At 53.8% G+C, this 57123-nt stretch carries 56 protein-coding genes and 1 pseudogene; 51 read left to right on the top strand and 6 right to left on the bottom strand.

The features are described from left to right. From NI21_RS17330 to NI21_RS0113810, 3 genes and pseudogenes are all read left to right on the top strand, one after another. Positions 1 to 104 (top strand): annotated as a pseudogene (locus tag NI21_RS17330) (UDP-N-acetylglucosamine 2-epimerase); the annotation flags it as partial. A 271-nt stretch (positions 105 to 375) separates the two neighbouring features. Next, complete coding sequence (locus NI21_RS0113815) at positions 376 to 1317, top strand: hypothetical protein (RefSeq protein WP_052084141.1); 942 nt, start codon at positions 376 to 378, stop codon at positions 1315 to 1317. 420 nt (positions 1318 to 1737) lie between these two features. Beyond that, on the top strand, positions 1738 to 2064 hold the full coding sequence (locus tag NI21_RS0113810) for a hypothetical protein (protein ID WP_033126789.1): 327 nt from the start codon (positions 1738 to 1740) through the stop codon (positions 2062 to 2064). 72 nt (positions 2065 to 2136) lie between these two features. Here the strand turns inward: NI21_RS0113810 and NI21_RS0113805 are convergent, their stop codons facing one another. Both NI21_RS0113805 and NI21_RS0113800 read right to left on the bottom strand, forming a co-directional pair. After that, positions 2137 to 2967, bottom strand: a complete 831-nt coding sequence (locus NI21_RS0113805; RefSeq protein ID WP_052084139.1) for a protein phosphatase 2C domain-containing protein — start codon at positions 2965 to 2967, stop codon at positions 2137 to 2139. Between the two features lie 2 nt (positions 2968 to 2969). Next, positions 2970 to 4187, bottom strand: a complete 1218-nt coding sequence (locus NI21_RS0113800; RefSeq protein ID WP_033126788.1) for a toll/interleukin-1 receptor domain-containing protein — start codon at positions 4185 to 4187, stop codon at positions 2970 to 2972. A 311-nt stretch (positions 4188 to 4498) separates the two neighbouring features. On the opposite strand from NI21_RS0113800, the gene NI21_RS0113795 reads away from it, so the two are divergent. The 42 genes from NI21_RS0113795 to NI21_RS0113595 all read left to right on the top strand — a co-directional run bounded on the left by NI21_RS0113795 (position 4499) and on the right by NI21_RS0113595 (position 45540). Then, a complete protein-coding gene (locus NI21_RS0113795; RefSeq protein WP_052084138.1) occupies positions 4499 to 5335 on the top strand; it encodes a hypothetical protein in 837 nt (278 codons plus the stop codon). Positions 5336 to 5500: 165 nt separating this feature from the next. Next, positions 5501 to 6706, top strand: coding sequence for a nucleotidyltransferase family protein (locus NI21_RS0113790; RefSeq protein ID WP_081958102.1), 1206 nt, complete (start codon positions 5501 to 5503; stop codon positions 6704 to 6706). 56 nt (positions 6707 to 6762) lie between these two features. Then, positions 6763 to 8574, top strand: a complete 1812-nt coding sequence (locus tag NI21_RS16170) for a sensor histidine kinase (protein WP_052084136.1) — start codon at positions 6763 to 6765, stop codon at positions 8572 to 8574. Next, entirely contained in the window at positions 8562 to 9371 is an 810-nt protein-coding gene (locus tag NI21_RS0113780) for a response regulator (protein ID WP_033126786.1), read from the top strand. The genes NI21_RS16170 and NI21_RS0113780 overlap by 13 nt, the downstream gene beginning before the upstream one ends. A 318-nt stretch (positions 9372 to 9689) precedes the next feature. After that, positions 9690 to 9998 carry an LPXTG cell wall anchor domain-containing protein gene (locus NI21_RS0113775; RefSeq protein ID WP_033126785.1) on the top strand — a complete coding sequence of 103 codons (309 nt, stop codon included), beginning with the start codon at positions 9690 to 9692 and terminating at the stop codon, positions 9996 to 9998. A gap of 345 nt (positions 9999 to 10343) precedes the next feature. Further along, positions 10344 to 10700 carry a PqqD family protein gene (locus tag NI21_RS0113770; RefSeq protein ID WP_033126784.1) on the top strand — a complete coding sequence of 119 codons (357 nt, stop codon included), beginning with the start codon at positions 10344 to 10346 and terminating at the stop codon, positions 10698 to 10700. Further along, on the top strand, positions 10693 to 11727 hold the full coding sequence (locus NI21_RS0113765) for a radical SAM protein (protein WP_033126783.1): 1035 nt from the start codon (positions 10693 to 10695) through the stop codon (positions 11725 to 11727). Before NI21_RS0113770 ends, NI21_RS0113765 begins: the two co-directional genes overlap by 8 nt. A gap of 26 nt (positions 11728 to 11753) precedes the next feature. Continuing rightward, positions 11754 to 12095, top strand: coding sequence for a hypothetical protein (locus NI21_RS0113760; RefSeq protein WP_033126782.1), 342 nt, complete (start codon positions 11754 to 11756; stop codon positions 12093 to 12095). Positions 12096 to 12507: 412 nt separating this feature from the next. Then, positions 12508 to 12882: a hypothetical protein gene (locus tag NI21_RS16810; RefSeq protein WP_147581210.1), complete on the top strand. Its 375-nt coding sequence runs from the start codon at positions 12508 to 12510 to the stop codon at positions 12880 to 12882. Positions 12883 to 13005: 123 nt separating this feature from the next. Then, complete coding sequence (locus NI21_RS0113750; protein WP_242842872.1) at positions 13006 to 14757, top strand: ABC transporter ATP-binding protein; 1752 nt, start codon at positions 13006 to 13008, stop codon at positions 14755 to 14757. Positions 14758 to 14779: 22 nt separating this feature from the next. Continuing rightward, a complete protein-coding gene (locus tag NI21_RS0113745) occupies positions 14780 to 15613 on the top strand; it encodes an immunoglobulin-like domain-containing protein (RefSeq protein WP_033126779.1) in 834 nt (277 codons plus the stop codon). Position 15614: 1 nt separating this feature from the next. Beyond that, positions 15615 to 17030 carry a polysaccharide biosynthesis tyrosine autokinase gene (locus tag NI21_RS0113740; RefSeq protein ID WP_033126778.1) on the top strand — a complete coding sequence of 472 codons (1416 nt, stop codon included), beginning with the start codon at positions 15615 to 15617 and terminating at the stop codon, positions 17028 to 17030. A gap of 17 nt (positions 17031 to 17047) precedes the next feature. Beyond that, positions 17048 to 18526, top strand: a complete 1479-nt coding sequence (locus NI21_RS0113735) for a polysaccharide biosynthesis tyrosine autokinase (protein ID WP_033126777.1) — start codon at positions 17048 to 17050, stop codon at positions 18524 to 18526. Beyond that, positions 18523 to 19254 (top strand): tyrosine-protein phosphatase, encoded by a 732-nt coding sequence (locus NI21_RS16165; protein WP_052084135.1) that lies wholly within the window; start codon positions 18523 to 18525, stop codon positions 19252 to 19254. Before NI21_RS0113735 ends, NI21_RS16165 begins: the two co-directional genes overlap by 4 nt. 107 nt (positions 19255 to 19361) lie before the next feature. Then, positions 19362 to 19808 carry a hypothetical protein gene (locus tag NI21_RS16160; protein WP_052084134.1) on the top strand — a complete coding sequence of 149 codons (447 nt, stop codon included), beginning with the start codon at positions 19362 to 19364 and terminating at the stop codon, positions 19806 to 19808. Between the two features lie 2 nt (positions 19809 to 19810). Then, a complete protein-coding gene (locus tag NI21_RS0113720) occupies positions 19811 to 20284 on the top strand; it encodes a VanZ family protein (protein ID WP_033126776.1) in 474 nt (157 codons plus the stop codon). Between the two features lie 425 nt (positions 20285 to 20709). Beyond that, positions 20710 to 21126: a hypothetical protein gene (locus tag NI21_RS17325; RefSeq protein WP_033126775.1), complete on the top strand. Its 417-nt coding sequence runs from the start codon at positions 20710 to 20712 to the stop codon at positions 21124 to 21126. A gap of 17 nt (positions 21127 to 21143) precedes the next feature. Further along, on the top strand, positions 21144 to 21266 hold the full coding sequence (locus NI21_RS17320; protein ID WP_369792837.1) for a hypothetical protein: 123 nt from the start codon (positions 21144 to 21146) through the stop codon (positions 21264 to 21266). 447 nt (positions 21267 to 21713) lie between these two features. Next, positions 21714 to 23219, top strand: a complete 1506-nt coding sequence (locus NI21_RS16805; protein WP_033126774.1) for a zinc-ribbon domain-containing protein — start codon at positions 21714 to 21716, stop codon at positions 23217 to 23219. A gap of 17 nt (positions 23220 to 23236) precedes the next feature. Further along, a complete protein-coding gene (locus NI21_RS0113700) occupies positions 23237 to 23899 on the top strand; it encodes a C-type lectin domain-containing protein (protein WP_033126773.1) in 663 nt (220 codons plus the stop codon). A 186-nt stretch (positions 23900 to 24085) separates the two neighbouring features. Then, positions 24086 to 24508, top strand: coding sequence for a 30S ribosomal protein S12 (gene rpsL / locus NI21_RS0113695; protein ID WP_033126772.1), 423 nt, complete (start codon positions 24086 to 24088; stop codon positions 24506 to 24508). Positions 24509 to 24713: 205 nt separating this feature from the next. Beyond that, positions 24714 to 25184, top strand: a complete 471-nt coding sequence (gene rpsG / locus NI21_RS0113690; RefSeq protein ID WP_033126771.1) for a 30S ribosomal protein S7 — start codon at positions 24714 to 24716, stop codon at positions 25182 to 25184. Between the two features lie 15 nt (positions 25185 to 25199). Further along, positions 25200 to 27317: an elongation factor G gene (fusA, locus tag NI21_RS0113685; RefSeq protein ID WP_033126770.1), complete on the top strand. Its 2118-nt coding sequence runs from the start codon at positions 25200 to 25202 to the stop codon at positions 27315 to 27317. 140 nt (positions 27318 to 27457) lie between these two features. Further along, complete coding sequence (gene tuf / locus NI21_RS0113680) at positions 27458 to 28651, top strand: elongation factor Tu (RefSeq protein ID WP_033126769.1); 1194 nt, start codon at positions 27458 to 27460, stop codon at positions 28649 to 28651. 246 nt (positions 28652 to 28897) lie between these two features. Beyond that, positions 28898 to 29605 carry a YveK family protein gene (locus NI21_RS0113675; RefSeq protein WP_033126768.1) on the top strand — a complete coding sequence of 236 codons (708 nt, stop codon included), beginning with the start codon at positions 28898 to 28900 and terminating at the stop codon, positions 29603 to 29605. Then, the gene (gene srtB / locus NI21_RS0113670) at positions 29602 to 30366 is read left to right on the top strand and encodes a class B sortase (protein WP_033126767.1); all 765 of its coding nucleotides are present in this window, start codon (positions 29602 to 29604) and stop codon (positions 30364 to 30366) included. Before NI21_RS0113675 ends, srtB begins: the two co-directional genes overlap by 4 nt. Next, a complete protein-coding gene (locus tag NI21_RS0113665; protein WP_033126766.1) occupies positions 30356 to 31324 on the top strand; it encodes an LCP family protein in 969 nt (322 codons plus the stop codon). The genes srtB and NI21_RS0113665 overlap by 11 nt, the downstream gene beginning before the upstream one ends. A gap of 74 nt (positions 31325 to 31398) precedes the next feature. Beyond that, positions 31399 to 32010 carry a hypothetical protein gene (locus tag NI21_RS0113660; protein WP_033126765.1) on the top strand — a complete coding sequence of 204 codons (612 nt, stop codon included), beginning with the start codon at positions 31399 to 31401 and terminating at the stop codon, positions 32008 to 32010. Between the two features lie 106 nt (positions 32011 to 32116). Then, a complete protein-coding gene (locus NI21_RS0113655) occupies positions 32117 to 32836 on the top strand; it encodes a CpsB/CapC family capsule biosynthesis tyrosine phosphatase (RefSeq protein WP_033126764.1) in 720 nt (239 codons plus the stop codon). After that, a complete protein-coding gene (locus tag NI21_RS0113650) occupies positions 32833 to 33540 on the top strand; it encodes a CpsD/CapB family tyrosine-protein kinase (RefSeq protein WP_033126763.1) in 708 nt (235 codons plus the stop codon). Before NI21_RS0113655 ends, NI21_RS0113650 begins: the two co-directional genes overlap by 4 nt. An 860-nt stretch (positions 33541 to 34400) precedes the next feature. Continuing rightward, positions 34401 to 34826, top strand: a complete 426-nt coding sequence (locus NI21_RS16800; RefSeq protein WP_147581208.1) for a hypothetical protein — start codon at positions 34401 to 34403, stop codon at positions 34824 to 34826. 298 nt (positions 34827 to 35124) lie between these two features. Further along, positions 35125 to 35559, top strand: a complete 435-nt coding sequence (locus NI21_RS16915) for an ABC transporter transmembrane domain-containing protein (RefSeq protein ID WP_052084130.1) — start codon at positions 35125 to 35127, stop codon at positions 35557 to 35559. Then, on the top strand, positions 35553 to 36887 hold the full coding sequence (locus NI21_RS15925) for an ABC transporter ATP-binding protein (RefSeq protein WP_052084129.1): 1335 nt from the start codon (positions 35553 to 35555) through the stop codon (positions 36885 to 36887). Before NI21_RS16915 ends, NI21_RS15925 begins: the two co-directional genes overlap by 7 nt. 65 nt (positions 36888 to 36952) lie before the next feature. Further along, positions 36953 to 37774 (top strand): immunoglobulin-like domain-containing protein, encoded by an 822-nt coding sequence (locus NI21_RS0113635; protein ID WP_033126761.1) that lies wholly within the window; start codon positions 36953 to 36955, stop codon positions 37772 to 37774. 11 nt (positions 37775 to 37785) lie between these two features. Then, entirely contained in the window at positions 37786 to 38391 is a 606-nt protein-coding gene (locus tag NI21_RS0113630) for a Wzz/FepE/Etk N-terminal domain-containing protein (RefSeq protein WP_033126760.1), read from the top strand. Continuing rightward, the gene (locus NI21_RS0113625) at positions 38346 to 39203 is read left to right on the top strand and encodes a CpsD/CapB family tyrosine-protein kinase (RefSeq protein ID WP_147581207.1); all 858 of its coding nucleotides are present in this window, start codon (positions 38346 to 38348) and stop codon (positions 39201 to 39203) included. Before NI21_RS0113630 ends, NI21_RS0113625 begins: the two co-directional genes overlap by 46 nt. After that, complete coding sequence (locus NI21_RS0113620) at positions 39193 to 40692, top strand: polysaccharide biosynthesis tyrosine autokinase (RefSeq protein ID WP_033126758.1); 1500 nt, start codon at positions 39193 to 39195, stop codon at positions 40690 to 40692. The genes NI21_RS0113625 and NI21_RS0113620 overlap by 11 nt, the downstream gene beginning before the upstream one ends. A gap of 3 nt (positions 40693 to 40695) precedes the next feature. After that, the gene (locus NI21_RS0113615) at positions 40696 to 41928 is read left to right on the top strand and encodes a CpsB/CapC family capsule biosynthesis tyrosine phosphatase (RefSeq protein ID WP_033126757.1); all 1233 of its coding nucleotides are present in this window, start codon (positions 40696 to 40698) and stop codon (positions 41926 to 41928) included. A gap of 336 nt (positions 41929 to 42264) precedes the next feature. Beyond that, entirely contained in the window at positions 42265 to 43428 is a 1164-nt protein-coding gene (locus tag NI21_RS0113610; RefSeq protein ID WP_147581206.1) for a hypothetical protein, read from the top strand. After that, positions 43425 to 44306 (top strand): hypothetical protein, encoded by an 882-nt coding sequence (locus NI21_RS0113605; RefSeq protein ID WP_033126755.1) that lies wholly within the window; start codon positions 43425 to 43427, stop codon positions 44304 to 44306. Before NI21_RS0113610 ends, NI21_RS0113605 begins: the two co-directional genes overlap by 4 nt. After that, the gene (locus tag NI21_RS0113600) at positions 44269 to 44883 is read left to right on the top strand and encodes a hypothetical protein (protein ID WP_033126754.1); all 615 of its coding nucleotides are present in this window, start codon (positions 44269 to 44271) and stop codon (positions 44881 to 44883) included. Before NI21_RS0113605 ends, NI21_RS0113600 begins: the two co-directional genes overlap by 38 nt. Positions 44884 to 44895: 12 nt before the next feature. After that, the gene (locus NI21_RS0113595) at positions 44896 to 45540 is read left to right on the top strand and encodes a GDSL-type esterase/lipase family protein (protein WP_081958099.1); all 645 of its coding nucleotides are present in this window, start codon (positions 44896 to 44898) and stop codon (positions 45538 to 45540) included. Between the two features lie 29 nt (positions 45541 to 45569). Here NI21_RS0113595 and NI21_RS0113590 read toward each other — a convergent pair whose 3' ends face one another. Both NI21_RS0113590 and NI21_RS0113585 read right to left on the bottom strand, forming a co-directional pair. After that, positions 45570 to 46271: a pentapeptide repeat-containing protein gene (locus NI21_RS0113590; protein WP_033126752.1), complete on the bottom strand. Its 702-nt coding sequence runs from the start codon at positions 46269 to 46271 to the stop codon at positions 45570 to 45572. Next, complete coding sequence (locus NI21_RS0113585; RefSeq protein ID WP_033126751.1) at positions 46268 to 46918, bottom strand: DUF1847 domain-containing protein; 651 nt, start codon at positions 46916 to 46918, stop codon at positions 46268 to 46270. The genes NI21_RS0113590 and NI21_RS0113585 overlap by 4 nt, the downstream gene beginning before the upstream one ends. Positions 46919 to 47165: 247 nt before the next feature. Between NI21_RS0113585 and NI21_RS0113580 the strand changes: the two genes are divergently transcribed. The 3 genes from NI21_RS0113580 to NI21_RS0113570 all read left to right on the top strand — a co-directional run bounded on the left by NI21_RS0113580 (position 47166) and on the right by NI21_RS0113570 (position 51197). Continuing rightward, positions 47166 to 48482: a 5-bromo-4-chloroindolyl phosphate hydrolysis family protein gene (locus NI21_RS0113580; RefSeq protein WP_242842871.1), complete on the top strand. Its 1317-nt coding sequence runs from the start codon at positions 47166 to 47168 to the stop codon at positions 48480 to 48482. A 3-nt stretch (positions 48483 to 48485) separates the two neighbouring features. Beyond that, positions 48486 to 49565: a toxic anion resistance protein gene (locus NI21_RS0113575; RefSeq protein ID WP_052084126.1), complete on the top strand. Its 1080-nt coding sequence runs from the start codon at positions 48486 to 48488 to the stop codon at positions 49563 to 49565. A 207-nt stretch (positions 49566 to 49772) separates the two neighbouring features. Further along, positions 49773 to 51197, top strand: a complete 1425-nt coding sequence (locus NI21_RS0113570; RefSeq protein ID WP_033126750.1) for a sodium:alanine symporter family protein — start codon at positions 49773 to 49775, stop codon at positions 51195 to 51197. On the opposite strand, the gene NI21_RS0113565 is transcribed toward NI21_RS0113570, so the two are convergent. After that, complete coding sequence (locus NI21_RS0113565; protein ID WP_033126749.1) at positions 51192 to 51662, bottom strand: GNAT family N-acetyltransferase; 471 nt, start codon at positions 51660 to 51662, stop codon at positions 51192 to 51194. The two genes, NI21_RS0113570 and NI21_RS0113565, sit on opposite strands and share 6 nt — an antisense overlap. 278 nt (positions 51663 to 51940) lie before the next feature. Between NI21_RS0113565 and NI21_RS0113560 the strand changes: the two genes are divergently transcribed. Further along, positions 51941 to 52690: a carboxymuconolactone decarboxylase family protein gene (locus tag NI21_RS0113560; protein ID WP_033126748.1), complete on the top strand. Its 750-nt coding sequence runs from the start codon at positions 51941 to 51943 to the stop codon at positions 52688 to 52690. Between the two features lie 16 nt (positions 52691 to 52706). Here the strand turns inward: NI21_RS0113560 and NI21_RS0113555 are convergent, their stop codons facing one another. Further along, on the bottom strand, positions 52707 to 53891 hold the full coding sequence (locus NI21_RS0113555) for an MFS transporter (RefSeq protein WP_033126747.1): 1185 nt from the start codon (positions 53889 to 53891) through the stop codon (positions 52707 to 52709). Between the two features lie 249 nt (positions 53892 to 54140). On the opposite strand from NI21_RS0113555, the gene NI21_RS0113550 reads away from it, so the two are divergent. Together NI21_RS0113550 and NI21_RS0113545 are read left to right on the top strand one after the other, a co-directional pair. Continuing rightward, complete coding sequence (locus NI21_RS0113550) at positions 54141 to 54509, top strand: UvrB/UvrC motif-containing protein (RefSeq protein WP_033126746.1); 369 nt, start codon at positions 54141 to 54143, stop codon at positions 54507 to 54509. After that, positions 54499 to 56979 (top strand): ATP-dependent Clp protease ATP-binding subunit, encoded by a 2481-nt coding sequence (locus NI21_RS0113545; protein WP_033126745.1) that lies wholly within the window; start codon positions 54499 to 54501, stop codon positions 56977 to 56979. The genes NI21_RS0113550 and NI21_RS0113545 overlap by 11 nt, the downstream gene beginning before the upstream one ends. The last annotated feature ends 144 nt before the right edge of the window (positions 56980 to 57123 follow it).

Genomic DNA, 57123 nt, shown 5'->3' with positions numbered 1-57123 from the left:
TCCCGGTGCCGGACTATGTGGAGGAGAACGTGAGCACCAAGGTGGTGAAGATCATCCAGAGCTACACCGGTGTGGTGGATAAGATGGTGTGGCGGAAATGGTAATCTGTCTAAAGGAATATATGTCTGCCTATTGATTGGCTTTAATTGGAATACTTATGGAAACTTTTTGAAATATGTGCTATTATATACTCAAAGCATTATATTTCTGGCAGTTTTTTCATTTGCGGCGTATGCCGTGTCTGCAAGTCTGATAAGAAGATCTAAAAGAAATCTCGATGCTTTTTATTCCCATCGACAAAGCAGAGAGGTTTCCTGAAGATCAAGTTTTGTTTTGACAGGCTGCCTCCTGCGATTCTTGAAAAAGGAGGTACCTATGAGCAGAAAACAGAAGAAACAGAACCGGAAGAAGCAAGACGGAGAAAAGAAGGTGTATCCCGTTCCTGACCGGAACTACAAATCTTCGCTTTTTACCATGGTGTTCAGCGACAGGAAAGAGCTGCTGGGACTCTATAATGCGGTAAGCGGAAAACAGTATAAGGATCCCGGGGCGCTGAGCGTCAACACGCTGGAGAACGCCATCTACATGGCCATCAAAAATGACCTGTCCTTTGTGATCGACTCCCGGCCCTCCCTGTATGAGCACCAGTCCACCTACAGCCCCAACCTTCCGCTGCGGATGCTCCTGTATCTGGCAGACCTTTACGCAGACCTGACGAAAAACGAAAACCTGTACGGAAGGAAAAAGGTGAAGCTTCCGCCGCCCCAGTTTATTATCTTCTACAACGGGGAGGAGGTGCAGCCTGACAGGCGGATGCTGCGGCTGTCGGACCTGTACGAGGTGGAGGAAGAAGAGCATAAGCTGGAGCTGGAGGCAGTGATGCTGAATATCAACGCAGGCCACAATCCGGAGCTTATGAGGGCCTGCAAGACTCTGGCGGACTATGCCGAGTACACGGCCCGCATAAGAAGGTATGCCGCAAAGATGCCCATAGAAGAAGCGGTGGAGCGCACGATCACGGAATGTATCCGGGAGGGGATTCTTGAAGAGTTTTTGAGGAAATATCGAGCGGAGGCAAAGAGGATGAGTATATACGAGTATGATCAGGCGAGGCATATAAGACAGGAACGGGAAGAGGCCTGGGAAGAGGGAAGACAGACAGGCAAACAGGAAGGAATACGGAAGGGAAGACAGGAAGAAAAGCAGAGTATAGCTCTCAATCTGGCAAAAATGGACATGACAGCGGAGCAGATCGCTAAGGCAGTGGAAGAGAAGGCTGCTGTGGTGGAGAAGTGGCTGGCTGATACTGACAGATGAATGAAAAGAGATGGAGATAAAAAAATTTACTGGAAAGCAGTATTAAGAAGCCAGAGCTATTGAGAATATGATACGGCGGCTCGCATTCTTGCGAAGATTATTGGTAAAGCTGCAGCAGCCGCCTTCCAGCTAGGTCTCCGCTGTATCACGCCGGTTGAGAACATAATAGAAAATGCCTTGTAATATGAACTCATCTTCTGATTTGTATTACAAGGCATAAGTTTTTATTCTTGACCTGCTTTAAGGGACATATTGTCTAAAGCACTATTCATTGAACCCAGGCTGAAAACGGAAGGGGAGATTGGCTGTTTGGATGGATCACCAGGCTGAGAAAAAGAATGTTGAACAGCCCTGATTGAAAAAAGAAACGACAGACTCGAACAGGCTTTCCGTGAAAAATATTTCCATACTTTATAGAACATGAGTATCGCAGATTTTATTCATTACGCGGATCCGGACGATGACAGCGAGGGGGAATTATCGAAGCGGGTGCGCTATCTGAAGCGGGAAGAGGGAGGCGTGGATATCATGTGTGAAGTATCAGAAAGAATCATGGAACGTGGCAGGAAGATTGGTGAGGCGCAGGGCCGGAAGATCGGTGAGGCGCAGGGAGGAAAGAAGAGAGCCCACTCCATCACCCTGAATCTCTCACAGATGGGACTGACGCCGGAGCAGATCGCCGGCGCGGTGGGCGAGAGCCTGGAACAGGTAAAGAGCTGGCTGGCGGGTGCGAAGCCGGCGAACTGACAGGGGTATTAGCGTCGGGTTAAAACAACTCTCCAGGGGGAAGATCGCCCGACGCTAATATAAGAATGCCAGTTACTTGAATTCACCCAGTGAAAATCGAATATAGCTTCTGTCGTCAAAGCTTATGTTGCCTGCCTGCAGCCCCTTTGTAGAGCAGTATTTTTTATAGCATAGAGGATCTTCCTTTAAAAGTTCAGAAAGTTCCCGCTCACTTTCTGCCAGTGACTCTCTAAGAAACGGGTATCCGTCAGAGGCCAGCACGATCCTGCATCTGTCCGGCACTTTCTGAATGATAAAGTCAGGCTGCGTATGGCAATTAAAAACCGGGTAGCCATACGGCGCCTTGGAATTTTCAAGGTATTTCTGCTCCTGAAGCAGAGGGAAGATTATCTCGCGACTGTGATCATGCTGCAAAAGCTGTTCTTCTGTGATGCCTTTTTGAAGCAGCATATAAATGGCTGCAACACGTGCTTCGCTCATAATTCTGTCAATAGATTTACTGTTGGTATAATGTTGTCCGTCTATCATATACTGACAGTCTCCTATAGCCCAGATTTCCCTGCGGGCACAACTGAAGATGACTGCAGAAGCACAACAATGAATACCTTTCTGTTCAAGACCGCGGAGCTTCGCCATTTCTTTCAGATCCATATATATCTGAGATACCGCTGCTTCACCTGTTATATTTTCGTCCAGATCATGTATGGTATCCATAATCTGCTGCGCACATAACTGACCGCCTGTTTTCCCGTCTAAAACAGCCTTTGTTTTGCTGGTAGCCCCATCTATTACAGCGACAAAATGAGTGCCTTGATATATTGCGTCTTCATTATTTTCCTGTCTGCCGGTCTTAGACTCTGTATATATTTCTTCAATTAAGGGCGATTTTCGGTTCCAATCCATTGTTACAACTCCTCATTAATGCAGGTGTATAATTTCTCAAGAAAATTTTCATTTGAATACTGATATTTCATGACCATCTGCTGCAGCTCCAATTGCAGCCGCATCCCGGCTGTTAATACAACTTCTTCCAGCAACACGGCAATTATTTTCTTATTTTCTGACAAGGCAAGACTCAGTTCACGGCGTACATTCGGTGAGTGGATCGACTGACCGCTGAGCATGACCAGGACACTCCGGCTCTGCATAATATGAAGTGCGATTTCCTCCGGCCACTCTTTCCCTGGCTCGATCCCTTCATCGAACCAGATATGAAGTCCGCGCTCCTGCAGGCGATTGATCAGTGGATATACAGTCTTCTTATCCAGATGGGCATAGCTTACGAAGTGAAATGGTTCCGGCCCGCGATAAGCCCGTGGGAAAACGTCCGATTGCTTTGTACACGCTGCCTCGTTTGCTGTCTCTCCCAAAGATAGTCTGTCCAGTTTGCGCTCCAGCAGCCGGATTTTGTTTTCAAACAGGGAACGCTGCTGGCACATGGAAATATATAACCGATAATACTGATAATTTGAAATTGTCAGCGCATAGTCCGGCCGTTCTGATTTTTCAAGACTGATAGCATACATAACCAGCTGTATCGCTTCATCATAGTGGCCTTTTAAATTTATGATCCTGGCTTTCGTGCTGTAATACTTAGCATACTGTGGTTCAAGTTCAATTGCCTTGTTTGCTGCTTTAAGTGCCGGTTCATACCATTCGCCTATGATAGTATCGCAGTTGTTTTCTCCGCATTTTTCGCAGATCGTAGCAAAAGCATTCGCAAATGTATGTAGATATCCGGAATTATTTTCCATCATTTCGGCATCCCGGCATGTCATTGCCAGCAGTTCATCATAATCATAAAAAGATTCGCTATGTACCTGGTACATGGCTAATATATGATTGTAAGAAAGATGCTTTTTAAACCTATTGCAGGACTGAAGCAAAGCATGGAGTTTTGCATAATCCCTGTTGTGACGATAAACGGTACATAAACAAAAGAACGCTTCATAGGCATTGGGATGATCCTCCTCGATCATCCTGTTATAAGCTCCTAAATGCTTTTGGCTACTGTACTGCTCCGTAAATTTGGTCAGTTGCTTTTCATATTCCCGGTTTTTTTCTGACGGCAGCTGTCCGAAAAAATTCTCGGCAAAGTTTATAAATTCCATATCTTCATTCATTGGAATCACCACTTTCTGCGGATATATATTAGTATTTTATCATGAGCCGGAAGCAGGTGCAATAATAGCAATATCAGCGAAAATAGTCTGGTAATCTTTTCCCTCCTGTGTTATCATATGTAAAAGCATTATGTTTCCGGCATGTCTGATTCTAACGCAGCATTAGCTGCATCTGTTTTTCTATTACATTCAGGAAAATCTCAATGCTTTTAATTCCCTATTATCAGCAGAGAGATTGGCGGATGCGGCTTTAGCAGGAAGGCGGACAGTGCAGTCTCTTTGCACTCTATTTTGAAAAGGAGGCTGTGCGTATGGTAAATGCAGACAGGACGGGACCGGAAAGGGAGCACATCCTTTCCAGGGAGGAGCGGATCCGGGAGATCCAGTCGTTCAATCTCCTGAGTGATGTGTTCATGTCCGTGGCGCTGAAAGACGTTCCGGCGTGCCAGCATATACTCCGGATCCTGACAGGCATCGACGACCTGAAGGTAAAGGAGGTGCGGACGCAGTATACCATCTCCCGGATCAAGACCCACTCCGTGCGGCTTGATGTGCTGGCGGAGACAGGGAGAGGGAAGTTGTACCACATCGAGATCCAGCGGAAAGACGAGATCGATCCGCCGAAAAGGATCCGGTACAACGGATCGCTGATAGATGCAGAGTTCCTGGCAAAAGGGATGAAGTATGAGTCCCTGCCGGACAGGATCCACTTTTACATCAGCGAAAGAGACATATATCACTGCGGAAAGGCGATCTACCCGATAGAGAAGGAACTTGGCGGCACAGGGCTTCCGTACGACGACGGAGTCCATATCTTTTTTGTGAATGCAGCGGCAGACGACGGATCCCGGGTTGCCAAGCTGATGAAATATTTTAAGACGGCGGATCCGGATGACGACAGTGAGGGAGAATTATCGAAGCGGGTGCGCTATCTGAAACGGGAAGAAGGAGGCGTGGATATCATGTGTGAAGTATCAGAGAGGATCATGGAACGTGGCCGGAAGATCGGCGAAGAGCAAGGTCGGAAGATCGGCGAAGAATATGGCCGGAAGATTGGCGAAGAGCAGGGCAGGAAGATCGCCGGCGCAGTGGGCGAGAGCCTGGAACAGGTGAAGAGCTGGCTGGCGGGAGCGAAGCCGGCGAACTGACGAAAGAAGAATCTTAGATCATCTAAAAGTGCATGTCGCGGCAGACATGCATTTTTTTGTCCTGGCGGGCCATTGCTACAGGGGCGGATTTGGGGTATCATAATAAACAGGAAGTTATGTCCTGTAAGAAGAAATGAGAACGATTCAAGATAAAAGAGTGGAAGTATGAGACGAGAAGATCAGATATTAGTGGAGATCCTGGCGGATTTCGTGAACGGAAGGAGCGTGCGCTGCCTCCCGGACGTCTCCCTGGAGGCGCTGTACGAGACGGCGCAGAAGCACAACGTGGCCGGCATCGCGGCTGCGATGCTGCTGCCGGTTTTGAAGGAGCAGAAAAAAGAGGACGTATACCGGACATTCCAGGAGGTCTACATGGCCACCGTGTACCGCTCTGTGCTGCTGGAGGAAGAGGTGAAGGCGTTTGCCGCCCGGATGGAGGAGGCACAGGTGCCCTATGCCTTTTTCAAGGGCTGCGAGCTGCGGGACCTCTATCCGACGCCGGAACTGCGCACCATGGGGGACGTGGACGTGCTGGTAAGAGATGAGGATATGGCGCGGACGGCGGCGGTCCTGCGGGAGCTGGGCTACCGGAAAGAGGAGGGCGGAAGCGCTGTGTGGGTGTTGAAGAAGGACCGCTTTTCCTATGAAGTCCACCGGAGGCTTGCCTTTGGCACGTACTGGAACAAGGTGGATTATGAGGGATATTTTGCGGGGGCCTTCTCCCGGCTGGTCCCGGGGGAGGGGAGCAGACGCTTCTTTTCGCCGGAGGATCATTTTGTCTTCCTGTGCTTTCACCTGGCCAAGCATCTGAACAGCAGCGGCGCAGGGATCCGGATGGTGATGGATCTGGCGCTCTTCCTGAAAGCGTACCGGGAGCAGATGGACTGGGGCTATATCCGGGAGCAGCTGGCGAAGCTTCGGATGGACCGGTTCGCAGCAACCGTCCTGCAGGCTTCCGGGGCGTGGTTCGGGATCCCGGAACAGATAGATCCGGCGGTTTCACAGGTGGATCCGGGGACGCTGGAAGAGCTGAAATACTATATCATGACGGGTGGGATCTTCGGGTTTGAGCGGGATGAAAGCATCCGCAGGCTGCGAAGCGGGATCAGCGGCCGGACGGAAAAGGCGTCGTTCCTGATCCGGGCGAAAGCCCTCTGGCGGATCGCCTTCCCGAAGAAGAAGCACATGATCTACTTCCTTCCCGCGCTGGAGCGGCATCCGGCGCTGCTGCCGCTCGCCTGGGTGAAGCGCTGGCGGATCGGCCTTGCGAACCGGTGGAAGATCCGGGCGGCATTCCGGGGGATCGACCGGAGTGGGAGCCTGGAAGAGGCGAAGATGCAGTACCGTCTGCTGAAAAAGATTGGCCTGTAAAAGAGGCCTGTAAAAGCAGCATTTCCTATTCATTCAGATACACAGGAGAACACAGCATGAAAGACAGAAAAATACAATGGATATCCGGGGGCGTGGCGGCGCTTTTGCTGGCCGCATTCCTGCTGCTCCTTCTCTTTGCCACCCGGCAGGACCTCTTCAGCAGCAGGCAGATGGAAGTGTTCGGCGGGGACTGGACCTACCGGTGCGGACAGATGGAAGGCGCGGGCCCGCTGCCGGCGAAGCTGGATGTGCCCCGGGGCGCGGAAGTAGAATACACGAAAAAGATCCCGGCGGATGCGGACGAAGATTCTGCGGTCGTGTTCCGCACGCGGATGCAGTACGTCCGGGTGTATGTGGGGGACCGGCTGGCCTATGAGTTCCCGGAGGAGAAACTCATAGGCGTGAAGATCACCAACGCCTGGAATTTTGTGCGGCTTGGCCCTGAGGACGCAGGGAAAGAGATCCGGATTGTGATCCGTTCGCCGTACCGCTTCTGCGGCGGTGCCATCGGCCAGGTCTTTTACGGCGACTTTGACGACATGGTGACAACCATCATTTCCAAACAGACGAAGCTCTCCAGAGCCAGCTCCCTGATCGGCCTGTCCGGCGTCGTGATCCTTCTGATCTCGCTCCTTGGCAGGCGGTACCGGCTGTACAGCTGGCACAAGAACCTGGGGATCATGCTTTTGTGCCTGGCCTTCTGGCTGGCCGGGGGAGCGGGGCTTCCGTCCGGCATGGTGGGGCTGGAGGCCTGGTATTATTTCTCGGCTCTGTCGGCCCTTGCCTTTCCGGCGTTTCTTGCGGCCTACCTCTATGAGAGATGGCCGGGGATCTGGGGAAAAGGGACGAAGGGGCTCTTTTACCTGACTCTCGCGTACGCGGCGGCGGCCCTTCTGTCCAGTCTGGCCGGCGGCCCGGACCTTGTGACCCTGGGGCCGGTGACGGCGGTGGCAGCGGGCGCGTCTCTTCTGTACGCTCTGGCGGTCCACATTGCGGCGGTGAGGCGGAAGGAAGGCGACCATATCCGGTCCGAGCTGGCATGCCTTGTGATCGCGGTGGCTGTGACGGTGGCGGACGCGGCGGGGACCTACGGAAGCGCGGAGCGGATCGGGTTTGCCGGCCGCCTGGCAATCCTTCTGTACGCCCTGAACCAGCTGCGGATCATCCTCACCACATTTATGCAGAAAGTGCGGGATAACAAGGAGCTGACCCGCCTGCTTAAGATGAGCCGGGCGGAGCTGATGGCCAGCCAGATCAAACCCCATTTTATCTACAATGCGCTGAACTCGATCCGGACGCTGATCAAGGTGGACCCGGACAAAGCGCAGCAGACGGTGTATGATTTTTCCACCTATTTAAGATCCAATCTGGATAACATGGGCGCAGAGGCCCAGATCCCCTTTTCCCGGGAACTGCGCCACATCGAGGCCTATCTCAACATCGAGAAGATCCGGTTTGAGGAGCGGCTGCAGGTGGCGACGGATATCCGGGCGAAGAGCTTCCTGGTGCCGCCCCTGTCGGTGCAGCCCCTGGTGGAAAATGCAGTGAAGCACGGCATCTGCACCCGGGTGGAGGGCGGCACGGTGACGATCCGCAGCCGGGAGGAGGCGGATGCCTACGTGGTGGAAGTAGAGGACGACGGCGTGGGCTTTGACCCGGAAGAGCTGGAGCAGAGGCAGGCCTGGGGCGGGGCGGAACATAAATACACCCACATCGGCCTTGCCAACATCCGGTTCCGGGTGGAGGAGCTGGCCGGCGGTTCCCTTGCGGTTGCAAGCCGGCCGGGGAAGGGGACCCTGGTGACAGTCAGATTTCCGAAGACAGAAGGCACGGCAGAGAAAGGAAGCGAAGATACATGCGAGTCATAATCGTGGATGATGAGAGGCTGGCCCTGCGCCAGTTTGAGATGGAGACAGAAGACATGCCGGGCGTCGAGGTGGCGGGGGCATTTACCAATCCTGTGGATGCCCTGGCGTACGTGCAGGAGCACCCGGTGGAGGCGGCCTTCCTGGATATTGCCATGCCGGGGATGAACGGCCTTGCCCTGGCGGAGAAGCTGCGGGAGATCCGGCCGGACCTGGTGGTGATCTTCCTGACGGGCTACGAGCAGTACACCCTGGACGCCCTGAAGGTGAAGGCGGACTACTACCTGACCAAGCCCTACAATAAGCAGGACATCACAGAGGCCCTGGAGCGGGCGAGGCTTCTTGCCGCGCGGCAGAAAAAGCGGGTCTACGCGCGCACCTTCGGCCGGTTTGATGTGTTTATCGACGGGGAGGCGGTGTATTTCCCCAACGCCAAGGCCAAGGAGCTGCTGGCTCTGTGCGTGGATCACCGGGGCGGCGCCGTCACCATTGAGGAGGCGGTGGACAAGCTGTGGGAGAACCGGGCCTACGACGACCGGGTCAAAAACCTGTACCGCAAGGCGGTCATGCAGATCCGGCAGGTGCTGGCGGAGCACGGCGCGGAGGCGCTTTTTTCCGGCAGCCGGGGAGCCTGCCAGATCGATGTGCGGCAGATGGACTGCGACTATTATGAATTTCTGCAGGGAAACCGGGACGCGCTGCGCGCCTGGCAGATCAGCGGCAGCTACCTGGAGGAGTACTCCTGGGCGGAGGAGACCGGCGCGAGACTGGAGAATTTTGCGGAAGAAATGCAGGGATAGCGGGCGTGAAACGGTTGACGTTTTAAAGTTTTTACAGTAATATTTTATGGATATACATAAAATATTGTAAAAACCATAAAAATGATGAGGAACATATAAGGAGTGGTAAGATTGAGAGGAAATCGTATGAAAACCCGTGCGGTCAGTTTTCTGCTGGCTCTGGCCATGATCCTGACCATGGCCAGCGCAAAATCTGCAGGCCGCGGAGCCGGCAGGGGAGCAGCCGGCCATCAGCACGCAAAATGAGGAGCCAACAGAGGGAAAAGAGGCTTCGTTTGGCTGGGATCTGACCCTCACCTCCCTCCCGGAGGGCGGGGCGTGGACCTGGCAGGCGGACGCCCTCACGGACTACACCGCGCGCATCAGCGCCGCGCAGGAGGAAGCAGAGAACCGTCTGCCTGCAAAGGAGCAGACGCTCACCCTCACCCTTGCGCTGCCGGCGAGATCCTGCCGGGCGAGATCAGCGAAGTCCGCTTTGAGAACCACAAGGACGCACCGGTCTCTGCGGCCGGGGATAGCGCAAGAACCGGGGATGACAGCCCTGTGATGCTGTACCTTGCTTCGGCGCTTCTGGCCCTCTTGCTGGCGGCATTTGCCCTGCTGCTCCGCAGACGGCTGAAACGGTAAACCAAAAGAAAATCATCAGGATTTCAGACTAAGAGACAGGCTCTCCCGGGGATCGGAAAGGATCCCGGGCGGGCCTGTTTTTTTGTATTGGCGACGAGCCAAAGTCCGGGCTTGTCCGAGCCCCTGGCGACCGCTTACAATCCCGGAATGTGCCTTTTGGCACTTCCAGTGATTTGTGGTGCCGGTAACGGTTCGGTAACATAGGGACATATATACTATATGCATTATGAACCTGGAGGACACTATGCTCTTTTGCGGCAGCCCTTGCAGGCGCGGCATTTCCAAGGTACATAATATAGTGTGAAAATTGCTGGATGTGCACAAGATAAGGGGAGCGTGATAAGGGTGAAGCTAAAAGACGGACTGATCCTGCGGGAGATAGCCGGACAATATCTGGTTATGCCTGTCGGCAGGCTTTCACAGATCTGTCAGCCAATGCATATCAGTTCCACGGCCTCATTCATCTGGAAAGTGATGGAAGAAGGGGAGTTTACAGAAGATTCTCTTGTAGCCAGGGCATTGCAGGAGTATACAGATGTGACAGAAAAACGGCTTCGGAACGATATACATAAGTTTATTGAACTTCTGGACAACAATTTCATGTTAGAGTCCGGAAAACCGGAACCAATTCTGGGAACAGTCAAGCTTCAGCTGACAGAACGGGAGAAAAAGAAACTGCAGGAGCAGAAGCATCATGACTGAGCCGGGGAAAAGAAAGGGCCTGTTTCAACAGATAAAGGAAAAGGCGTTTGAGGAGTGTCGTCCGATCCAGGCGACCTTTGAACTGACTCCGAGATGCGGAATGAATTGCCGTATGTGCTATGTACATCTTCAGCCGGATGAAATTCCAAAGGTTGGTAGAGGAAGAGAACTGACCGCCAAAGAGTGGGTCCGAATGGGAGAACAGGCGCAGAAAGCAGGAGTATTTTCCTTATGTATCACTGGCGGAGATCCGCTGCTGCATCCGGAATTTGAAACTATCTGGAGAGCATTAGCCCAAATGGGATTCCGGATTACTCTGCAGACAAATGCTTATTCCATAACGGAGAAAGTAGAAGAGCTTTTTTATGAGTATCCGCCCCATGAAGCAAAGATTACCCTTTATGGCTCCAATGATGAGGTATATCGGGAAGTCTGCCAGGTTGAGCAGGGATTCACAAGGGTAGATGAGGGGATTCGGAAACTGCGAGAGTTAAAGATACCCATTCAGCTGGTGACAACCTTTGTGAAGCAGAATGTTGAGGACAAGGATCATATATTTAGATATGCTTTGCAACATCATTATGCATGGTATTACAGTACATGCTGTTATCCTTCATTGCGAGGTGCTGATACAGATGTGAGGGAATGTGCTTTGAGTGCATACGATCTTGGGTGCTCTCGGGAAGTATCAAAAGAATGGAATGAGAATCCAGTTTTTAAGGCAGAGAAAAAGCCATGTGAATACTGTGATCTTTACCGAACTGGCTATGTTATTACATGGGATGGATATATGAGGTTCTGCTTATTCTTGAATAGACCCGAAATTGATGCACTGGAAGAAAGTTTTGAAGAAAACTGGAAAACTTTGCAGGAGTATAGTGAAAGTATCCGGTGGCCGGAAAAATGTTATACATGTGAAATAAAAGATAAATGTAGAAGATGTATAGCAACTTTGGCCTGCAATAATGGTGGAATTGGTAAAGTGAAAGATGTTTATTGTAAAAAGATATTTCAGTTATTAAAATAGACTGATTGTGATAAAGGAGGATTAAAATGCCTTACGAAGAAATTAATGGTGAAGTTGTAACAATGGCACTTAATGATGATATAGGGTTTTCAGGAGAATCGACGGATTTTCCAGGTGAACATCAAACATATATAAAGGTATATTGGAATAGTACAGGTGGCATAACACGAATGGGGGATTGGGCCGAGTTTAATAATGATGAAAAAATAACTACTATTTTAGGAAATTCATCTTTATCTGATGAAGATAAGAAAACCCAGATTAATGAGATAATATATCACCAAGTTACAGCATTATTGAATAGTATAGATAAAGACGCTTGGGGATCGTTTCGCAACCATTATTACGGATGCGTAACTGTGGGTTAAGATGGAATACAAATTCCTAAGTAGTATAACCATAAAGTCCGAATACCAATTATGGTCTGAATGGGCTTCTTTTTGTCAGAATGCTAAGGGTAAATCTGATCTGGAAATACATATTGTTTCGTGTAAAAATTATCAGAACGGGATTGCAGTTTTAGACGAGCAACCGGGAAAAAACATATTGAGATTAAACGAATGTATACTTGGCGTTGATGATGATTGGACGAGAGCCAAGGTGACATCTTTTGATGGAAATAAGTTTGATGTTTATAAGATTCTTAATGTATTGATACTTACCCATTTATCTACTCGACATGCTATAGAAATGCATGCCTCCCTGATTGATATATCTGGAAGAGGCATGATGTTTCTTGGTCCTTCCGGCATTGGGAAAACAACGCAGGCTGAACTGTGGATGAAATACCGAAATGCCGAGATCATTAATGGGGATATGGTGTTTGTCAAACAGGAAGAGGATGGTTTTCTTGGCTGCGGATCTCCGTGGCACGGATCTTCACCCTATTGTCTGAACAGGCAGGTACCACTGGCGGCGCTGGTGATCCTGAAGCAAAGTCCTGAAAATTCGATTCGCAGACTGACAGGCTTTGAGATGGTTTCTGAGGTAATGAACAGTGTATTTTTCCCTACCTGGTACAAGGAGGGACATGAGGCTGCCTGTAAGACACTGGACGCCTTACTGTGGACTGTGCCTGTCTACGAACTTTCCTGCCGTCCGGACGAGGAGGCTGTCCGGCTGACAGAGGAAGCGGTGTTCGGCGGCAGCGTGTAGATACAGATACAAGTGAAAAGAGAAGCAAGAGGGGGAATCTCATTCCCGTATTCCCGCGTTTGGCGGAGGGATATGGGAGTGAGGTTTTGCATTTTAAGGGGAGTTACATAGGATATGGCTTCTGTGAGGCATTACATACAGAGAATTAAAGAGGGACGGCTGAAGCAGATCATGGGCGAAGTGCTGTGGATGTACGCCTATGTGCGCCGCTACTGGCTGCTCATCGGCGTCTACATCCTGCTGGGGGCCTCCGGTTCCGTGCTGGGGCTTGGGACCTCGGTGGTCAGCAAGGACCTGGTGGACGCCATCACCGGGGTGAACTCCATGGAGATCGTCCGGGTGGCGGGTACTTATGTGGGCGTGGGCGTGTCCCAGATCTTCATCAATGCGGTGAAGTCCCGGCTGTCCCTGAAGGTGCGGCTGAAAGTCACCAATGAGATCCGGGGGGACATCTATGAGCAGGTGCTTCGGACCAACTGGGAGTCTCTGGCCAAGTACCGCTCCGGCGATCTTCTCTACCGGGTCAACGGGGACGCGGGCATGGTGGCCAACACCATCCTGACGTTTCTCCCCAATGTGGTGACAACGGTCATCAGTTTCGGGGGAGCCTTCATCATCGTAGTGCAGCATGACCCCTGGATGGCGCTGATCGCCCTCATGGGAGCGCCCGTCTCTTTCCTCACCTCCCGGTATTCGGCCAGGAAGATGCGACAGTTCCAGCGGGACAACCAGAATGTGGCCAGCGACCGCACCGTGTTCGACCAGGAGACTTTCCAGAACCTGCAGTTTATCAAGGCCTTTGGCATGATCGACCGGGTGACGGAGAAGTTCCACAAGATCCAGAGGGAGTCGGTGGATCTGGCGCTGGAGCAGAACCGGTTCCAGCAGTCCATGACCATCGCCACCTCCCTGGTGGGGCAGGCAGTGGGATACGCCTGCTATGGCTTCGCCGCCTTCCGCCTGTGGCAGGGGGAGATCAGCTACGGCACCATGACCATGTTCGTGTCCATGGCTGGTTCCCTGCGGGGGTCTTTCAGCGGCATACTGGGTTTGCTGCCCATGGTGATCCGCTCCGGCATCAGCGCGGAGCGGATCATGGAGATCACCAGCCTTCCCAGAGATTCCATGGAGGATAAGGAGGAGGCGGATGAGATCCGACGGAAAGGACAGGAGAGCGGCGTGTATGTCCATATGGAGGATGTGAGCTTCGCGTATGAGGAGGAGGACTGGATCTACCAGGACGCCTCCTTCCGGGCGGAGCCGGGGGAGATCGTGGCCCTCATCGGGCCTTCCGGCCAGGGCAAGACCACGACCCTGAACCTGGTGCTGGGGCTCTACCATCCCCGGAAGGGGTGCGTCCGGGTGGGCAATCCGGGCGGAAAGGAGCTGCGGGCTTCCTCTTCCACCCGGTGCATGTTCAGCTACATCCCCCAGGGAAATACCATGTTTTCCGGCACCATTGCGGATAACATGCGGATGGTGAAGCCGGAGGCCACGGATGAGGAGATCCGGGAGGCCCTGGAGGCGGCCTGCGCCTGGGAGTTTGTGGAGAAGCTGGACCAGGGCATGGACACGGAAGTGAGGGAGCGGGGCACCCGGTTTTCCGAGGGGCAGAAGCAGCGGCTGTCCATTGCGAGAGCCCTCCTTGCGGACGCGCCGGTGATGATCCTCGACGAGGCCACCAGCGCCCTGGATGTGGCGACGGAGCGGCGGGTGCTGCGGCAGATCATTAAGAAAGAACCCAACCGCACGGTCATCGTGGCGGCCCACCGGCCCAGCGTCTTTTCCATGTGCAGCCGGGTGTACAAGGTGGGCGGACAGAGGCTGGAAGAAGTGGATGAAGAGGGCATCCGCAGGTTCCTGGAAGAATTTTGATTTCATGTTTTGGAGGGTATAGATGAGACTGGTAAAGATAGGACTGATGGTCGTGTTTATATTGTCCGCCGCTCTGTTCGGCGTATCGGAGATACTGGAGCTTAAGGGCAGGGACCCGGACGCGCCCGAGATCGTCAGCGACCGGGATGTGCTGGAGATCCCCTGTGCATATACCATGGAACAGCTGATGGAGGGCGTGAGCGCCTCCGATGAGCAGGACGGGGACCTGACGGACCAGATCGTGGCGGGAGCTTTCTCCCGTTTTACGGAGGCAGGCGTCGCCGACCTGACCTATGTGGTCTTCGACTCCGCGGGGCAGAGCGCCTCCCTTACCAGGGAGGTCCGTTTTACCGATTATCACGGCCCCAGGTTTACCCTGACAGAACCTCTGGTATTTGCGGAGGGAGAAGGGTCCTATACGGAGACCATGGCGCGGCTGGGCGCGGAGGACCAGCTGGACGGCAGCAGGACGGAGTGGATCGTCCAGACGGATACGGATGTAAACTATTCTTCAGTGGGAAATTACACCGTATCTGTGGAGGTCACCAACAGTTTCGGCGACACCGCCTCGGCGGCCCTGCCGGTCCATGTGGTGAATGCCCAGAACAGGAATGTGCGGATTGCGCTGACGGGCGGGATCGTGTATCTGACCGCAGGGGAGTCCATCGACCCGGCCTCCTACGTGGCGGGTGTGACGGACTCGGCGGGTAACGCGCTGGATCCGGGGACTGTTTCCATCGAGTCGGGCGTGGACGTGAACACGCCGGGGTGTTACGAGATCCATTACCAGGCCGCTGACGCCGCCGGAAATACGGGGGAGACCTGGCTGACCGTGATCGTGGAAGGAGGCGAGTAGGATGGGACGGGAGTTGTTCAGACTGGATGAGATCAGCGTGCGCGGGCTCTGCATGGAGCTCCTGGGAAAGCTCTGGATGATCCTGATGGCAGGGGTTTCCATGTTCTTTCTCGCCACCGGCTGGCATAACCTGACCTATCAGCCGGAATACACGTCTTCCTCTACCCTGGTGGTGAGCCTGAAGGGAGAGGAAAATACGTATTCGTCCCTGTCACTGGCCTCGGATATGGCGGACGTCTTCAGCCAGGTGTTCGCAAGCGACGCCCTGCGGGCGCGGATCGGAGAGGATACCGGGGAGGATATTTCCGGCCAGATCGCCTGCTCGCCTGTCACAGAGACGAACCTGATGACATTATCGGCGACCAGCGAAAGCCCGAGGGAGGCGTACCTGTATCTGATCTCCGCGCTGCGCAATTACGAGGATGTGGCCGGGGACGTATTTGCCAACTCATCCCTGCAGATCGTGCAGGAGCCCCAGGTGCCCACGGAACCGTCCAACACCTCGTGGGTCATGTCCTGGCGGGCGATCCTCGTGCTGCTGGCGATGGCGGCCATGGCGGGGATCGTGGTCCTGTTCTATCTCCTGCGGTTTACGGTGAAGACGCCGGCGGGAGGAGAGAGGCAGCTGGACGGGAAGGTGCGGGGTATCATCCCCTTTGAGAGAAAGAGAGGCAGGAGAGCAGAGGATAAGCAGTCCATCCTTCTGGAGTCCCCTCTGGTGACCATGGGATTCGCGGAGAGTTCCAGGCGGGCTGAGGCCCGGGTGGAGTACCACCTGCGAAAAAAAGCGGCGAAGGTCCTCCTGGTCACCAGCGTGATGGAAAATGAGGGCAAATCAACAGTGGCGGCCAATCTGGCCCTGGCCATGGCGGAGAAGCACCGGAAAGTGCTCCTGGTCGACGGGGACCTGCTGAAGCCTGCCATGCACAAGATCTTTGAGGAGAGGAAGGGGGACCGGGCGGCGCTGTCGGACGTGCTGGCGGGGAAGGCGGAGCCGTCAGACGCGCTCTGGTACAGCGGGAAGTACCGGATCTTTGAACTGTTCCAGTTTAAGAGCGTAAAGGATACGACGAAGCTCCTGGACGTCGGCAGGCTCCCGGCGCTGCTGGAGAGCTGGAAGAGCCGGATGGACTATGTGATCGTGGACTGTTCTCCCATGGCCGTGTCCTCGGACGCGGAAGTCTGGATCAATGTGGTGGATTCCGTGCTCCTTGTGGTGAGGGAGGACGGCGCGGACGTCAGGACGATCAACGACACGGTTGACATGATATGGCAGAGCGGGAAAGATTTCGCCGGATTTATCTTAAATGCCTTCCACAGGGAGTGGCTGCGGACAGCAGACGAGGGAGGTTACGGCGGCTATGGCTATGGCGGGTACCAGGCGGACCGGGAGAGGACTTTGGAGAAAAACGGCTAGGCGAAAGAGGTAGTGATATGGCAGACCAGAGACAGGATATCAGGATAGAAAAAACAGAAGATGAGATAGAGATCGACCTGGGGCGGCTGATCTGGGGGATGTGGAAGCTCCTGCTGAGGTTCTGGTGGGCGGTCGTCCTCCTGGCGGCCATCGGGGCGGCCGGGTTCACGCTGTACCAGAGGCTGGGAAAGACCCCCCTGTACCAGAGCAGCGCCACGTTCACGGTGGCTACCGGAGATGAGGACAGCGGAAGCTATAGCTTCTATTATGACCAGACGACGGCCGACCAGCTCTCAAAGACGTTCCCCTATGTGTTGGAGAGCAGCTACTTCCGCAGCATGCTCCTGGATCAGCTGGGGACGGATGAGCTGAACGGGACGATATCGGCGGAGACGATCACAGATTCCAATGTGGTCACCATGCGGGCGGAGAGCCCGGATCCGCAGGACGCGGCGGATATCCTGTCGGCGGCGCTGGAGATCTACCCGGAGACGGCCCGGTCTGTGCTGGGGGAGATCCAGTTCAATATGCTGGATGAGATGGAAGTGCCGACGGCCCCGTTTAACCAGATGAGCGTGAAGAGGAGCCTGGCCTTTGGAGGAGCGGGCGGTGCGTTCGCGGCGCTCTGTATCCTGGGAGTGATGGCTCTGTTCCGGAGGACGGCAAGAGATCCGGAGGAGATGAAGAAAGTGACCAGCCTGAAATGCCTGGCCATGCTCCCGCATCTCCAGGTAAAAGCCAGAAAGAATCAGGGACAGCAGCGTATCTCCGTCCTGGATGAGAGGACCCCTCACGGTTACAGGGAGAGCATGCGCTCCCTCCGCCTGCGGATAGGAAGGCTGGCGGGCAGGGAGGGCTGTAAGGTGATCCTTGTCACCAGCACGGCCGCGGGAGAGGGCAAGTCTACGGTCGCGGTGAACCTGGCCCGGATGCTGGCAGCGGACGGGAAGAAGGTCCTGCTGGCAGACGGGGATCTCAGGAAACCGTCAGATGCGGACCTGCTCGGGATCAGGGGAAAGTACGACCTGAAGGATGCGGCGGAGAAGGGGAAGGAGACCAGGGCGGTGATCAGGCGGATCAAAGACAGCGGGCTCCATTTCCTGGGAAGTACGCGGAAATATGAAAAGCCGGCAGCTATCCTGACGGATGAGGGGCTGCGTGTGTTTTTTGAGGAGGTGCGGCAGCGGTTCAGCTATGTGATCTTAGACAGCCCGCCCTGCGAGATGTTCCAGGATGCAGGCCTTTTGGCGGAGTTCGCGGACCTGATCCTCTATGTGATAAGATATGATACGGTCCCTCAGAACCGGATACGGGAAGGACTGTCGTCTCTGAGCGGCCGCCGGGCCTCCTTTGCCGGCTATGTGTTCAATAACTGCCCGGAGACAGGGGGAGTCTACGGCTACGGCAGATACGGCTACGGGTATGGAAAGTATGGCTACGGAAAATACGGCTATGGAAAATATCAGCAGAAACAGGAAGAGGGAGAAGCTATATGATAGACCTGCACTCTCATATCGTGCCGGGATTTGACGACGGGGCCCGCAGCATGGAGGACGCTCTGGAGATGGCGAGGATGGCTGCGGACAGCGGTGTGACTATCCTTGCGGCTACGTCCCACGGCAATCTTGCGCAGGGGGATCCAGGGGCTTGCCTGCGGGACTACCGAAAGAGGCTGGCCATGCTGCGCCGGGAGGTCCGCCTGGCCGGGATCCGGTTGAAGCTGGCCGGCGGGATGGAGATCCTCCTGACCGGGGAGACCCTCCGTTACGCGGAAAGGCACCGCCTGCCCGGGCTGCGCGGCGGGAACTGGATCCTTGCGGAGTTTGTCTTTGACATCCCGCAGGCTCGGGCCAGGAAGCGGCTGGAGTTTTTGGATCGTCAGGGGTATCAGGTGATCTTAGCCCACCCGGAGAGATATGATTTTGTCCAGCGAGATCCGGGATGCCTCCGGGAGATCGCCGGAGAGAGGCTGCTCTTGCAGGTCAACAAGGGGAGCCTGCTGGGGGACTTTGGAGGCCGGGCCGGCCGGACCGCGGACTGGATACTCAGCCGGGGGCTGGCGGGGCTCGTCGCTTCGGACGCCCACGACCCGGTGCTCCGCACGCCGGACCTGAGGGAGGTCAGGGAGCTGGTAGAGCTGAAGTACGGGCGGGAGGCCGCCCTGGATCTTCTGTGGAGGACGCCTGCGAGGATATTGAAAGACCGGGGCTCTGAACAGAGATGACCGGAACTGAGATGATATAAAATTCCTATAGAGACTGTCAGGGAGATGTGTTACTATAACAGCAGACACAGTATCCCTGGCAGTTTTTTTGAAAGAGGAGAAAGTGGATGGAGAGCAGGAAAAAGATCATTTTTCTGGGGGACAGTATCACAGACGCGGGGCATGATCTCCAGATGGCGCCGGAAGGGCAGAGCAGGCTCGGAGACGGCTATGTGAGCCGGATCGCCGCTATGCTGGGAGTGGACGAAGTGGACACGGCGGACAGGGAGGGGACGCGGGCCCGGATCGTCTGCATGGGGCCGTTTATTTTCCCATGGCCGCTGGAGTACAGGAACTGGATCCCGCTGGTCAGGGAGATAGAAGAGGTGGAACGGGCAGCTGCCACCGAAGCGGGAGCCCTTTTTATCCCGCTCCACGATCTGCTGTCCCGGGAGGCCGGGATCGCGGGATACGATCGGATCACGGTGGACGGCATCCACCTGACAGGCAGGGGAGCGGAACTCATCGCCCGCGAGTGGCTCCGAAGGACAGAGTTTAGGAAAAAGGAACAATAGTAATGAAGAAAAATATCTTTACACTGATGGTGATATTGTGGATGGCGATCATCTTCTCGTTTTCCGCCCAGCCGGCGGATGAGTCGGAGCAGATGAGCCTTTCCGTGGGACATGTGGCGGGTCTGCTCTTTGCAGATGGCTACGAGGACTGGCCGCAGGAGAGGCAGGACGCCTTCGCGGAAAGGATCGACCACGTCGTCCGGAAGGCGGCGCATTTTACAGAGTACGCCGTCCTGGGCGTGCTCCTGGCCCTCATGTACCGGGCCTACGGACATAAGGGAAAACGTCTCTTCCTCCTCTCTGCCGGGACCGGCTCCCTGTACGCCGCCACGGATGAGTTCCATCAGCTCTTTGTGGAGGGGCGGAGCTGTCAGCTCACGGACTGGGGCATTGATACCTGCGGCGTGATAGCGGGCGCGGCGGTGGTGTTCCTGCTCTGGCGGGTCGTGGGGAGGAGGGGGGAGAAACTCCTGTGAAAGTGTAAAAAGGAGGTATCCTAAAAACATGCATAGTGGCTGTATACTTCGATTTCATTTTTGGTTCTTTTCCCTAATTTTCTATATAAAATGTTCTTCAATGCTTCGGGACTACGGTGGGGGTCATGGGACTCTGGGTACCAGATGCTGAAGGATCTGGGGCTTTAAAAGGAACGATATTAAAAAAAATTATGGAAACTGCTGGAAATATGTGCTACTATAGTTACAAAGCATTATATTTCTGGCAGTTTTTTTCTTTTGCGGCGTCTGCCGTGTCTGCAAGTCTGATAAGAAGAGCTAAAAGAAATCTCAATGCTTTTTATTCCCATCGACAAAGCAGAGAGGCTTTTTGAAAACTATGTTCGGAAGCTTGTGTTTTCATCTTTACAGGCTGCCTCCTGCGATTTTTGAAAAAGGAGGTACCTATGAGCAGAAAACAAAAGAAGCAGAATCGGAAGAAGGCATACCCTGTTCCCAACCGGAACTATAAATCCTCTCTGTTTACCATGCTGTTCAGCGACAAGAAGGAGCTGCTGGGACTCTATAATGCAATAAGTGGAAAACAGTATAAGGATCCCGGGGCGCTGAGCGTCAACACGCTGGAGAATGCCATCTACATGGCCATAAAGAACGATCTGTCCTTTGTGATCGACTCCCGGCTCTCCCTGTATGAGCATCAGTCTACCTACAGCCCCTATCTTCCGCTGCGGATGCTTTTGTATCTGGCAGATCTGTACGCGGATCTGACGAAAAATGAAAACCTGTACGGGAGGAAAAAGGTAATGCTTCCGCCGCCCCGGTTTATCATCTTCTACAACGGGGAAGAGAAACAGCCCGCCTAAGAAGATATGCCGCGGAGATGCCCATAGAAGAGGCGGTGGAGTGCACCATCACAGAATGTATCCGGGAGGGGATCCTTGAAGAGTTTCTAAGGAAATATCAAGCGGAGGCAAAGAGGATGAGCATATATGAGTATGATTAGGCGAGGCATATAAGACAGGAGCGGGAAGAGGCCTGGGAAGAGGGAAGACAGGAAGAAAAGCAGAGTATAGCTTTCAATCTGGCGGAAATGGGCATGACAGTGGAGCAGATTGCTAAGGCAGTGGAAGAGAAGGTTGCTGTGGTGGAGAAGTGGCTGGCTGATACTGACAGATGAATGAAAAGAGATGGAGAATGAAACGTGAAAACCGTGGGACAGAGTTCGTGATTTAGGACTCTGTCCCGCGGTTTTTGACCTCCGAGAGAATTGCAGATTTATTATATAGCTAAATTGTATATGAACAAGTCTTCTACACCAGTTACTCGCTGGTGTTTATTGTTGGCATTTTCCCAAATTGACTATTGCCATGTCTGTCCTGAGAGATTAAAATCTAAGTTAGACAGAAACAGTCATTTTCTGACTGAAATGCCGGAAAAGGAGGAGAGAGAAATGCTGATTTGTCCAAATTGCGGAACTGCCAACACAGACGACTCAAAATTCTGCGAGAACTGCGGGACAAAGCTGGAGGGTGAGGCACAGTACGTGCCGGAGGAAACCGGAGAGACAAAAGTGGAGCCTGCGGCTGAGCCGGAAAACGCGCCAAATATGGAGAGTGATGAAGAACCGACTGCCGGGCCGGAGCAGGCAACGGGACCGGAAGAAGAACAGGCGGAAAGCGCAGAGCGGCCGGAAGAACAGGTGTCAGCCTTTGACCAGCCGGTAGAGCCGGAGGCACAGCCGGAGCCAGAGCAATGGCAGCAGGGCTCCTCGGACCAGGGCTTCGATCCGGGTATGGACCAGAATTATGATCCGAACATGAACCAGGGATTTGACCAGGATTTTACCCAGAACATGGCTGCCGGAGGGGCGCCCCGAAAGAAAATGTCCAGGCTGCAGATCGCAGTCATCCTGGAGGCGGTGTGCCTTGTGCTGCTGGTCGTGGCCTTCTTCGCCATCGGGAACAGCCGCAGCAGCGCTATCTCTGTGGCAGAGAAATACTTTAAGGCCTATGCGGATCAGGACTGGGAGGAGGTCTATGGCATGCTGGAGATCCCGGATGGAGAATTCATCCAGGAGGATCAGTACGAGAAGATCATGGACGCCAGCTCCCTGCCGGAGATCACCAATTTCCAGGTGCAGAAGCCGGCCGGCAATATGGGGGACGGGATTACCCAGACCTTTGAGGTGAACTATACTATAAACGGGCAGGGGCAGTCCAGCACCACGGTCACGGTGGTCAAACAGAGCAGAAAGTCCATGCTGTTTTTCGATACATGGAAAGTCTCGGCTGACGGGCTGATCGCCCAGAATTACAATATCTATGTGCCGAAGGGGGCGCAGACAGCGGTGGACGGCGTCCAGCTGACAGAGGACTATCTGGTCTCAGAGGAGGAGGGCCAGGATTGCTATCAGATCTCCATTTTCAACGGAGTCCACAGTATACAGGCGGAGATACCCTGGTGTGAGACGTATGAGGCCCAGTTTGACACGGCGGCTCAGTCTGAGTGCACAGTATCCGGCCTGACGCTCTCGGAAGAGGGAACGCAGGCTGTGGAGACAAAGCTGCAGGAGGCTATGGAGGCCTACTGCCAGGTTGCTCTGGCCGGCAGCTCCTTTGATGAGGTGAAGGATCTGTTCGCGGAGGGGGCTCCTGACAGCAATGAGGATTATTACGAGAATCTGAGGAACAGTCTGGAGGCCGATAAGTACTCTTCGGCTCAGCAGCTGCAGCTGAGCGGCTTTGAGTGCGATGTGTCTGAAGTGGGAACTTATAATGGAAGCCTTCAGGCTGAACTGAGCTATGACTATGACGTCATCTATACCTATCAGGGACTGTTTGATGACGCGCCGGAGAGCCGGACAAAGGACGGCTCCTCCTACGCAAGTGCGCAGTTTGTCTATGACGGGGATACATATAAGCTGTGGTCATTTACTCCCGGCAGCATCTGGTATTAAGGAGGCGAGATTATAATATGGAAGAAAAGCAGACAAAGAGCGGATGGAAGATTGCGGCTATCGTGCTTGCGGTACTGATCGTGGCAGCCATCGCGGCGGTCGTGGGCGTGTTCATCACCTCCTCAGCCAGCGGCGGCGCAGGGGGCGGCAAGAGTGGTGGCAAGGAAGCCAAGCTGGAGCAGGTGCAGCCCTCAGGCGATGAGATAGACGTGAAGAGTACGATTCTGGTGACAGCGGACGGAAGCACCTCCGAGGATGCCGGTGACGCGGCGGGGGCGGGGGACGAGAGCGCTTCCGGGGAGCACCGCTATGAGGTGGTCGCCCAGCGGATGACCTGGGCTCAGGCGGACGCCTACTGCAAGGCCCAGGGCGGATATCTTGCCACTGTGGGAAGTCAGGCAGAGTACGACAAGATCGTGCAGCTGGCAGACCAGTCCGGGAGGAAGGTCCTCTTCCTGGGGGGACAGCGCGGATCGGACGGCAATTTCCAGTGGACCAACGGGGAGGATTTCTCCTACACGGCGTGGATGTCGGGAGAGCCCAACAACGACGGGGGGAATGAGAACTGTCTGGTCATGTTCCTGGTGGACGGCCAGTGGGTATGGTCGGACGTTCCGGATGACCTGAGCTCCTACTACGGGGAGAGCACGGTCGGCTTCGTATGTGAGTGGGATTCGTAAAAAATATGTAAAAACAGGCGGAAAACAGGGGCCTGCGGGAGAAAAAAATCCCGCAGGCCCTTGACTTTTGGGCACATCCATAATAAAATAGTCTGGCGTGCATAGGGATACGCAGTATTTCGCACGCCTTAAACTTGCAAGAGTTTAAACCCGTAACTTATTTTTAATCGTAGGAGGTGAAAAGAAATGCCAACATTTAACCAGTTAGTAAGAAAGGGACGTCAGACTTCTGTAAAGAAATCTACAGCTCCGGCACTTCAGAAAGGGTACAACTCCCTTAGAAAGAGAGCAACAGACACATCTGCGCCGCAGAAGAGAGGTGTCTGCACAGCTGTTAAGACAGCTACTCCGAAGAAGCCTAACTCAGCTCTTCGTAAGATCGCCAGAGTTCGTCTTTCCAACGGAATCGAGGTAACAAGCTATATTCCGGGCGAGGGACACAACCTGCAGGAGCACAGCGTTGTCCTGATCCGTGGAGGCCGTGTTAAGGACCTTCCTGGTACAAGGTATCACATCGTAAGAGGAACACTGGATACAGCAGGCGTTGCCAAGAGAAGACAGGCTCGTTCCAAGTACGGTGCCAAGAGACCGAAAGACGCTAAAAAATAAGATCTGAATTTGTAGTCACAAACAGAACTATGATGAAGTAAGTTACAGGTGTTTACAGATAGAAGAGACTCTTTTCTTCCCTGTATGGCCTGTGCACTACACTGTATCATTAGAAAGACACATGTGAGTACCTGTGAATTAATCAAAGTATCGGGAGCGGCCCGGCTGTTCTTGATAGAAAACAATGTTTAAGGAGGGAAGAACCGTGCCACGTAAAGGACATACGCAGAAAAGAGACGTATTAGCGGATCCGTTATACAACAGCAAAGTGGTTACAAAGCTTATCAATAACATTATGTTAGACGGTAAGAAGGGTATCGCGCAGAAGATTGTATACGGAGCATTTGACAGAGTCGCAGCAAAGACTGACAGACCGGCTATCGAGGTATTTGAAGAGGCTATGAACAACATCATGCCCGTACTTGAGGTAAAGGCAAGACGTATCGGTGGAGCCAACTACCAGGTGCCGATCGAGGTAAGAGCTGACAGAAGACAGACTCTGGCGCTTCGCTGGCTGACCAACTTCTCCCGCGCAAGAGGCGAGAAGACAATGGAGGAGAGACTGGCGAACGAGATCATGGATGCTGCAAACAACACAGGCGCAGCAGTGAAGAGAAAAGAAGACATGCACAAGATGGCAGAGGCAAACAAAGCGTTTGCTCACTATCGATTCTAATAGGAGGAAAAAACCTTGGCTGGAAGAGAATATCCATTGGAGAGAACCAGAAATATTGGTATTATGGCTCATATCGATGCCGGTAAGACGACACTGACAGAGCGTATCCTGTATTACACTGGTGTTAACTACAAAATTGGTGATACTCACGAAGGTACTGCGACCATGGACTGGATGGAGCAGGAGCAGGAGAGAGGTATCACGATCACTTCAGCCGCTACCACATGCCACTGGACTCTGGAAGAGTTCACAAAGCCGAAAAAGGGCGCTTTGGAACACCGTATCAACATCATCGATACTCCGGGTCACGTTGACTTCACGGTAGAGGTTGAGCGTTCACTTCGTGTACTTGACGGTGCAGTAGGTGTGTTCTGTGCCAAAGGTGGTGTAGAGCCTCAGTCAGAGAACGTATGGCGTCAGGCCGACACATACAACGTACCTCGTATGGCTTTCATCAACAAGATGGACATTTTAGGTGCTGACTTCTACAACGCTGTAGAGCAGATCAAGACAAGACTTGGCAAGAACGCCATCTGTCTGCAGCTGCCTATCGGCAAGGAAGACGAGTTCAAGGGAATCATCGACCTGATGGAAATGAAGGCCTACATCTACAACGATGAGAAGGGCGATGACATTTCCGTTACCGATATCCCGGACGATATGAAGGACGATGCAGAGCTCTACCACACAGAGTTGGTTGAGAAGATCTGCGAGCTGGACGACGACCTGATGATGGAGTATCTGGAGGGCGACGAGCCGTCCGTTGAGTCCCTGAAGGCTGTTCTTCGTAAGGCGACATGTGAGTGTACAGCAGTTCCCGTATGCTGCGGATCTGCTTACAGAAACAAAGGTGTTCAGAAGCTTCTGGACGCGATCATTGAGTACATGCCGGCGCCCACAGACATCCCGGCTATCAAGGGTGTGGACGAGGATGGAAATGAAGTGGAGAGACATGCTTCCGACGAGGAGCCCTTCTCTGCTCTCGTATTCAAGATCATGACAGACCCGTTCGTAGGTAAGCTCGCTTACTTCAGAGTATACTCAGGAACTGTAAACTCCGGTTCCTATGTACTGAACGCGACAAAGGACAAGAAAGAGCGTGTGGGACGTATCCTGCAGATGCACGCCAACAAGAGACATGAGCTGGATAAGGTGTATTCCGGAGATATCGCGGCCGCTATCGGATTCAAGTTCTCCACAACAGGAGACACGATCTGTGACGAGCAGCACCCGGTTATCCTTGAGTCCATGGAGTTCCCGGAGCCGGTTATCGAGCTGGCTATTGAGCCCAAGACAAAGGCATCCCAGGGCAAGCTTGGAGAGTCTCTCGCGAAGCTGGCAGAGGAGGATCCTACATTCCGTGCTCATACAGATTCCGAGACAGGCCAGACAATCATCGCTGGTATGGGTGAGCTCCACCTGGAGATCATCGTAGACCGTCTGCTCCGTGAGTTCAAGGTAGAGGCCAACGTAGGTGCACCTCAGGTTGCCTACAAGGAGGCGTTTACAAAGGCTGTTGACGTGGACAGCAAGTACGCAAAGCAGTCCGGTGGACGTGGACAGTACGGACACTGTAAAGTGAAATTCGAGCCCATGGATGTCAACGGTGAGGAGACATACAAGTTCGAGTCCACTGTAGTCGGAGGAGCGATTCCGAAGGAATACATCCCGGCTGTAGGCGAAGGTATCGAGGAGGCCATGAAGTCCGGTATCCTTGGCGGATTCCCGGTAGTAGGCATCCACGCTACTGTATACGACGGATCCTACCATGAGGTAGACTCCAGTGAGATGGCATTCCACATCGCAGGCTCACTTGCATTCAAGGATGCTATGAAGAAGGCTGCTCCGGTGCTTCTTGAGCCTATCATGAAGGTGGAAGTAACCATGCCGGAGGAGTATATGGGAGATATCATCGGTGACCTGAACTCCCGTCGTGGTCAGATCGAGGGTATGGATGATCTGGGCGGAGGAAAGATCGTGCGCGCACACGTGCCGCTTTCTGAGATGTTCGGATACTCTACAGACCTGCGTTCCAGAACACAGGGCCGTGGAAACTACTCCATGTTCTTCGACAGCTACAAACCTGTTCCGAAATCAGTACAGGAAAAAGTGTTATCCGGAAAGAATGATTAATTTTCGCCGGTTTTCAGCCAAAAAAGTATGAAAAAGGCTTGAAAAACAAGGGGATATGAAATATAATCAGAAATAGCCGAGTAAACTGATAAAATCATGAAAAATGCCCAAAGGGCGCTTGAATAAGGAGGATATTCAAAATGGCAAAAGCTAAATTTGAAAGAACAAAACCGCATTGTAATATTGGTACCATCGGCCACGTTGACCATGGTAAAACCACTCTTACAGCAGCTATCACAAAGGTTCTTGCCCACAGAGTAGCTGGTAACGCAGAGGTTGCTTTCGACAACATCGACAAGGCACCCGAAGAGAGAGAGCGTGGAATCACAATTTCTACAGCTCACGTTGAGTACGAGACAGATAAGCGTCACTATGCACACGTTGACTGCCCGGGACATGCTGACTACGTTAAGAACATGATCACTGGTGCAGCTCAGATGGACGGCGCTATCCTTGTAGTTGCTGCTACAGATGGTGTTATGGCTCAGACAAGAGAGCACATCCTTCTGTCCCGTCAGGTAGGCGTTCCCTACATCGTTGTATTCATGAACAAGTGTGACATGGTTGACGATGAGGAGCTCCTTGAGCTGGTTGAGATGGAGATCCGTGAGCTGCTTGACGAGTATGAGTTCCCGGGAGATGACACACCGATCATCCAGGGTTCCGCTCTGAAGGCTCTGGAAGATCCGGACGGAGAGTGGGGAGACAAGATCATGGAGCTGATGGATGCAGTAGATTCCTATATTCCGGATCCGCAGCGTGACACAGACAAGCCGTTCCTTATGCCTGTAGAGGACGTATTCTCTATCACAGGTCGTGGAACAGTTGCTACTGGTAGAGTAGAGCGTGGTACACTTCATGTATCTGACGAGGTCGAGATCGTTGGTATCCATGAGGAGACAAAGAAGACTGTTGTAACAGGTGTTGAGATGTTCCGTAAGCTGCTTGACGAGGCTCAGGCTGGTGACAACATTGGTGCACTTCTCCGTGGTATCCAGAGAACAGAGATCGAGAGAGGTCAGGTTCTTTGCAAACCCGGTTCAGTTACATGCCACCACAAATTTACAGCTCAGGTTTACGTTCTGACAAAGGACGAGGGTGGACGTCATACTCCGTTCTTCAACAACTATCGTCCTCAGTTCTACTTCAGAACAACAGACGTTACAGGTGTTTGCGAGCTTCCTGAGGGAACAGAGATGTGCATGCCTGGTGACAACGTAGAGATGACAATCGAGCTGATCCACCCGGTAGCTATGGAGCAGGGTCTTCGTTTCGCTATCCGTGAAGGCGGACGTACAGTAGGATCAGGCCGTGTTGCTACAATCATCGAGTAATCTTTGATTTGTATTGATCATGTGAATTCAGCCGCAGTCCCCCAAGGGGACTGCGGTTTTTTGCATGGCATTTAATCACGTGGCCAGAAGCGGGACTGGGGAAGAAGAGGGAAGTTCTGCCGGTTAACAATTGACAATAAACGAGCGTGGATGTATTATGAATAGGAAACAGTCTCCACATACGGATAAAGTGCAGAATGTGGAGAACAATAAGAAGTGATACAGACTGAACAAGGATGGGAAAATATGGATGAATTAACACAGAGTACTAAACAGGAGGAGATGGAGATCGATCTGCTCGAGCTTTTTCACGTACTGCTGAGAAAGATCTGGTTGATCCTCATCTGCCTGGTGGCAGGGGCAGCCCTTGTGGGCGGGTATACGAAGCTTTTCATTACGCCTCAGTATTCCGCCAGCGCAACCATTTATATACTTTCGAATACAACCAGCATTACATCGGTGACAGATCTGCAGATCGGCACAGAGCTGACCAGCGACTTCGCAGAGATTGCAAAAACCCGTCCGGTGGTAGAGGCGGTGATCGATGAGGTGGGACTGGATGAGTCCTATGAGAGCCTTGCGGCCAGACTTTCCACTTCCAATCCCTCAGAGACCCATCTTCTGAAGATGACGGCTACAGATCCTGATCCCCAGCGGGCTGCAGACATAGCCAATGCCTATGCGGATATCATGGCCAGTCAGATCGCGGATATTATGAATACAGATGAACCGAATGTTGCGGAGCAGGCGGTAGCTCCCTCGGCTCCGTCCAGCCCTAATCTGATGAAAAATACGCTGCTTGGCGGCGTGGCTGGCGCATTTCTCACCTGCCTTGTGATCTTTGTACAGTTTATGATGAACGATACGATCCAGACAGAGGAGGATGTGCGTAAGTATCTGAATATCAATACGCTGGCAGTCATGCCTGTTGAGAAGAGGCGCAAGGCGTCATGAAAAAACACGTAAGGACCATCCTGGCCGTTGTGTTTATTCTTGTCGCTGTCGGGTGCGCTGCCTGGCTTGTACGGTTTTATATGGACGAGGCCAAGGGCAGACAGGCTAATGAAAAGGCACAGCAGCAGGCGCAGACAGAGAAACTCCCGGAAGAGTCGTCAGATACAGATGAGGTGGAGATCCCTGTAGATTTTGCCTCTCTCCAGGCGACGAATCCGGATGTGTACGCCTGGATCCGCATAGATGGGACGAATATAGATTACCCTATTGTGCAGAACAGACAGGACAATACCTATTACCTTGACCATACGTGGGAGGGGACAGAGGCGGCTCAGGGGGCGATCTTTACCCAGACCTACAACCAGAAGAATTTTGAGGACTACAATACAGTTGTCTACGGACACCGGATGAGTGATTCGAATCCGGTCATGTTCCACGATCTGCTGAACTATATGGACGAGGAGTATCTCTATTCCCATCAGAATGTTACAGTATATACGGAGGAGCATATATTTACCTATCGAATCTTCGCGGCAGTGGTCTACGATGACAGGCTGATTCCCCTGTCCTATAACTTTACAGAAGAGGGCCAGAGACAGGAATTTCTGGACTCTGTGTTCGCGTCTTCTGATCTGCGGAGCCAGTTCGCAGAAAATGTGGAGGTGACGGCTCAGGACAAGCTCCTGACGCTTAGCACATGTATAGCCGGAGAGGATCATCACAGATTTCTTGTGGAGGCGGTGCTGACAGATGAAACATAAAAATAGTATACTGGTACTTCTGGGAGTTCTGTGCCTGATCCTGGTGGGAGCTGTGGTGTACACGGCGTTCATACGCCAACCTGATGCGGTGGAGACGGACAGCGAGGCCTCCGAAGGATCGGGAGGGCGGTATATCACCTACAAGGGGAAAGAGTACAGGAGAGACCAGAACGTACAGGCCCTGCTTCTGATGGGAGTGGACAGGGAGTCCACAGCCCAGGTGGGGGAGCAGACAGGAGATGCGGGACAGGCGGACAGCCTGAATCTGCTTATTTTAAATAAGAAAGAGCAGACTGCGAAGATCCTGCAGATATCCAGGGATTCAGCGGTGGACATCGATGTCTATGACGAGAATGGAAGCAAGGTAATGACTGCAGAGGGCCAGCTCTGCCTGCAGTATGCCTTCGGGGATGGCGGAGGGAGGAGCTGCCGCCTGACTGTGGAGAAGACAGAAGAGCTGCTGGGAGGCATTGACATTGACAGCTATCTCGCCTTGACGCTGGATGGCATCAAAGTCGCTGTGGATGCGGCGGGAGGGATTCCCATCACCGTGCCGGAGGACTATACATGGATTGATCCGGCTTTCCAGAAGGGGGCTTCCCTTGTCCTTAATGGAGAGCAAGCGGAACAATATGTGAGGAGCCGGGATACGGAGACGCTGGACAGTAACCAGCAGAGGATGGAGAGGCAGTCTCAGTTTATGCGGGCGCTTCTGTCCATGCTGGCGGGAGGCGGCTTCAGTACACAGGAGCTGACAGACCTCTATCAGCAGTTGGAGCCCTACATGACTACCAATCTCACCGCAGACGAGCTCACCCAGATCGCGGGATATACCTTCCAGGAGGAGACGCAGACGGTTCCCGGAGAGGTGACAGAGCAGGATGGCCGGGCTCTTTATATCACAGATGCAGAAAAAATTCAGGATTTGATCATAAAAGAGTTTTTTATTGAAAAATAATGTGGTATAATTTTGAACGTAGTAGGAAATGGAAATGTACGTATTATAAGGCTAAAAATATAGGAGGGAATAAAATGAAAACAAAATTCTTAAAAACAGCAGCAGCCGTGATGGCAATGGTAATGTGTCTTGGCATGACAGCGTTTGCCGCGCCGAGCCCGTCAGGTTCGGACTTTGTAGTCGGCGGTATCTCAAGGGCTGTGGATGCGGATGGAAATGACATCAGTGGTATGCTCGAAGTGACAGAGCTTCCTAATGAGTATGCGGATGTTGCAGCGCAGCTCCGCACAGCGGAGGGACTCCGGGCAGCTATGGGATCGGATTATAATGAGAACATGATGGTTGTGGACATTGTGGATGTGAAAATAGTGGGTGATGCGTCTCAGGTGAAGTTCCCTGTCACCATCACATTTCAGGTGAACGGCGTTACAGTCAGCACGAAAGGAATGATTCTTCACTACACAGGAAGCGAGTGGGAGAAGATTCCTACTACAATGGGCGAGGGTACAATGACGGGCACATTTTCCTCCCTTTCTCCGGTAGCTTTTGTGGTAGACAAGACTACCGTGACAGGAGGAACTGCTTCTCCAAAGACAAGTGCACAGTCAGCGGCAGCTGTTGCTCTTCTGGGACTTCTTGCGGTGACAGCGGCCTGTGGAATGAAGAAGAGATCTATGGAACGATAGAACGGAAAGATAAAAACTCTTCCATGGAGTAAGGCTCCTGGGAGAGTTTTTGTTCTGTAAGAGGGCACTTTGGGTTTTCCATACAACGACGGAAAGGACTGGAAACATGCATCTGACAGATATACACTGCCATCTTCTGCCGGGCGTGGATGATGGACCTGACACGATAAAAGGTGCAGGCAGGCTTCTGGATCTGATGAAGGAGGAGGGAGTGGAGAGGATCATAGTGACTCCCCATTTTCATCCGGAGATCTTCGAGACATCTATGGAGCGTATACAGCGGTTTCATGGAGGACTCCGGGAGATGGCCCGTAGGAGAAGAATCAGACTGTATCTCGGTTGTGAGTTCTACAGATGTCCGGAGATGATTCATCTTCTCGCTGAGGGGGGAAGGCCGTCCATGGCAGAGTCATCCTATGTACTTGTGGAGTTTGCGCCGGATGATGTGTATCAGACTGTCAGGAATTATATATATGAGCTGCGCTCCCAGGGATGGAAGCCGATCATTGCTCATGTGGAGCGATATGAGTGCTGCTACAGGGACAGCCGGAGAGTCAGAGAGCTGGCTGAGCTGGGAGCCTCTATTCAGGTAAACGCGTCTGCGGTCTTGGGCAAGAGGGGAGTTCGTACGAAGAGCTTCTGTAAAAATCTCATAGAAGCGGATCTGGTCAGCTTTATAGCTTCTGATGCCCATGACGAGAGAGGGCGAAGGCCAAATCTGGGAAAATGTGCCAGGTATGTGGCCAAAAAGTGCGGACAGGATTATGCCCGGAAGATTTTTGAAGAAAATCCGGAGAAAATTTTGCGTGACAGGAGAAGAAAATGAGAAGAATAACCATTGAATTACCAGAATTTACATACGCTACACGGGAAGAGATAAAGACGCTGCGCACTAATGTACAGTTTTGCGGGGATGACAAGCAGGTCATTCTGTTTACAAGTGGTCTTCCCGGTGAGGGAAAGACCAGGAACGCTATCGCCCTTGCGGCCTCCTTCGCGGAGCTGAACAAGAACGTGCTCCTCATTGACGCGGACATGAGGAAATCTGTGATGGTATCCAGACTGCAGGTCAGCGGTGCGGATAAGGGGCTTTCCCATTTCCTGTCAGGTCAGTGTAATATAGCTGACGCGGTGGTGGCCACCAATGTTCCGAAGCTCCATCTGCTCCTGGCGGGTCCCCTTGTGCCGAATCCCACAGAGCTTCTTTCAAGCTCCAGATTTTCCGGGATGCTGGAAAGCTTTAGAAAGATTTACGACTATATTATCATAGATACACCGCCTCTTGGACTGGTGATTGACGCGGCCATTGTGGCCAGACAGAGCGACGGAGCGATTCTTATAGTGGAGTCCGCAAAGACAAAATACCGTATGGCTCAGGAGGTCAAGACCAAGCTGGAAGCGACAGGCTGTTCCATTCTGGGAGTGGTTTTGACAAAGGTGGATCGCAAAAAGCAGAGAGGATATTATACGAAATACTATGGGAAAAACTACGGCAAAAAAGGATACGGAGAGTACTATTCGGCAGAGTGATCCCGCAAGGGGAGTGTAAAAAATATGTAGATTAGATAGATATTAGATAGATAAAGGAAAGCAGCTGCGTGTACTGCTTTCCTTTTTTTGTTGCCTGAAAATCTATATTTATATAGAGATTAGGTCACCATAAAAATAAAACATAAATATTGAAAAAATTGGGACAAACGGCCAAAATATGGGATAATTGGTAATAGAAGAGGAAATTTTGCGAGTGTATAATATTTAGGAGAGGTAGAGCAACTTGAATATTGCAATATAGTTATACTGGGGGAATAACAGGGAACAATGGTTGGTATACCGATGATCCTAACTCCCCATTTTATGGAGTAGAGGACGATGAAGACATAGCACGAAGGGCCTTTTCGGATGGACATTTGAATTATTATTTTAATTCGTGGAATGCAGATCAAAGTCAAGCTGGGCAAGTAAAAAGAGCAACGTTTGCCCTAACGGCAGCACAGTTGGGATGTGCGACAATCATAGGAGGATAGTATTGTTTGGATGTATTCTCTATAATTAATATTCTATTGCAAATACAAGGAAAACAGAGAGGCAGTCAATGGGACAAGTTTAAAGAAAGTAGAAAAGAAAGTGAGTTTAGAATATATTTACTTTCAAAAGAGATAGTGTTTCATGGTCTTGAAGCATATGAAATAAAGATGGATTTAGGACAGATTATCCGTAAGAATAATGATGTCATGGTTATTGATAAAATATGGAAAACAGCGGCGATATTGCCTTTAGAGCATCAAGATAATTTGAATAGCTTTCTTTGTCAGTTTTTCTACACTCACGCTGTCCAGCGACATATCATCTACCTCCACAGTTCACTTATCGATCACCAGGGGAGAGGTCTCATGTTTCTTGGCCCCTCTGGCATCGGCAAGACCACCCAGGCGGAGCTGTGGAACAGATACCGGGATGCGCTGATCATCAATGGAGACGTGGTCTTTGTTCAGGAGACCGAGGAGACATTCCTCGGCTGGGGCACGCCCTGGCACGGCTCTTCTCCCTACTGTGAGAACACCAATGTTCCGGTAGAGGCGTTGATCGTCCTAAAGCAGGCTCCGGAGAATTCCATCCGGGAGCTGACCGGGTTTGAGAAGGTAACTGCGGTCTCTGAGAGCGTCTTTTACCCGCGCTGGCTGGAGGGTGGCATGGAGCTGTGCCTGGAGACGCTGGATCATCTTTTGTCAGCACTGCCCGTCTACGAACTCTCCTGCCGGCCGGATGAGGGGGCCGTGGAGCTGGTGGAGAGGACGGTGTTTGGCAGGGCGCTTTGAGCCTGGGTTATAATTTTTCGGAAAAATAAAATGGTGTTGGGATCCCAAATACGATGCCTGTGGATTGTTCTGTGCTGCGCACTTTCGCAATCCTACCCAATATTCGCATATCGCGGGATATACATCCCACTTTTATGCTCATATCGGGGCGGGGCCCAAGATCATTCACCCACTATGAGCAAGCTCATGTGGGCTCGGATATTTTGCCCCTGGCATCATATAATCTCGTTCCTGTGTTCAACGAAGATGCAGAATATAGGATCGGGATTTTTCCATATGGAGAGGATGGAGAGTACTTGTGGGTGGTATAAAGCATATCATTCAGAGAATTAAAGAGGGAAGGCTGCAGCAGCTTATGGGGGAGATCCTCTGGATGTATGTCTATGTGCGCCGCTACTGGCTCATGATCGGGATCTATATCCTGCTGGGGGCCTCAGGGTCGGTGCTGAGCCTTGGGACTTCCGTGGTCAGCAAGGATCTGGTGGATGCTATTACAGGGGTGAACTCCATGGAGATTATTCGGGTGGCCTGCACCTACGTGGGTGTGGGCGTGGGGCAGATCTTCATCAATGCGGTGAAGTCCAGGCTGTCCCTGAAGGTGCGGCTGAAGGTGACGAACGAGATCCGGGCGGATATCTATGAGCAGGTGCTCCAGACCAACTGGGAGTCCCTGGCACAAGGTACCGGTCCGGCGACCTACTGTACCGGGTCAACGGGGACGCGGGCATGGTAGCCAACACCATCCTCACCTTCCTGCCCAATGTGGTGACAACGGTTATCAGCTTTGGAGGAGCCTTCATCATTGTCGTGCAGAACGATCCATGGATGGCTCTCATTGCCCTCATGGGAGCGCCCATTTCTTTCCTCACCTCCAGGTATTCGGCGAGGAAGATGCGGGATTTTCAGCGGGAGAACCAGAATGTGGCCAGCGACCGGACGGTCTTTGACCAGGAGACCTTCCAGAACATGCAGTTCATCAAGGCCTTCGGCATGGTGGAGCGGGTGACGGAGAAATTTCACAAAATACAGGATGAGTCTGTCAGGATCGCCCTGGATCAGAATAAGTTTCAGCAGACTATGACCATTGCCACTTCCCTTGTGGGACAGGCAGTGGGGTACGCCTGCTACGGGTTTGCCGCCTTCCGGCTCTGGCAGAGGCAGATCAGCTACGGTACCATGACCATGTTCGTGTCCATGGCAGGCTCGCTGCGAGGATCTTTCAGCGGTATCCTGGGACTGCTCCCCATGGTCATCCGCTCCGGCATCAGCGCGGAGCGGATCATGGAGATCACCAGCCTTCCCAGAGACTCCATGGAGGATAAAGAGGAGGCGGAGGAGATCCGGCGGGAGAGCCGCCGGAAGGGCGTCTTTGTGGAGATGGAGGACGTGGATTTTGCCTATGAGGAGGAGAAATGGGTTTACCGGGACGCCCGTTTCCAGGCTCGCCCGGGAGAGATCGTGGCTCTCATCGGCCCCTCCGGCCAGGGAAAGACGACTACCCTGAACCTGCTTCTGGGACTTTATCACCCTCAGAGGGGTCAGGTGCGTGTGGGCAATCCGGGGGGCCGGATGCTGCGGGCGTCCTCCTCCACCCGGTGCCTGTTCAGTTACATTCCTCAGGGGAATACCCTGTTTACCGGCACCATTGCGGACAACATGCGGATGGTGAAGCCGGAGGCCACGGACGAGGAGATCCGGTCTGCCCTGGAGGCGGCCTGTGCCTGGGAGTTTGTGGAAAGGCTGGAGAAGGGCATGGACACAGAGGTGAGAGAGAGGGGAAACCGGTTCTCGGAGGGACAGAAGCAGAGGCTCTCCATTGCCAGGGCACTGCTGGCCGACGCGCCGGTGATGATCCTGGACGAGGCGACCAGCGCCCTGGACGTGGCCACAGAGCGGCGGGTACTGCGCAGGATCATCCGCAGAGAGCCCCACAGGACTGTCATCGTGGCGGCCCACCGGCCCAGCGTGTTTTCCATGTGCAGCCGAATCTACAAGGTGCAGGAGGGACATATGGCAGAGGTGACAGAGGAGGAAGTGGAGGAATTTCTCCAGGCCTTCTGATGGATACAGGAAATAGGGTACATACTGGTACGTAATTGCAGACAGATGATATAGGAGAGTGGCAAATGAGATATCTCAGACTGGCAGTGATCATCATTTTCATAGGCGCCCTGGGCGTGTACGGTGCGTCCCGGGTAAAGGAGTGGCGGGAGCGGGATCCCCATGTCCCAACCATCTCCAGCGACAGGAATGTGCTGGATGTGTCCTGCTCCGCTACGGAGGAGGAGCTGATGGAAGGGCTGACGGCTCAGGACGAGGAGGACGGGGATCTGACCAGCGGCATCATGATTGGCAGCAGATCCCATTTTACAGAGCCCGGCGTCTGTACCATAACCTACGTGGTGTTCGACTCTGCCAGCCAGTCCGCCACCTTTGAGCGGGAGACTCATTTTACAGACTACCGGCCGCCACAGTTTTCTTTAAGCGAGCCTCTCGTATTTACAGCGGAGAGCGGGGACAGCACAGGCATACACGTGGGGGCCTCGGACATGCTGGACGGGGATCTGAGCAATGATGTAAAGATCACGGACAGCACGGTCAACTACCAGACGCCGGGAGCCTACACAGTGACTGTGGAGGTGTCCAACAGCTACGGGGATGTGTCGTCAGCGGTTCTCCCTGTGCATGTGCTGGAGTCCTGGCAGAATGAGCTGGATATCCAGCTTACAGCAGGGATCGTGTACCTGAAGACAGGAGAGGGACTGGACGCAGGCTCCTACGTGGCGGGACTAACTGACGGGGAAGGCAATGCCCTGGATCCGGGGCTTGTGCAGGCCCAGCCGGCAGTGGATGCGTCCACTCCGGGAATCTATGAGGTGCAGTACATAGCGGCAGACAGTCAGGGACGGCAGGGCAATACGTGGCTGACCGTGATCGTGGAAGAATAGGAGGAAGCAGGATGGAAGAGACAAAAGAAATACGCCTGGACGAGATCAGCATCTGGTGTATCCTGTGGGATGTGGTGAGAAATGCCTGGGTCGTAGTCCTGGCCGTGGTGGCGGCCTATCTTGGCATCGCGGGAGTCCTGGGCCTTCTGTACGAGCCAGTGTACACGTCCAGCGCCACCCTTGCCGTCACAGCCCGGGGCAACAGCGGCGGAGCCTACTCCTCGCTGAATATCACCACCCAGATGGCGGATGTGTTTACCGAAGTGTTCCAGAGCGATGTACTGCGGGAGCAGATCGCCCTGGACATGGGACGGGACAGCGTGTCAGGAGAGATCACGGCCAGTGTGATCTCGGAGACGAACCTGGTGACTCTGCAGGTGACCTCCGTGACGCCCCAGGACGCCTATGAGATGATCCAGTCCGCTTTGCGGAACTATGAGGGCGTGTCCGACTACCTTTTTTCCAATGCCCGCCTGCAGATTGTGCAGAGCCCCCAGATCCCCTACGGCCCCTCCAATGTGCAGAATATCCGGCGCTATCAGCGGCTGGGCATGCTGGGGGCGGAGCCCTGGTGGTGGCGTGTATTGCCCTTTTTAACATCATGCGCTTTACAGTGAAGACGAGAAAGAGCGCGGAGAGAAATCTGGACGGCCGCATCCTGGGAGAAATCCCCTTTGAGCAGAAGTATCACTCCTGGAAGGAGGCTCTGCACAGGAGCAAGCAGGCACTTCTCATTCAGTCGCCTGCTGTCAGCATGCAGTTCGCGGAGGCGCTGAGGCGTGCCTCGGCCAGGATCGAGCAGCACATGCGCCGAAGAGGGCAGAAGGTGCTGATCGTCACCAGCATCGGGGAAAATGAAGGGAAATCCTCTGTGGCGGCCAACCTTGCCATTGCCCTTGCGGAAAAGGGGCGGCGGGTGCTGCTGGTGGACGGGGATCTGAAAAAGCCGGCCCAGTACCGGGTATTTGACCAGCAGGACGCAAAATTGATCCAGCTCTCTGAGTGGCTGGAGAGTGGGAAGACCTTTAAGGGGCTTTTGAATTTTGAGAAGAAGTCCGGGATCTTCTGCATTTTCCAGAAGACCTCCGTGCGCGCCTCGGGCAGACTCCTGAAGTCGGACAAGATGAAGAGCCTCATGGAGGCCTGCAGGGAGCAGGTGGATTTTATCGTGATAGACACGCCTCCCCTGGCGGAGGTCAGCGACGGGGAGCTTCTCCTGGCCTACGGAGACTGTGCCCTTGTGGTGACCAGACAGGACTGGGTGGACGTGAGGATCCTGAACGACACGGCCGACACAGTGCGCCAGATTCAGTCCGAATTTCTCGGCTTCCTGCTGAACGCATTTCACAGGGACAGGCTGTCCGCTTTGTCGAGATACGGTAACTACAGACATTACAGAGGATCGCAGGAGGTGCCGGATGGAAGATAAAAGACAGGAAGAGGAGATGGAAATAGATCTCCTGATGCTGGTGCAGGATGTGTGGAAGGGCGTGAGGAAATTCTGGTTCCTGGCTGTGCTGCTGGCGCTGGCCGGGGCGGCCTTCATGTATCTGCGCTCCTCCCGGGGCTATGTGCCTATATATCAGTCGGAAGCTACCTTCACAGTCATGACAAGCACCTCTGACGGGCAGGAGGGGAGTGCGGGGTACAATTTCTACTACGACACGACTACGGCGGGACAGCTTGGCACCACCTTTCCCTATATTCTTGGCAGCGAGCTGCTGACTGATGCCATCTGCGCGGACATGGGGACGGAGTATGTGAACGGGAGCATTTCCGCCAACGTCATCCAGAATTCCAACATGGTGACCATGGCGGTGGTGAGCGCCAGCCCGGAGGACGCCAGGGCAGTTCTGGAGTCGGCTATGAAGGTGTACCCGGATGTGGCCAGATTTGTGCTGGGAAATATCCAGTTCAACATTATTGATCCGCCTTCTCTGCCAAAGGAACCTTACAACATCCCCAGCTACACGAGGCAGACGGCGAAAGGGGCCTTGGCCGGGGTGGCGGCGGGCTGCCTGTTCATCCTGCTCTACGCCTTTTTCAAGAGGACTGTGCGGAAGACGGAGGAGCTGGACGCGGTGACCAGCCTGAAGTGCATCTCCAGTCTCCCGGAGGTGCGCCGGAGAGCCCGGCAAAGGGGGAAAAAGGAGATTTCCATTTTGGACGAGAGGGGGATGTCCGGATATCGGGAGGGGATCCGCTCCCTCTATATCCGTATTGCGCGGGAGATGGAGAAGAAGGAGGCAAAGGTTCTTCTCATCACAAGCACCACAGCCGGGGAGGGGAAGTCCACTGTGGCCAGAAATCTGGCCTATGCCATGGCTGAGACGGGCCAGAGGGTCCTTCTCCTGGACGGGGATCTGAGAAAGAAAAAGGACAGAAAGGAAGCTGTCGGCCAGGAGGACTATGGCCTGGGACATGTTCTGGAGGGGGTGTGCCGTACGAAGCAGGCTCTGAAAAAAGAGGAGGAGAGCGGCATTTACCACATGCCGGCAGGCGAGAGCCGTAAAAGGCCGGGCTCTCTCCTGGCTTCCGACACGATGGAAAAGCTGATGCGGGAGCTGAGAGGGTGCATGGACTATATTATCGTGGACGCTCCGCCCTGCGAGCTCTTTGAGGACGCCTTTGTGCTGGAGCGGTACGCGGATACGGCTGTCTTTGTGGTCCGCTATGACTATGTCCAGAGATACCGGGTGCTGGAGTGCGTCACCTCTCTGTCTGAGAGCGGCAGCAGCCTTCTTGGATATGTATTTTCCGGGGTGCCTGTCAGGGAGGCGGGATACGGGTACTATGGGTACTACGGCTACGGAAATTACGGCGGCTATCATCGCTATGGCAGATACGGATATGGCTATGGGGAGGAGAAAGGCGGCCGGAGAGGCAAGCGGGACAGGAATATCGGCCAGGAGGTGTAGCAGATGAGAAGGTATGCGCGGCACATAGTAGGTCTGGCGGCCCTGGCTCTGCTGGCGGCTCTGTTCCTTCTGGCATTTTACAGAGGGCGGGTTCCCGAGGATAAGGCGGAGGTAAAGAGCCTTGGCAAGGCGGCCATCCTGCTGGAGCCGGAGGAGCTGCCGGATCTGATCGGTATCCTGCAGGAGGACGGGCGTCTGAGGGCAGGGGACGGGTTTGGCCTGGACATTACGGAAAATGTCACATGCAAAAGAACCTGGCTTTCAGGTGAAAATTATACTATATTGTTTAGAGTATCCAACGGGTACGGGGACATGGCGGAGGCGATGGTGAGCGCGGTCATATCCGGCGAGGTGGAGCACCCGGAGCTGGAGCTGTCGGCTATCTCTGTGACCATCCCTGTGGGGGAGGCATTTGACCCGTACAGTTATATCCTGTCCGCCCGGGACAGCGACGGCACGGACCGGCAGGGCGATGTGCAGGTGGGAACGGTGCTGGATACCTCGGTGCCGGGCACCTATCAGGTGGCCTATACGCTGACCTCCTCTGACGGCATGGAGCAGGTCAAGAAATACCTGACTGTGGCCATGCCCCACTGCAGCATGTCCCGGCTGCGGGAGGAGCCCGGACTTGCCCGGCGCATCCGGCAGATGACAAAAGAGATCAATGAGAGGCTGGAGGAGGACAGGATCTCCCTCCAGCTTCTTGCGGGCATGGAGATCATGGCGGAGGAGACACGTGTGGAGGAGCTGGCCGGAGCGCTCCGGGAGGAGAGCCTGCTGACACTGAACGGAACCCGCTATCCTCTGGTGGAATTTCCCTTCCGCTGCTCTCCGTCTCTTGTCTACCGGACGGTGGAGCACTTAAGGGAGAACGGGTTTGTGCCTGTGATCGCCCATCCGGAGCGGTACAGATGTGTTGTGCAGCACCCTCAGCATGTCTACGAGTGGTACCGCATGGGAGCGGTGATCCAGGTAAATAAGGGCAGCGTCCTTGGCAGGTTTGGGCGTTCCATCCAGCGGACGGCGGATCTTCTCCTGAGGCACCGGCTGGCGGCTGCAGTGGCCTCAGATGCCCACAGACCGGGGATGCGCACCCCGGACATGACCTGGCTGCGGGAGCGGCTGGCAGAGCGCTACGGCGCCTATTGTCCCCGGCTGCTTTTGGATGAGAACCCGGAGAGGATCGTGCGGAACCGGGAAGTGATATGGGAAGAGCCGATGGAGATCGAAGAGTAAAAGTGAACAATAAATGAACAATATTGTTGAAACACCGCCCGATTTGATGTATAATTTTTGTACCAGAAAGGGGCGGTGTTTTTGAAATTGAATCAGGGGGACACAGCTTACGATTTTTTAGCTGTATTGTGTTCCATGCTTCCCAAAGAACAGGAGCGGAAGTGTGCTATAAAATGGAAAACCGCAGGCTATAATAAAGTAGAAAAAGCGATAAAAGAATATCAAAAATACGTGGATATCATTCTAAAGTCATCGCTTGAGCAATATGCATTAGACGATCAGGCGGTCTGTCAGATCAACCATTTCTTAGAACAGGCTGAGGAACCGGATGAGCAGATGATGAATGAAATTTATCTGCTGGCAGTCCGGATAGAGAAGCAGCTTTCGGCGTGTACAGAGCTGATATGCGAGGGGATGGTGACCAGACTGAAGCCGCTGAACAGAAATTACAGGGAGACCGGGATCAGTATTTACCCCTATTTTGCACCGGAATGGGACACTGGAAAGTCTGAGAGAAATCGGGAATATCTTCTGAATACGGAGTTTGCCAATCATATTATGATAAGGGCGGAGGATGAATCTCCTTTTGAAATTGCCATGCATTACTGGAATGATACAGGACTTCTGCGCAGAGCTGAACAAGGCTGGTCCTTGAAGATTGCCATTACTCCTGTACACGATTCCCTGACTTTGAAAACCAGGGAAGAAGAACTGGAAGAGGGAACAGTGCTCTGTGTAGAAGGGGTGGAGGATGAAGAAAAGGTGGAGGAACGGATTCAGCGCATTTTCGCCACTCTTTTCACAGGAGAATACAGCATCATTATTTTCCCGGAGGCAGTGGGGACGGCAAAGGTGGAGGAAAAAATAAAGGAGACCATGCGTTTCCATCCGGAATACTGTACTTTTGTGCTTCTGCCCACATACTGCGAAAATGGTGATAATATTCTGACAGTGCTGGGACCGGGAGGTCTGGAGGTACTCAGGACAAAAAAGGGAACCCCGTTTATTCTGCAGGAAGACACTGGTATATTAAAGAGAGAAAAGCTAAACTATACGAATGTATTGAACATCCTGGTGACGCGGGAGCTGGGAAATGTGGCTTTCCCTGTCTGCGCAGAACTGGTAGATCCTGCATGCTATGATGTTCTCTGCCGTGTCGGCAGGGCAGATACTATTTTATGCCCTTCCTATTCGCCGGGGATCGGTGCGTTTGAGAAGACTCTCATGAAGGGGATTGCGGCTATGATGATGGGAGTATGGGTAAATACCTGTTCTGCCAGATATGTATCCAGAAGCGGGAATGTCTCGGACGTAGTTGGTATGGTGCAGATCCCTGATGGAGGACCGGAGGGCGAGACGCTGCATAGGATCAGGCGGGAATGCAGCGGAAAGTGCCGGGAGAGCGGGTGTTTTTTTGAAATTGTCATTACATGCGAGGAAAAGACTTTCCGGGTGCAGAGCAAAATGTACGATGTGTACAGGATGGGAGGTGTATCATGAAAGAAAAGGAAAAGCGGAGAATTAATTTTTTTGTAGATGCCCCTAGCGATATCCACGTTAAAATGAAAAGTCTTTTGACGGAAGCGGTTGACCTGATGGTCGATGCGGATATAGAGAAGCTGGAAGAGCTTTATGTGGAAGTAAAAAGCAGTAAATATTCCGGCCAGGGCTATCTGGAGACGCTGCCTGACTATGATGGAGCAAAGGAGAAGTGCTTTGATGTAGGATACACATATGCACTGTTGGAAACAATGCGGTCATACGCTGGAAAGGCTGCGACAGACAAAGAAATCGAACGTATAAAGACAAAATATAAAAATAAAATTTTCAAATGTCTGGGAGAAAGAGGGACTGTATTTCACCGCGATCTTGCCATATATCTGGGGATATCCAACAGCGCTCTCAATGCGGTCATAAAGAGGATGAATGAGACTGGTGTAAAGACCGTAAATGTGGAAAAGGCAGGAAAATATACGCTGTACTCCCTGACGGCCCAGGCTTATCGATACGTGTACAAACATGGCATACTTACACAGGAAGAGGAAAGAGAGCCTCGTTTTAATACACTTATATACGTGAAAAGGTTTGAAGACGAGAAAAAGAGAGAGCAGAGCAGTCTGTTCTGCGACGCGACGTTTGAAATGGGATCCGCCCTGGAACAGTTTTTCCAGATGAAAAGGCGGTGTGCAATGTACCATAACCTTTTGACTGAGTACAGGAAGACGCGTAATACAGAGGAGAAGATTACTACGGAAAGAAAGGAACAGACAGCAGGAGTCTGGAGTCAGTTGGTCGTTTTTAAACAACCAGGGAATAGCAGGATTAAGGAGAGGAACAAGTATGAGAAGCAGTTTAGAATGTCTGCAGGAGTTTATTGACAAAAATGGCGAAGAGTGGCAGAAAAGGCTTTCCACATGTATGAAAAGCGATGAGGAGCTTTCCCCTGACGAAAGAGCATGCTTCCAGGATTTTGTGGAGGCATACAGAGAGGCGGTTATCGCGGGAAAAAGCGATGAGCTGGGAGCTGTAAAAAAGCGTATTGCCAATGATCTGCTTGCGGATGAGCTGAGGGAGTATATCGACCAATATCTGACAGGGTTCTATGCGGCCGAACCGCTCAGAACGCTGGAGGTAAAAGATTTTGACAGCGCGAAAAAGCTGGCGGATCTGATTTTTGAAGAGAAGATTGTGCGGTTTAATCCGGCGATATATGAGAAATATGCAGATTTTGGCTTTGACGCAGAGCAGACTTTTGCCAGTGTTGTCAACGTAGTAGCTTCTCTTGCAGAGTTTACCGTTGAGGGAAATCTTCAGAAAAAGGCTATAGAAGAAGCGGTTTATACGAACATACGTATAACCAGAAAACTAAGCAGCTATATTGCCGAGAAAACAGACCGGAATTTTGAACAGATTAGGGCCGGACTGATACTGCGAAGACTTTCCGAGAACAATTAGATTATAAGAGAGATGAATATCAGTAAGAGAACAATGATTTTTCTTGGCGACAGCATCACAGACGCTGATCACAATTTTTCTCCAAAAAGAGAGGGAGAGCCCAGTCTGGGCAACGGGTATGTCCGGCAGATTGCTGATCTCCTTGAGACAAAGATGCCCGGGAAAACAAACATCCGCAATGGAGGACATGACGGCTTTACCGTGCAGGGGCTTCTGCGGATGCTGGACTATGACTGCCTGAGCTACAAACCGGACGTGGTCAGCATTCTCATAGGGAGCAATGACGCGGCCGTGTGTATGAATACAGGGAGAACGCTGGAGGCGACCGGCTTTGCGGAAAATTACCGGTGCCTGCTGGGACGGATACAGGAGAAAACAGAGGCCCGTCTTGTCTGTATGGGCCCCTTTATCTTTCCACAGCCTTTGGAGTACAGCAGATGGATACCGATCATTCGGGAAATTGAGGAGACGGAGCGAAGGATCGCAGGGGAGCGCCATGCCCTTTTCCTCCCTCTTCATGACCTGCTGAACCGGGAGGCACAGAGGGCTGGCTATGACGGGATCACACCGGACGGTATCCATCTGACCTGGGAGGGAGCGGGGGTGGTTGCCCGGACATGGATCAGAGAGGTGGACAGGGCAAGGATTTTTAGTTGAGAACCAAATATGAAAGAAGCGAAGGCACATCAGTATGCCTTCGCTTCTTCTCTTGTCATCCAGAAATGGATCCCTGTGGTGGAGTCCATCCACCGGTCCTCGTTAAAGTCCGGCACCTCCACCCACTGACCCTTCCGGTAGACAAAGTTCTCATCCACAAGGGACCAGGCCTCGTCGTACTCCTCCTTGTAATCAAAGCTCTTGATGGAGAGCACCTTTGCCTTGCTGCACCGGCAGGAGTTCATGGTGGCGGAGGTGCGCTTGGCGTCAGCCGGGATGAGGAGCTGGACGAGTCGGTTGTTGAAGCACTTCTTGTAGCCAAGGAAGGCCCCCTTCTCCGGACAGTAGAGGCGGAAGAATTTTGTGTTCTCGTCAGAGATGATGCCGTCCAGGTTGGCGTGCTCCAGCACGGCGCTGAACAGATTGGCTCCGGAGATGTCTGCCCCGGACAGGTCGTCGTACCGCATGGCGGCGCCCTTTAAATTGGCCTGGCGGAAATTGGTGCCCCGGAAGCTGCAGTCGTCAAAGAGGGCGTTCTCCACGGCGCAGCTGTGCATGTCCGCATGGTCAAAGGAGACGTGGTGGAAGCTGGTCAGGGAGAAGTCCACCCAGGACAGATCCCAGCCCGACAGATCCGCGTCGGACAGCTCCATGTCCTGCAGGTTCAAAAGCTCTCCCTCTTTTCGCTCTTTTAATTTTTCTCTCAGAGTCTCTGTTGTCAGTGTGATCATGCGTTCTCACCTTCCTTCTCTTCCTCCTGGAAAAGCCTGGAATAATAGGATTTTGCGGTGTAGAGAGCGGCCACCGGGTTGTGTCCCAGCACCCGGTCCTTTGTCACCGCTGTGGTGGTCAGGGCTTCCGAATATTTGTAGAAGAGGCTGTCGTGGCCCACGCAGAGTCCTACCACCACATTCAGGTCTGTCCCGGCCTCATTCAAAAGCTTTGCCTGGAGGATGGGATTGCAGGCGGTCTTCCCCACGGCGTTGCACTTTTCGTCAATGCCAAGCTCCACCTTGGGCACAGCGCCCACCTTGCAGCAGACGCCGTACACCTGGAAGCCGTGCTTTCGGAAAATGGCGGCCAGGGTGCGGCTCTCGGACAGAAGGCCCACGCAGGTGGCGATGCCCAGCTTTTTGGCTCCGATCTTCCGGGCAAAATCCATGATCTCCTCCACCCGGGTGTACTGGCAGTAGTGCTCACACTCCACGTTGGCGGAGGCCAGGGTTACTTTGTGATTTTCTGCCTGGCCATAGCAGTCCAGCGCCTCCCCGAGTGTCTCCGGGTTCATGTGGGTGGTCACGCAGAAATCAGGATATGTTTTGTCCCCTGTCTGACAGTTCTTCACTGCGCAGTCAATGCAGGACAACTCTTTCTTCATAGTAGCTCACTCCTTTTTGCTCTGCATCTTTGAGCGGTGCTTTTCATTGCATGTCTCTGTATGCAGGATGCTTCTGTGTCTGTATGATCACAGTATAGCACATCCGGAGCATATCCGGGAGAGGTTGAGATTGCAGTTTTTGCCTGTATGCTATATAATTTTCACATAGCGTAAAATTAAGAGGATGATCTTCCCGGAAAAGGCTGCTGAGGCTCTTTTCCTGCGCGGGAAGAACAGGAGGATACAGGTGAACCAGGATTGGGAAAGATGGGGCCGGGACATCCGGGATATCGTGCAGGATGCAGTGGACTCCCAGGACTTTCAGAAGCTGAACGAAACAATTTCAAATACAGTCAACGAGGCTATTTTTAATCTGCGGGAAAATATCCGCCGCAGGCCGGGAGGCCCCGGCCCTGGCCCGGGAATGGGACCCGGCGATCCCGGCAGCTTTGGAGATCCGGGCGGCTTTGGCGGCCCCCAGGGCTCCTGGGAAGGTCAGGGATATGGGGGATATCAGGAATATCAGACTGGCCAGGGGAACGGAGCCTTTGAAGGCGGATCCATGGGACAGATGAGGCAAAGGCGGGCAAAGCCGCCGGTTCTGTTTGCAAGGAAGGGCGGCATCTCCCTGGCGGGGACGGCGCTGCTCACGGTGGGATTTCTCTTTACCTTTGCCTGCGTGTGCACAGTCATCGCCGGCGTGGCGGACGTCCTTGTGACCGGCTTTGGAGGGGCTGAGGCGGGGGCTTTCTTTGTGCTGGCCTGCCTGACCGCCGCCGGTGTCTGGATGTTTTGCAAGGGAAGGGGCATGAGAGGCCGGGCAAAACGGTTCCGCAGATATGTGGAGGCGCTGCAGGGCCGGGCCTACTGCAATATATCTGACATTGCCCAGCGGACCGGCGAGAAGCCCAAAAGGATCGTAAAGGATCTGCGTCGGATGATAGCGGACCGCTGGTTCCTCCAGGGACATCTGGACGAGCAGGGAGCCTGCCTCATGGTGACGGACGCGGCCTATGAGGAGTACAGAAGGATCCAGCAGCTGCGCCGGGAACAGCAGCAGGCGGAGGCGGAGCAGCCGGCCGGGCAGCAGTCCGGACAGGGCGGTGAGAACGCCGGGTATTCGCCGGAGGTACAGCGGGTTCTCGCAAAGGGAAGATGGTATGTGGATAAGATCCGAGAGTGCAATGATGCCATCCCCGGTGTGGAGATTTCCCGAAAGATCGACCGTATCGAGCTTCTGGTGCGGCGCATTTTCGACCGGGTGGAGGCGGATCCCGACGCGGTGGACGACATCAAAAAGCTGATGGAGTACTATCTGCCCACCACAGTCAAGCTGCTGGAGGCCTATGAGCAGCTGGACGCCCAGCCTGAGGCGGGGGAGAACATCCGCCAGGCAAAGGAAGAGATCGAGAAGACACTGGACACGTTGAACACAGCATTTGAAAAGCTTCTGGACAGCCTCTTTGAGGACGTGGCCTGGGATATCAGCTCAGATATCTCCGTGCTGGAGACTATGCTGGCCCAGGAGGGTCTGACAGAAGACGGATGGAAGAGAAAGGAATAGACTATGAGCGATGGATTTACAATGACCACAGGACAGGGAGAGATGCAGGGAAGCGCCCCGGATACGGCTCTTACGGAAGAGGAGAAAAAGATGGCGGCGGAGTATGCCCGGCAGATCGATCTGTACGACTCCGGGGCTGTGCTCCAGTACGGAGCCGGGGTGCAGAAGAAGATGGCGGATTTTTCCGAGAAGGCGCTGGAAAATGTGCGCACAAAGGATCTGGGAGAGATCGGGGATCTGCTGTCCGGCGTGGTGACAGAGCTGCGGGATTTTGACGAGGAGGAGACAAAGGGCTTCTTCGGCTTTTTCAAGAAGAGCGCCAACAAGGTGACGGCGCTGAAAGCCAAGTATGAGAAGGCGGAGGCCAATATTTCGAAGATATGCGAGACACTGGAGGGATACCAGAGACAGCTTTTGAAGGACGCGGCCATACTGGACAAGATGTATGACCAGAACCTGGAGTATTTCAAGGAGCTGTCCCTCTATATTGCGGCGGGGAAGAAGAAGCTGGAGGACACCAGAAATGTCCAGCTCCCGGATCTTGTGCAGAAGGCAAACAGCACCGGACTTCCGGAGGACATCCAGGCGGCTAAGGATCTGGAGGCCATGTGCGAACGGTTTGAGAAGAAGGTACATGACCTGGAGCTGACAAGGATGATCGCCATCCAGACAGCGCCCCAGATCCGACTTGTGCAGAACAACGACACCCAGATGGTGGAGAAGATCCAGTCCACCATTGTCAACACCGTACCTCTCTGGAAGAGTCAGATGGTGCTGGCCCTGGGAGTGGAGCATTCCGCCCAGGCGGCCCAGGCCCAGAGGGAAGTGACGGACATGACAAACGAGCTGCTGAAGAAGAATGCGGAGCGGCTGAAGATGGCCACCATAGAGTCCGCCCGGGAGTCGGAGCGTGGCATTGTGGATATGGAGACGCTGAAGACCACCAACGAGGCCCTCATCTCCACCCTGGACGAGGTGATGAAGATCCAGCAGGAGGGCCGCGAGAAGCGGCGCGCCGCGGAGGAGGAGATTGGCCGACTGGAGGGAGACCTGAAGGCCAAGCTTCTGGAGATCCGGAAGTAGGAAATACCCGGGCTGAAGTAAACGCAGAGAAATACAGAGGAATACAGAGACGGAAGGAGCCGGGGAGCGCGGAAAGCCCCCGGCTCTTCGCCTGTACTTTCGTGTTTTCAGGCTAATTGATCCGTTAATTTGACTTTTTCACTTTACAGGGGCAAACTTTCGCTTTATACTGGTGGGACAGGAAAAAAGAAGAAAGGAAACAGAAACATGGAATTTTTACATAAAGCGGGCAGCGCGGTGGTAAATCTCATTGAGGCTGTATACAGTCTGCTGTGGGGGGACATCGTCACTCTTCCCCTTCCCGGGGGCGGCACGCTGGGCCTTTCAATTCTGGTCCTCATCCTTGTGCCGGCGGGGATTTATTTCACCGTTCGGACGCGGTTCATGCCTTTCCGCATGTTCCCGGAGATGATCCGGGTGACAGTGGAAAAGAGAAATGTCTCTGAGGAGAAGGCTATATCGGGAGTCCAGGCCCTCATCGTCTCCACGGCCACCCGGGTGGGCATGGGCAACCTGGTAGGTGTGGTGGCGGCCATCTCCGCGGGAGGCGCGGGTGCTGTCTTCTGGATGTGGGCTATTGCGCTCCTGGGATCCTCCACGGCCTTCGCGGAGGCAACCCTGGCCCAGCTCTACAAAGAAAAAGATCCCCTCTACGGGGGATACAGGGGAGGCCCGGCCTACTACATACACAGCTTTTTTATCACGAGAAGGGGGAGTAAGAGAAAGAAATCCGTAGTGGCGGTACTCTTTGCCCTCTCCGGACTTCTGTGCTGGTGCGGCGTCAGCCAGGTGATCGGGAACTCCGTGTCCTCCGCCTTTGACAATGCCTTCGGCATTCCGCCCCTCTACTCCACCATTGTCCTTGTTATCCTGGCGGCTGTCATCGTGCTGCGCAAGCACGCCACCGTGAAGGTGCTGGACATCATGGTGCCGGTGATGGCAGGGCTGTACCTGGTGATCACAGTCTACATCATACTGACCAACCTGGGAGCTCTGCCGGGCGTGTTCCAGCGGATCTTCGCGGAGGCCTTCGGCTTTCGCCAGGTGGCAGCGGGCGGCTTTGGAGCTGTCCTCATGAACGGCGTGAAGCGAGGCCTTTTCTCCAATGAGGCGGGCTCCGGCTCCGCTCCCTGCGCGGCGGCAGCGGCTGACATCAGCCATCCGGCCAAGGAGGGGCTTCTGCAGGCTCTGGGCGTGTTCATCGACACGCTGGTGATCTGCAGCTGCACGGCCATGATCATGCTCCTGACGCCGGAGGCCATGACCGCCGGGCTGGAGGGCATGGATCTTCTGCAGACAGCTATGAGCTATCACCTGGGCGAGTTCGGCGTGATCTTCACGGCGTTGATCCTGTGGCTGTTCAGCTTCTCCACCTTCATCGGCATCCTCTTCTACGCCAGGTCCAATATCGCCTATCTGTTCGGGGACAGCTGGACCTCCCAGACAGCCTACAAGATCCTGGCCCTTGTCATGCTCTTTGTGGGAGGACTGGCCGCCTACACCTTTGTGTGGGATATGGGGGACGTGGGAGTGGGCCTGATGACCATTTTCAACATGATCGCCCTCATCCCCATGGCAGGGGAGGCGGTCCGGTCACTGAAGGACTATGAGTCCTGCAAAAAGAACCTATAAGATGACTTCCATTCCTACCTTCTGCTCCTTCAGGCCGCAGGAACGGTAGAATTTCATGGCGCTCTCATTGCAGCTCCAGACGTTCAGGGTCACGTTGTAGCAGCCGTGCTCCCTGGCAAAGTCGAGGGCCGCATTGTAGAGCGTCTTTCCTATATGCTCTCCCCGCCGGGTCTCCTCCACGCAGAGGTCGTCAATGTAGAGCGTCTTGATATCGGTCATGATATTGTTGTCCTTGTATTGCTGGAAAATGCAGAAGGCGTAGCCCTGGAGACAGTCGTTGTCGTCCACGGCGGCCAGTATGGGGCGGTTTTCATCCTTTAAGATCTCCTTCAGCTCCTCATCCGTGTACTTGCTTTTTCCGTATTTAAAAAGGTCCGGCCGTCCCTTGTGGTGGACCATAGCCACCTGGGCCAGCAGGCTGTGGATCCTCTCTATGTCTTTTTCTTCTGCCATACGTACTCTCATGGTTCATCTCTCCTTTTGCGTGAATTTTCTTACAGATAAAAGTGTAACACATTCACGCGTGTTTGTGTACGGCAGTAATTTTATCTCACCGTGATCTGATATTTCTGATATTTCCTTTTCCCTGCAATGACAAGCAAGCTATCAAACTGCCAAGGCCCGCTTCTCCCGGGGAAATGCCGCCCGGGCATAGAAAAGAATACAGGAAAAGTATTAGACACTGGCAAGGAGACGGATTTACAATATAGGTATCGAGAGAAAAAGAAAGGAGTCCTGCAAAGATGGAACGCACAGATAGAACAGAAAAGAACAATGAGAAATGGTTTAAGGGAGCTGCCTTTGAGGGAGCTATGGATCCGGAATTTACCGACATCGCCAGAGGATTTCTCTGCGGGGATGTACTGAGCCGAGGATGCCTCACAGACAGGCAGAGGGCCCTTGTCACGCTGACTGCCCTGACCACCTGCCAGACGCTGGACAATATGGCCGCCTACACGGAGGCTGCCCTGGGAGCCGGGGCCACTCCGGAGGAGATCAAGGAGACACTCTACCAGTGCACGCCCTACATCGGCATGGAGCGGGTGTGGGCTGCCCTGAAAGAGGTCAACAAGGCCTTTCAGGCAGCGGGCATAAAAGAGCCCTGCAGGAAGCAGGGGACGGTGACGGAGGAGACCCGCTTTGAGAAAGGGCTGGCTGTGCAGCAGGAAATCTTCGGCGCGGACAACATCAACAAGATGCGCGACGCCGCACCGGAGGAGCTGAAGCATATCCAGGACTATCTCTCCGCCTACTGCTTTGGCGATTTCTACACAAGGGGTACCCTGGATCTGAAAATGCGGGAGCTTATCACCTTCTGCGCCATCTGCTGCCTGGGCGGCTGTGAGCCCCAGGCCAAATCCCACGCAGGGGCCAACATCAGCGTGGGCAACACCCGGGAGATGCTCATTGATGCCGTGACCCAGTGCCTGCCCTTTATCGGCTTTCCACGCACGCTGAACGCCATTTCCTGCATCAACGAAGTGACCCGGTAAGCGGCCTGCAAAGCGCTCAGGCCAGGGTACGCCGGTTCAGGAGGAAGACCAGGACAGCCGCCGGAACGCAGAGGAGAAGAAACGGATAGAAGAGCCGCACATCCACGCTGCCGTAGAGGATCCCGCCCAGCATGGGGCCTAGGGTCATGCCCAGGTCCAGGCCGATATAGTAGGTGCTGTTGCCAAGGCCGGCGTGCTCCCGGCCCGCCATCACGATGGCCCGGGACTGGCAGACGGAGCTCATGATGCCGTAGCTTCCCGCCATCAGGACGGCCGCGGCGCACATGGGCAGATTGCTTCTCATCAGCGCCAGCAGGAGGATGGCCAGGAAGGCGCATATGGAGCTGCCGGTAAAGAAGACGGGAAAGCGCAGCCTGTCAAACAGGTTCCGCATGGTGAGCCGCAGGATCAGCAGGGCTGCCGCGTAGATAGGGAAGAACAGGCTGACAGTGACAGCCAGGCTCCGGGTCTCCGTGTACCGCACGATAAAGGACTGTGTGGCGCAGTAGGGGATGGCAAACAGCATAATAATGAGTGCGATGGGGAGTACCTTTGGCTCCACGATCCGCGGCGTTTTTCGGGAGTCTGTCTCTTTGTTCCCGCTTTTTCCGGCTTTGGAGGAGGCGGGGCGGGGGATAGGCTCCCCTTTATCTGCCACAAACTGGATCAAGATGAGGGAGAGGCCGGTGAAGATGGCGGCTATGACAAAGGAGATGCGGTAGCCAACCGTCTGGTAGAGGACCACGCCGATGGAGGGAGCCACAGCCATAGCCAGGGCGTTCATCATGCCGTAGATGCCCATGCCGGAGCCGATCCTGTCCGGGGGCAGGAGAAGGGAAAACCAGGTGGACATAGAGCTGGAGCAGAGGGCAAAGCCGATGCCGTTTACAATTCGGAAAAAGAGGACCATAAAGGGGCTGACAGAGAGCAGGTAGCCCACGGAGGCGGCGGTCATGAGCAGGAGACCTGCCATGGACAGGCGGTACTTGCTGATCCTGTCAATAAAGCTCCCCACGGCGGGGCGGCAGAACAGGGAGCAAAGGTTCATCATGCCGCCCACCATGCCCATAAAGGCCGCGCTGGCCCCCAGACTTTCGGAGAAGCCGGTGATGAGGGGTGTCACCAGCATGGGGCTTGCGAAATAAAAAAAGCCGGATATTAAAAGGAGCAGAATGTTTTTGGACAGTATAGAATGTTTCATGGTTTTTTCCTCCTGGTATCAGACAATAAAAAGACTACTCCCCTGTGAAAGGATTTGTCAATAGGGCTTTGCCGGGGGCCCTTCTATATAATATGCAAAAAAGAGGCCTTCGATAAATCTTAAAAAAGTATAAAAAACCTCAAAAATATTGACGTTTTTATAGTTTTGGATTATATTATTAAAAACTTAACTATTAAGTTTTTTAAATATATAGATTTCAGACAGAGAGACAAAGAGGTGAACTTTGATATGAAATGTCAGTTTTGTAATACAAATGAAGCGGATAAAATCTTTTATACCAACTATATGGGCGCTCTGTACCAGATCCCTGTGTGCGAGGGCTGTCTGCAGAGGATGTGGCAGCAGGCTGTGGCCGCCGGACAGGCGGAGGCCTTCCGCAACTACGCGGGCTGGTGGCCCGGCAGGCCGGAGCCGAGAAGGCTGGGAGAGAGGGCTTTCCCGGATCAGGCGGAGGAGGATCTGAAGCGTAAGCGGCAGCTTGCGGTACTTAAAGTCCGTCTCCAGGAGGCGGCGAAGAAGGAGAACTACGAGGAGGCCGCCCGCCTGCGGGACGACATTGCCACCATGGAGAAGGAGGTGTGCTCTCATGAAGGTTAATCTGGAGGTGTACAGTCAGAGCGGACTGCAGATTTTTCAGAACGCGCTCAAATTCGCGGCCCGGATGGGGCACGGTTACCTGGGCAGTGAGCATCTTCTCTGGGCTCTCGCCAAAGAAGGAGGAAGATCTGCCCGCCTGCTGAAGCAGTACGGCCTGGATGACAAGCTGGTGGAGGAGTACATACGAAGATATGACGGGAGCGCCGCGGGTATCAAGGCCCGGGCTATCCAGATCTCCGGCGAGGCGGACGAGGTCCTGGGCCAGGCCCAGACCGCGGCAAAGGCCCGGGGTCACGAGAAGACGGGGCCGGAGGATATCCTGGCGGGCATCCTGTCCACAGGGGAGTGTGCGGCTGTGCAGCTTCTCTGGTCTCTGGGCGTCAATACGGAGGAGATGAAAAAGGAGCTCCCCGTTGGGGAAGAGGAGTACGCCGCCGAGGAGGAGACGGTCCACACCCAGGAGGAGGAAGAAGAGGGCGAGTCCTACCTGGAGAAGTACGGCTCGGACATGACCCGGAAAGCGGAAGAAGGACAGTTTGACCCGGTCATCGGCCGGGACGATGTGGTGGAGCGCCTGGTGCAGGTGCTCTCCCGCAGAACCAAGAACAATCCGGTTCTCATCGGGGATCCGGGAGTTGGGAAGACCGCCGTGGTGGAGGGGCTTGCCCAGCGCATTGCCAGCGGGCGTATCCCTCTCAACCTGAAGCACAAGAAAATTATTGCCGTGGACCTGGTGGGGATGATATCCGGCACCCGGTTCCGGGGCGATTTTGAGGAGAGGATGAAGGCCTTCCTGGGGGAGGCCCAGGAGGATGAGGACATTATCCTCTTTATCGACGAGCTTCACACCATCATGGGAGCCGGGGCAGGCACCAGCGAGGCCATGGACGCAGCCAACATCTTAAAGCCTGTCCTGGCCCGGGGCGACCTGCAGATTATTGGCGCCACCACGGGAAATGAGTACAGGCAGCATATAGAGAAGGACGCGGCCCTGGAGCGGCGGTTCCAGCCTGTCTCTGTGGAGGAGCCGGATATCGAGGACACGGTGGAGATACTGGAGGGGCTGAAGAAGCGGTACGAGGACTTCCACGGTCTCACCATCACGGACGAGGCGGTGCGGGCGGCGGCCCAGCTTTCCGCCAGGTACATCCAGGATCGCTTCCTCCCAGACAAGGCCATTGACCTGCTGGACGAGGCGGCCTCCCGTATCCGAACCAGGGGCATGACAGAGCCCCCGCAGCTCCAGGAGCTGGACGACCAGATCGCCGCTACCCAGAAGGAGAAGAAGGCGGCGGCCCAGGCCCAGGCCTACGAGCGGGCGGCGGTGCTCCGTGACAGGCAAAATGAGCTGGAGCGAACCCTGAAGGAACGGCAGGAGGCCTGGCAGAAATCCCAGAAAAAGGCGGTGGATGCCCAGGATATCGCGGCGGTTGTCTCCGCCTGGACGGGCATACCGGTGACCATGCTGACCATGGATGAGAAGGAGCGGCTCCGCTCCCTGGAGACCATCCTCCATCAGAGGGTGGTGGGACAGGACGAGGCAGTCAAGGCAGTGGCCCAGGCCATCCGGCGGGGACGCACAGGGGTGGCGGATCCCGGCAGACCCATGGGCTCCTTCCTGTTCCTGGGCCCCACCGGCGTGGGGAAGACGGAGCTGTGCCGTGCGCTGGCGGAGGCTATGTTCCAGGACGAGAACGCCATGATCCGTCTGGACATGTCCGAGTACATGGAGTCCTACACGGTCTCCAAGCTGATCGGTTCCCCGCCGGGCTATGTGGGCCACGACGAGGAAGGGCAGCTGACTGAGCAGGTGAGAAAACATCCCTACAGTATCGTGCTCTTCGACGAGATCGAGAAAGCCCATCCGGACGTGTGGAACGCGCTGCTGCAGATCCTGGACGACGGGCGTCTGACAGACTCCAAGGGGAGGACTGTGAGCTTTAAAAATACGATCATCGTCCTCACCTCCAATGTAGGTGCGAGGGACATTCTCGGAAAGAAGTCCCTTGGCTTTGTGCAGTCTGATAAGGATGAAAGATCCCAGCGGGATGAGAACATCAGAAGCCGTGTCATGGAGGAGGTAAAGCGCACCTTCCAGCCCGAATTCCTGAACCGTCTGGACGAGATCATCGTGTTCCACCAGTTGGAGGAGAAGGATGTGCGCCAGATCGCCGGCCATATGACAGAGCAGTTCGCAAGGAGACTGGAGGAGCAGGGCGTTCACTTAAGGATCACGGATCAGGCCGTGGACGTTCTGGCTCAGGAGGGGTTTGACCCGGTATACGGGGCAAGACCGCTGCGCCGGGCGATCCAGTCCGCTCTTCAGAACAAGGTGGCAGATAAGCTGCTTGAGGAGGATTTTGACACAGACGAGGTCATTGTTGTGGACGCCAAGGGAGACGACCTTCGCCTGACTGTCTCCGGAAAGGAGTCGGATCGGGAGAGGGAAACGGCCCTGGATTTAGCGTGATCTGTCGTAAAAGACAGCATAAAAAATAAGGACAGCCGGCAGGCTGTCCTTACAGACTGTAGACAAAGTCCCCGGTTTACCCCGGGGCTTTTCTATTGTAGTTATCAACATTTCAATGATCCTTCCGGTTTTTATCAAGAAAAA

Source organism: Eubacterium sp. ER2 (assembly GCF_000765215.1).
Classification (GTDB): domain Bacteria; phylum Bacillota; class Clostridia; order Lachnospirales; family Lachnospiraceae; genus Claveliimonas; species Claveliimonas intestinigallinarum.
The sequence above is the reverse complement of the archived record's forward strand: the minus strand, read 5'-3'. Positions and strand labels throughout refer to the sequence as shown.

Coding starts and splice junctions, on each gene's coding strand:
- NI21_RS0113660 (WP_033126765.1), top strand. CDS start 31,399: ATGAAAACAAAATTCTTAAAAACAGCAGCAGCCGTGATGGCAATGGTA.
- NI21_RS0113720 (WP_033126776.1), top strand. CDS start 19,811: ATGAAGAAAAATATCTTTACACTGATGGTGATATTGTGGATGGCGATC.
- NI21_RS0113620 (WP_033126758.1), top strand. CDS start 39,193: ATGGAAGATAAAAGACAGGAAGAGGAGATGGAAATAGATCTCCTGATG.
- NI21_RS16810 (WP_147581210.1), top strand. CDS start 12,508: ATGAAATACCGAAATGCCGAGATCATTAATGGGGATATGGTGTTTGTC.
- NI21_RS16805 (WP_033126774.1), top strand. CDS start 21,714: ATGCTGATTTGTCCAAATTGCGGAACTGCCAACACAGACGACTCAAAA.
- NI21_RS0113765 (WP_033126783.1), top strand. CDS start 10,693: ATGACTGAGCCGGGGAAAAGAAAGGGCCTGTTTCAACAGATAAAGGAA.
- NI21_RS0113555 (WP_033126747.1), bottom strand. CDS start 53,891: ATGAAACATTCTATACTGTCCAAAAACATTCTGCTCCTTTTAATATCC.
- NI21_RS16160 (WP_052084134.1), top strand. CDS start 19,362: ATGGAGAGCAGGAAAAAGATCATTTTTCTGGGGGACAGTATCACAGAC.
- NI21_RS0113570 (WP_033126750.1), top strand. CDS start 49,773: ATGGAATTTTTACATAAAGCGGGCAGCGCGGTGGTAAATCTCATTGAG.
- NI21_RS0113585 (WP_033126751.1), bottom strand. CDS start 46,918: ATGAAGAAAGAGTTGTCCTGCATTGACTGCGCAGTGAAGAACTGTCAG.
- rpsL (WP_033126772.1), top strand. CDS start 24,086: ATGCCAACATTTAACCAGTTAGTAAGAAAGGGACGTCAGACTTCTGTA.
- NI21_RS0113595 (WP_081958099.1), top strand. CDS start 44,896: ATGAATATCAGTAAGAGAACAATGATTTTTCTTGGCGACAGCATCACA.
- NI21_RS0113575 (WP_052084126.1), top strand. CDS start 48,486: ATGAGCGATGGATTTACAATGACCACAGGACAGGGAGAGATGCAGGGA.
- NI21_RS0113590 (WP_033126752.1), bottom strand. CDS start 46,271: ATGATCACACTGACAACAGAGACTCTGAGAGAAAAATTAAAAGAGCGA.
- NI21_RS17320 (WP_369792837.1), top strand. CDS start 21,144: ATGCCCATAGAAGAGGCGGTGGAGTGCACCATCACAGAATGTATCCGG.
- NI21_RS17325 (WP_033126775.1), top strand. CDS start 20,710: ATGAGCAGAAAACAAAAGAAGCAGAATCGGAAGAAGGCATACCCTGTT.
- NI21_RS0113615 (WP_033126757.1), top strand. CDS start 40,696: ATGAGAAGGTATGCGCGGCACATAGTAGGTCTGGCGGCCCTGGCTCTG.
- NI21_RS16800 (WP_147581208.1), top strand. CDS start 34,401: ATGTTTCTTGGCCCCTCTGGCATCGGCAAGACCACCCAGGCGGAGCTG.
- NI21_RS0113760 (WP_033126782.1), top strand. CDS start 11,754: ATGCCTTACGAAGAAATTAATGGTGAAGTTGTAACAATGGCACTTAAT.
- NI21_RS0113560 (WP_033126748.1), top strand. CDS start 51,941: ATGGAACGCACAGATAGAACAGAAAAGAACAATGAGAAATGGTTTAAG.
- NI21_RS0113675 (WP_033126768.1), top strand. CDS start 28,898: ATGGATGAATTAACACAGAGTACTAAACAGGAGGAGATGGAGATCGAT.
- NI21_RS0113745 (WP_033126779.1), top strand. CDS start 14,780: ATGAGACTGGTAAAGATAGGACTGATGGTCGTGTTTATATTGTCCGCC.
- NI21_RS0113565 (WP_033126749.1), bottom strand. CDS start 51,662: ATGAGAGTACGTATGGCAGAAGAAAAAGACATAGAGAGGATCCACAGC.
- srtB (WP_033126767.1), top strand. CDS start 29,602: ATGAAAAAACACGTAAGGACCATCCTGGCCGTTGTGTTTATTCTTGTC.
- NI21_RS0113800 (WP_033126788.1), bottom strand. CDS start 4,187: ATGAATGAAGATATGGAATTTATAAACTTTGCCGAGAATTTTTTCGGA.
- NI21_RS0113740 (WP_033126778.1), top strand. CDS start 15,615: ATGGGACGGGAGTTGTTCAGACTGGATGAGATCAGCGTGCGCGGGCTC.
- NI21_RS0113650 (WP_033126763.1), top strand. CDS start 32,833: ATGAGAAGAATAACCATTGAATTACCAGAATTTACATACGCTACACGG.
- NI21_RS0113795 (WP_052084138.1), top strand. CDS start 4,499: ATGGTAAATGCAGACAGGACGGGACCGGAAAGGGAGCACATCCTTTCC.
- NI21_RS0113815 (WP_052084141.1), top strand. CDS start 376: ATGAGCAGAAAACAGAAGAAACAGAACCGGAAGAAGCAAGACGGAGAA.
- NI21_RS0113610 (WP_147581206.1), top strand. CDS start 42,265: ATGATGAATGAAATTTATCTGCTGGCAGTCCGGATAGAGAAGCAGCTT.
- NI21_RS0113780 (WP_033126786.1), top strand. CDS start 8,562: ATGCGAGTCATAATCGTGGATGATGAGAGGCTGGCCCTGCGCCAGTTT.
- NI21_RS0113735 (WP_033126777.1), top strand. CDS start 17,048: ATGGCAGACCAGAGACAGGATATCAGGATAGAAAAAACAGAAGATGAG.
- NI21_RS0113810 (WP_033126789.1), top strand. CDS start 1,738: ATGAGTATCGCAGATTTTATTCATTACGCGGATCCGGACGATGACAGC.
- NI21_RS0113630 (WP_033126760.1), top strand. CDS start 37,786: ATGGAAGAGACAAAAGAAATACGCCTGGACGAGATCAGCATCTGGTGT.
- NI21_RS0113545 (WP_033126745.1), top strand. CDS start 54,499: ATGAAGGTTAATCTGGAGGTGTACAGTCAGAGCGGACTGCAGATTTTT.
- NI21_RS0113790 (WP_081958102.1), top strand. CDS start 5,501: ATGAGACGAGAAGATCAGATATTAGTGGAGATCCTGGCGGATTTCGTG.
- tuf (WP_033126769.1), top strand. CDS start 27,458: ATGGCAAAAGCTAAATTTGAAAGAACAAAACCGCATTGTAATATTGGT.
- NI21_RS0113605 (WP_033126755.1), top strand. CDS start 43,425: ATGAAAGAAAAGGAAAAGCGGAGAATTAATTTTTTTGTAGATGCCCCT.
- NI21_RS0113635 (WP_033126761.1), top strand. CDS start 36,953: ATGAGATATCTCAGACTGGCAGTGATCATCATTTTCATAGGCGCCCTG.
- NI21_RS0113600 (WP_033126754.1), top strand. CDS start 44,269: ATGAGAAGCAGTTTAGAATGTCTGCAGGAGTTTATTGACAAAAATGGC.
- NI21_RS0113805 (WP_052084139.1), bottom strand. CDS start 2,967: ATGGATTGGAACCGAAAATCGCCCTTAATTGAAGAAATATATACAGAG.
- NI21_RS0113700 (WP_033126773.1), top strand. CDS start 23,237: ATGGAAGAAAAGCAGACAAAGAGCGGATGGAAGATTGCGGCTATCGTG.
- NI21_RS0113655 (WP_033126764.1), top strand. CDS start 32,117: ATGCATCTGACAGATATACACTGCCATCTTCTGCCGGGCGTGGATGAT.
- NI21_RS16170 (WP_052084136.1), top strand. CDS start 6,763: ATGAAAGACAGAAAAATACAATGGATATCCGGGGGCGTGGCGGCGCTT.
- NI21_RS0113665 (WP_033126766.1), top strand. CDS start 30,356: ATGAAACATAAAAATAGTATACTGGTACTTCTGGGAGTTCTGTGCCTG.
- NI21_RS15925 (WP_052084129.1), top strand. CDS start 35,553: ATGGTAGCCAACACCATCCTCACCTTCCTGCCCAATGTGGTGACAACG.
- NI21_RS0113550 (WP_033126746.1), top strand. CDS start 54,141: ATGAAATGTCAGTTTTGTAATACAAATGAAGCGGATAAAATCTTTTAT.
- NI21_RS16165 (WP_052084135.1), top strand. CDS start 18,523: ATGATAGACCTGCACTCTCATATCGTGCCGGGATTTGACGACGGGGCC.